General features: G+C 61.6%; 49 protein-coding genes. 25 read left to right on the top strand and 24 right to left on the bottom strand.

Annotated elements, in window-relative coordinates; all coding sequences use genetic code 11:
• Positions 1 to 326: 326 nt before the first annotated feature.
• From ACLIIZ_RS16045 to ACLIIZ_RS16000, 10 genes are all read right to left on the bottom strand, one after another.
• Positions 327 to 1,823, bottom strand: a complete 1,497-nt coding sequence (locus tag ACLIIZ_RS16045) for an NYN domain-containing protein (RefSeq protein ID WP_416693796.1) — start codon at positions 1,821 to 1,823, stop codon at positions 327 to 329.
• A 666-nt stretch (positions 1,824 to 2,489) separates the two neighbouring features.
• A complete protein-coding gene (locus tag ACLIIZ_RS16040; protein ID WP_416693795.1) occupies positions 2,490 to 4,208 on the bottom strand; it encodes a hypothetical protein in 1,719 nt (572 codons plus the stop codon).
• Between the two features lie 285 nt (positions 4,209 to 4,493).
• Positions 4,494 to 4,703, bottom strand: coding sequence for a hypothetical protein (locus ACLIIZ_RS16035; protein ID WP_416693794.1), 210 nt, complete (start codon positions 4,701 to 4,703; stop codon positions 4,494 to 4,496).
• 91 nt (positions 4,704 to 4,794) lie between these two features.
• Positions 4,795 to 7,032 carry an ankyrin repeat domain-containing protein gene (locus ACLIIZ_RS16030; protein WP_416693793.1) on the bottom strand — a complete coding sequence of 746 codons (2,238 nt, stop codon included), beginning with the start codon at positions 7,030 to 7,032 and terminating at the stop codon, positions 4,795 to 4,797.
• Positions 7,033 to 7,428: 396 nt separating this feature from the next.
• Entirely contained in the window at positions 7,429 to 8,496 is a 1,068-nt protein-coding gene (locus ACLIIZ_RS16025) for a TniQ family protein (protein ID WP_416693792.1), read from the bottom strand.
• A gap of 16 nt (positions 8,497 to 8,512) precedes the next feature.
• On the bottom strand, positions 8,513 to 9,535 hold the full coding sequence (locus ACLIIZ_RS16020) for a TniQ family protein (protein ID WP_416693791.1): 1,023 nt from the start codon (positions 9,533 to 9,535) through the stop codon (positions 8,513 to 8,515).
• A complete protein-coding gene (locus ACLIIZ_RS16015) occupies positions 9,513 to 10,487 on the bottom strand; it encodes a TniB family NTP-binding protein (RefSeq protein ID WP_416693790.1) in 975 nt (324 codons plus the stop codon). The genes ACLIIZ_RS16020 and ACLIIZ_RS16015 overlap by 23 nt, the downstream gene beginning before the upstream one ends.
• Complete coding sequence (locus ACLIIZ_RS16010) at positions 10,487 to 12,466, bottom strand: hypothetical protein (RefSeq protein WP_416693789.1); 1,980 nt, start codon at positions 12,464 to 12,466, stop codon at positions 10,487 to 10,489. Before ACLIIZ_RS16010 ends, ACLIIZ_RS16015 begins: the two co-directional genes overlap by 1 nt.
• A 15-nt stretch (positions 12,467 to 12,481) precedes the next feature.
• Positions 12,482 to 13,417 (bottom strand): hypothetical protein, encoded by a 936-nt coding sequence (locus ACLIIZ_RS16005; protein ID WP_416693788.1) that lies wholly within the window; start codon positions 13,415 to 13,417, stop codon positions 12,482 to 12,484.
• Positions 13,418 to 13,600: 183 nt separating this feature from the next.
• Positions 13,601 to 13,864, bottom strand: a complete 264-nt coding sequence (locus ACLIIZ_RS16000; RefSeq protein ID WP_416693787.1) for a DNA-binding protein — start codon at positions 13,862 to 13,864, stop codon at positions 13,601 to 13,603.
• 78 nt (positions 13,865 to 13,942) lie between these two features.
• On the opposite strand from ACLIIZ_RS16000, the gene ACLIIZ_RS15995 reads away from it, so the two are divergent.
• The 6 genes from ACLIIZ_RS15995 to ACLIIZ_RS15970 all read left to right on the top strand — a co-directional run bounded on the left by ACLIIZ_RS15995 (position 13,943) and on the right by ACLIIZ_RS15970 (position 18,622).
• Positions 13,943 to 14,395 (top strand): helix-turn-helix domain-containing protein, encoded by a 453-nt coding sequence (locus tag ACLIIZ_RS15995; RefSeq protein ID WP_416693786.1) that lies wholly within the window; start codon positions 13,943 to 13,945, stop codon positions 14,393 to 14,395.
• A 7-nt stretch (positions 14,396 to 14,402) separates the two neighbouring features.
• Positions 14,403 to 14,984: a hypothetical protein gene (locus tag ACLIIZ_RS15990; RefSeq protein WP_416693785.1), complete on the top strand. Its 582-nt coding sequence runs from the start codon at positions 14,403 to 14,405 to the stop codon at positions 14,982 to 14,984.
• 142 nt (positions 14,985 to 15,126) lie between these two features.
• Positions 15,127 to 15,699: a transcriptional repressor LexA gene (gene lexA / locus ACLIIZ_RS15985; protein ID WP_416693783.1), complete on the top strand. Its 573-nt coding sequence runs from the start codon at positions 15,127 to 15,129 to the stop codon at positions 15,697 to 15,699.
• A gap of 12 nt (positions 15,700 to 15,711) precedes the next feature.
• Complete coding sequence (gene tcmP, locus ACLIIZ_RS15980; protein WP_416693781.1) at positions 15,712 to 16,599, top strand: three-Cys-motif partner protein TcmP; 888 nt, start codon at positions 15,712 to 15,714, stop codon at positions 16,597 to 16,599.
• Positions 16,600 to 16,601: 2 nt separating this feature from the next.
• On the top strand, positions 16,602 to 17,348 hold the full coding sequence (locus tag ACLIIZ_RS15975; RefSeq protein ID WP_416693780.1) for a DUF5131 family protein: 747 nt from the start codon (positions 16,602 to 16,604) through the stop codon (positions 17,346 to 17,348).
• Complete coding sequence (locus tag ACLIIZ_RS15970) at positions 17,345 to 18,622, top strand: three-Cys-motif partner protein TcmP (protein WP_416693778.1); 1,278 nt, start codon at positions 17,345 to 17,347, stop codon at positions 18,620 to 18,622. The genes ACLIIZ_RS15975 and ACLIIZ_RS15970 overlap by 4 nt, the downstream gene beginning before the upstream one ends.
• 75 nt (positions 18,623 to 18,697) lie before the next feature.
• On the opposite strand, the gene ACLIIZ_RS15965 is transcribed toward ACLIIZ_RS15970, so the two are convergent.
• Both ACLIIZ_RS15965 and ACLIIZ_RS15960 read right to left on the bottom strand, forming a co-directional pair.
• The gene (locus tag ACLIIZ_RS15965) at positions 18,698 to 22,216 is read right to left on the bottom strand and encodes a DEAD/DEAH box helicase (RefSeq protein ID WP_416693777.1); all 3,519 of its coding nucleotides are present in this window, start codon (positions 22,214 to 22,216) and stop codon (positions 18,698 to 18,700) included.
• Positions 22,216 to 22,980, bottom strand: coding sequence for a Hachiman antiphage defense system protein HamA (locus tag ACLIIZ_RS15960; RefSeq protein ID WP_416693776.1), 765 nt, complete (start codon positions 22,978 to 22,980; stop codon positions 22,216 to 22,218). The genes ACLIIZ_RS15965 and ACLIIZ_RS15960 overlap by 1 nt, the downstream gene beginning before the upstream one ends.
• A gap of 341 nt (positions 22,981 to 23,321) precedes the next feature.
• Here ACLIIZ_RS15960 and istA point away from each other — a divergent pair, with 341 nt between their 5' ends.
• From istA to ACLIIZ_RS15895, 13 genes are all read left to right on the top strand, one after another.
• Entirely contained in the window at positions 23,322 to 24,860 is a 1,539-nt protein-coding gene (gene istA / locus ACLIIZ_RS15955; protein WP_416693774.1) for an IS21 family transposase, read from the top strand.
• A 17-nt stretch (positions 24,861 to 24,877) separates the two neighbouring features.
• Positions 24,878 to 25,612, top strand: a complete 735-nt coding sequence (gene istB, locus ACLIIZ_RS15950; RefSeq protein ID WP_416693772.1) for an IS21-like element helper ATPase IstB — start codon at positions 24,878 to 24,880, stop codon at positions 25,610 to 25,612.
• Between the two features lie 698 nt (positions 25,613 to 26,310).
• The gene (locus tag ACLIIZ_RS15945) at positions 26,311 to 26,622 is read left to right on the top strand and encodes an ArsR/SmtB family transcription factor (RefSeq protein ID WP_416693770.1); all 312 of its coding nucleotides are present in this window, start codon (positions 26,311 to 26,313) and stop codon (positions 26,620 to 26,622) included.
• On the top strand, positions 26,622 to 28,763 hold the full coding sequence (gene aas / locus ACLIIZ_RS15940; RefSeq protein ID WP_416693768.1) for a bifunctional acyl-ACP--phospholipid O-acyltransferase/long-chain-fatty-acid--ACP ligase: 2,142 nt from the start codon (positions 26,622 to 26,624) through the stop codon (positions 28,761 to 28,763). Before ACLIIZ_RS15945 ends, aas begins: the two co-directional genes overlap by 1 nt.
• Entirely contained in the window at positions 28,760 to 29,491 is a 732-nt protein-coding gene (locus ACLIIZ_RS15935) for a hypothetical protein (RefSeq protein WP_416693766.1), read from the top strand. The genes aas and ACLIIZ_RS15935 overlap by 4 nt, the downstream gene beginning before the upstream one ends.
• The gene (locus ACLIIZ_RS15930) at positions 29,488 to 30,708 is read left to right on the top strand and encodes an amidohydrolase family protein (protein ID WP_416693764.1); all 1,221 of its coding nucleotides are present in this window, start codon (positions 29,488 to 29,490) and stop codon (positions 30,706 to 30,708) included. The genes ACLIIZ_RS15935 and ACLIIZ_RS15930 overlap by 4 nt, the downstream gene beginning before the upstream one ends.
• Entirely contained in the window at positions 30,705 to 32,585 is a 1,881-nt protein-coding gene (locus ACLIIZ_RS15925) for an MFS transporter (protein ID WP_416693763.1), read from the top strand. Before ACLIIZ_RS15930 ends, ACLIIZ_RS15925 begins: the two co-directional genes overlap by 4 nt.
• A gap of 39 nt (positions 32,586 to 32,624) precedes the next feature.
• A complete protein-coding gene (locus ACLIIZ_RS15920; RefSeq protein WP_416693761.1) occupies positions 32,625 to 33,383 on the top strand; it encodes a hypothetical protein in 759 nt (252 codons plus the stop codon).
• 10 nt (positions 33,384 to 33,393) lie between these two features.
• Positions 33,394 to 34,266 carry a 4-hydroxybenzoate octaprenyltransferase gene (ubiA, locus tag ACLIIZ_RS15915; protein ID WP_416693759.1) on the top strand — a complete coding sequence of 291 codons (873 nt, stop codon included), beginning with the start codon at positions 33,394 to 33,396 and terminating at the stop codon, positions 34,264 to 34,266.
• An 8-nt stretch (positions 34,267 to 34,274) separates the two neighbouring features.
• A complete protein-coding gene (locus ACLIIZ_RS15910; RefSeq protein ID WP_416693757.1) occupies positions 34,275 to 35,123 on the top strand; it encodes a flagellar brake protein in 849 nt (282 codons plus the stop codon).
• Between the two features lie 22 nt (positions 35,124 to 35,145).
• Positions 35,146 to 36,621: a 4-hydroxy-3-polyprenylbenzoate decarboxylase gene (ubiD, locus tag ACLIIZ_RS15905; RefSeq protein ID WP_416693755.1), complete on the top strand. Its 1,476-nt coding sequence runs from the start codon at positions 35,146 to 35,148 to the stop codon at positions 36,619 to 36,621.
• Positions 36,618 to 37,115, top strand: a complete 498-nt coding sequence (locus tag ACLIIZ_RS15900; protein WP_416693753.1) for a GNAT family N-acetyltransferase — start codon at positions 36,618 to 36,620, stop codon at positions 37,113 to 37,115. The genes ubiD and ACLIIZ_RS15900 overlap by 4 nt, the downstream gene beginning before the upstream one ends.
• Entirely contained in the window at positions 37,112 to 37,516 is a 405-nt protein-coding gene (locus ACLIIZ_RS15895; RefSeq protein WP_416693751.1) for a DUF4870 family protein, read from the top strand. The genes ACLIIZ_RS15900 and ACLIIZ_RS15895 overlap by 4 nt, the downstream gene beginning before the upstream one ends.
• Before the next feature lie 13 nt (positions 37,517 to 37,529).
• Here ACLIIZ_RS15895 and ACLIIZ_RS15890 read toward each other — a convergent pair whose 3' ends face one another.
• The 4 genes from ACLIIZ_RS15890 to ACLIIZ_RS15875 all read right to left on the bottom strand — a co-directional run bounded on the left by ACLIIZ_RS15890 (position 37,530) and on the right by ACLIIZ_RS15875 (position 42,515).
• On the bottom strand, positions 37,530 to 38,225 hold the full coding sequence (locus ACLIIZ_RS15890) for a hypothetical protein (protein ID WP_416693749.1): 696 nt from the start codon (positions 38,223 to 38,225) through the stop codon (positions 37,530 to 37,532).
• Positions 38,222 to 39,631 carry a D-alanyl-D-alanine carboxypeptidase/D-alanyl-D-alanine endopeptidase gene (gene dacB, locus ACLIIZ_RS15885; protein ID WP_416693748.1) on the bottom strand — a complete coding sequence of 470 codons (1,410 nt, stop codon included), beginning with the start codon at positions 39,629 to 39,631 and terminating at the stop codon, positions 38,222 to 38,224. The genes ACLIIZ_RS15890 and dacB overlap by 4 nt, the downstream gene beginning before the upstream one ends.
• Before the next feature lie 62 nt (positions 39,632 to 39,693).
• The gene (locus ACLIIZ_RS15880) at positions 39,694 to 41,778 is read right to left on the bottom strand and encodes a methyl-accepting chemotaxis protein (protein WP_416693746.1); all 2,085 of its coding nucleotides are present in this window, start codon (positions 41,776 to 41,778) and stop codon (positions 39,694 to 39,696) included.
• A 170-nt stretch (positions 41,779 to 41,948) separates the two neighbouring features.
• Complete coding sequence (locus ACLIIZ_RS15875; RefSeq protein ID WP_416693744.1) at positions 41,949 to 42,515, bottom strand: OmpA family protein; 567 nt, start codon at positions 42,513 to 42,515, stop codon at positions 41,949 to 41,951.
• A 134-nt stretch (positions 42,516 to 42,649) separates the two neighbouring features.
• Here ACLIIZ_RS15875 and hemA point away from each other — a divergent pair, with 134 nt between their 5' ends.
• Positions 42,650 to 43,897, top strand: a complete 1,248-nt coding sequence (gene hemA / locus ACLIIZ_RS15870) for a glutamyl-tRNA reductase (RefSeq protein WP_416693743.1) — start codon at positions 42,650 to 42,652, stop codon at positions 43,895 to 43,897.
• A 14-nt stretch (positions 43,898 to 43,911) separates the two neighbouring features.
• On the opposite strand, the gene ACLIIZ_RS15865 is transcribed toward hemA, so the two are convergent.
• Entirely contained in the window at positions 43,912 to 45,540 is a 1,629-nt protein-coding gene (locus tag ACLIIZ_RS15865; RefSeq protein ID WP_416693741.1) for a GGDEF domain-containing response regulator, read from the bottom strand.
• Between the two features lie 124 nt (positions 45,541 to 45,664).
• On the opposite strand from ACLIIZ_RS15865, the gene prfA reads away from it, so the two are divergent.
• The 3 genes from prfA to grxD are packed head-to-tail and all read left to right on the top strand — an operon-like array spanning position 45,665 to position 47,890.
• Positions 45,665 to 46,747 carry a peptide chain release factor 1 gene (gene prfA / locus ACLIIZ_RS15860; RefSeq protein ID WP_416693739.1) on the top strand — a complete coding sequence of 361 codons (1,083 nt, stop codon included), beginning with the start codon at positions 45,665 to 45,667 and terminating at the stop codon, positions 46,745 to 46,747.
• Positions 46,744 to 47,550, top strand: coding sequence for a peptide chain release factor N(5)-glutamine methyltransferase (gene prmC / locus ACLIIZ_RS15855; protein ID WP_416693738.1), 807 nt, complete (start codon positions 46,744 to 46,746; stop codon positions 47,548 to 47,550). Before prfA ends, prmC begins: the two co-directional genes overlap by 4 nt.
• A gap of 16 nt (positions 47,551 to 47,566) precedes the next feature.
• Entirely contained in the window at positions 47,567 to 47,890 is a 324-nt protein-coding gene (gene grxD / locus ACLIIZ_RS15850) for a Grx4 family monothiol glutaredoxin (protein ID WP_374326832.1), read from the top strand.
• 59 nt (positions 47,891 to 47,949) lie between these two features.
• Here grxD and ACLIIZ_RS15845 read toward each other — a convergent pair whose 3' ends face one another.
• Both ACLIIZ_RS15845 and argH read right to left on the bottom strand, forming a co-directional pair.
• Positions 47,950 to 48,306 (bottom strand): carboxymuconolactone decarboxylase family protein, encoded by a 357-nt coding sequence (locus ACLIIZ_RS15845; RefSeq protein WP_416693737.1) that lies wholly within the window; start codon positions 48,304 to 48,306, stop codon positions 47,950 to 47,952.
• Positions 48,307 to 48,391: 85 nt separating this feature from the next.
• Complete coding sequence (gene argH, locus ACLIIZ_RS15840; RefSeq protein ID WP_416693736.1) at positions 48,392 to 49,777, bottom strand: argininosuccinate lyase; 1,386 nt, start codon at positions 49,775 to 49,777, stop codon at positions 48,392 to 48,394.
• Positions 49,778 to 49,838: 61 nt separating this feature from the next.
• Here argH and ACLIIZ_RS15835 point away from each other — a divergent pair, with 61 nt between their 5' ends.
• Both ACLIIZ_RS15835 and ACLIIZ_RS15830 read left to right on the top strand, forming a co-directional pair.
• Positions 49,839 to 50,852, top strand: coding sequence for a sensor histidine kinase (locus tag ACLIIZ_RS15835; protein WP_416693735.1), 1,014 nt, complete (start codon positions 49,839 to 49,841; stop codon positions 50,850 to 50,852).
• Positions 50,831 to 51,610 (top strand): LytR/AlgR family response regulator transcription factor, encoded by a 780-nt coding sequence (locus ACLIIZ_RS15830; RefSeq protein ID WP_416693734.1) that lies wholly within the window; start codon positions 50,831 to 50,833, stop codon positions 51,608 to 51,610. The genes ACLIIZ_RS15835 and ACLIIZ_RS15830 overlap by 22 nt, the downstream gene beginning before the upstream one ends.
• Here ACLIIZ_RS15830 and ACLIIZ_RS15825 read toward each other — a convergent pair.
• The 5 genes from ACLIIZ_RS15825 to ACLIIZ_RS15805 form a co-directional block, all read right to left on the bottom strand.
• Positions 51,607 to 52,164 (bottom strand): response regulator, encoded by a 558-nt coding sequence (locus ACLIIZ_RS15825; protein ID WP_416693733.1) that lies wholly within the window; start codon positions 52,162 to 52,164, stop codon positions 51,607 to 51,609. The genes ACLIIZ_RS15830 and ACLIIZ_RS15825 overlap by 4 nt on opposite strands.
• Positions 52,165 to 52,316: 152 nt before the next feature.
• The gene (locus ACLIIZ_RS15820; protein WP_416693732.1) at positions 52,317 to 53,018 is read right to left on the bottom strand and encodes a phosphatase PAP2 family protein; all 702 of its coding nucleotides are present in this window, start codon (positions 53,016 to 53,018) and stop codon (positions 52,317 to 52,319) included.
• Positions 52,999 to 54,447 (bottom strand): ArnT family glycosyltransferase, encoded by a 1,449-nt coding sequence (locus ACLIIZ_RS15815; protein ID WP_416693731.1) that lies wholly within the window; start codon positions 54,445 to 54,447, stop codon positions 52,999 to 53,001. Before ACLIIZ_RS15815 ends, ACLIIZ_RS15820 begins: the two co-directional genes overlap by 20 nt.
• A complete protein-coding gene (locus tag ACLIIZ_RS15810) occupies positions 54,437 to 55,489 on the bottom strand; it encodes a glycosyltransferase family 2 protein (protein WP_416693730.1) in 1,053 nt (350 codons plus the stop codon). The genes ACLIIZ_RS15815 and ACLIIZ_RS15810 overlap by 11 nt, the downstream gene beginning before the upstream one ends.
• Positions 55,486 to 56,505 (bottom strand): lysylphosphatidylglycerol synthase domain-containing protein, encoded by a 1,020-nt coding sequence (locus tag ACLIIZ_RS15805; protein ID WP_416693728.1) that lies wholly within the window; start codon positions 56,503 to 56,505, stop codon positions 55,486 to 55,488. The genes ACLIIZ_RS15810 and ACLIIZ_RS15805 overlap by 4 nt, the downstream gene beginning before the upstream one ends.
• Between the last annotated feature and the right edge of the window lie 253 nt (positions 56,506 to 56,758).

Here is a 56,758-nt window from a genome sequence, read left to right as displayed (position 1 = left end):
AAAAAAAGCCCGGCCATTGGCCGGGCTGAGTACTGCATCAAAGGCCACGCTTGATGCGGACCCTTGTCCCTTAGCAAGGATTCCTTCACCCCCACTACATTCATTGTCACTCCGCATCACTCGATGCGGCCCAGGTCGTAACCCGCCGAGAACTGGCCGATACTGGAAGCCGAAAGCACTCCTCTCGTCCGCAGCTTAAGTCGAGACAGGAAAGGTCCGTGAATCCTTGGTTTCTTGAAAGTCTCGCAAAACGCTCCGAAGCGGTTTGCGCACTTCAAGTTGAGAGTTTTCCATATTCGCGCAGCTTAATCAGAGAGTTTTCCGGTCTATTCGCATCCGATCCACTCAAGGATTGCCCTGTCGGCCTGTTCATCCAGTACGAATTGCTCCCGCAGGCAAAGCGAGCGTACGTTGTTCGCGAGTTTCTTTGCCAGCGTTGCAGCGTCGTTCGGGCCTTCGTCGAAGGTATGGCCGCGCATGCTCAGACCACGCAAGACGTGATTGACGTCGGCACGGCTGACCGGAAGCCTAGATTCCTTGCAGCGGTCGCGGACACGTTTCCCGGTTTCCATCAGATGGAACGGTGTTTCCGCGACATCGCGGGCAATCATGGCGATCAGGTTGCGGTATTTGTCCGGTGTCAGCAGAGGTACATCAGTCAGTTCGTGAATCTGCCTGGCAATCTTGTAGAGGTTCTTGTCAGCCCAATCGGCGGACGTTTGGCTTGGCGGGGCGGAATTTGCAGTTGGCCTGGTCGGGTCGTAGGCCACCCCGCCCGAGCCGCTCCAGTTGAACTCGATGGGCTTGGTGTCGAGCGACTCGATAAACTTGCGGAAGGTGCCCTTGCCCGCCCAGTCAGCCGCCAGGCTGCCATCAAGACCGATCAGCACCGTGGCCAGTCGGCCACAGGGCACAGGTTGCCCTGCCTTGGTGACTTCGCTCCTGATCGCTTCAATGACCGTATCCACCAGCTTGCCTGCTTTTCCATTGCCATTACCATGGCTTTGCGAGGTCGGAAGGGCGTGCCTTTTGGGATCGTGAATCGTCCCGCCGGACTCCCAGCTGACTACCAGTGGGGTGAGATCGAGCGCTTCGATCAAGGCGCGGAAGCTGCCAAATCCAGCCCACGACGACGCATCCAGCCCGTCGATCCGGTTGAGCAGGAGGGACGCAATCTTGGCCAGCGATACCGGCGTCGCAGCTTCGCGCACCGCCTGCTGGATCAATTGCAGCGCCAGCGGGCCACATTCGGCGGCTGAGGGGCCGGTGGGCTGAGGCTCAACGGGTGGCGGCGCAGCGCTCTCGTCGAAACTCAAGGCGTTACGGACGAAGTCATCCTGGTCGATCAGCAGGTCGGCCGAGGCGCGATACGCCGCCGAAGGAAAGCCGATGGCCAGCACGGTGGTGCGTCGGTCCCAACGGCGTAGCTTGCGCAGCACCGGGGTGAAGTCGGCGTCGGCAGAGAAGACGATGAACTCGTCGTAATGGGTCTCGTGCTGCAGCAGGTCGACGATGTCCAGCACCATGTTGATGTCGGTGCTTGTCTTGCCCTCGCTGGTCAGCGCCGGGCAGTCGATGATCTCGAAACCGGCCAGATTGAACGATGGCCGGAAGCGCTGGTAAGCCTGCGGATTCAGATAGCAGCGGCGTACCAGCACGCGCCGTTTGGCGCCGGGGGCGACCGGTTCGGGCATTTCCAGGGACTTGATCAGCCAGTTCATCCAGATTGTCGGGTTGCGGGCGAACTGGTCGGCCGTTTCCTGATCGAGACGGCGCAGGCCGGAGTAAACGTTGTCGAAATCGACGAAGAGGGCGCTTTTCATGGTTCAGTTTTCAGGTGATTTTTTGCTGTCGAATTTCAAAATGGTTTCTTGACAGTGCTTTTCCGGACTCGGAAATTTCTACCAACACGGCTCCCTCGGGTGAGTCACCTCGGTGACAAGATCGCTGGGGGTATTGGCCGGCTTTTTTGGCCCCAGTTCTGACGCCCAATCTTGGGCCGACAAACCCATGCCTTCCAGACTCAGACCCGACTGAGTGGGATATTCCGCCAGCAAGCCGGGAATCGGCAATAGCCAATCCGTTCCAGGTAATTGAGGGCCCGCTTCCGGTCTGTTACCACCATGTCGCGCGCGATAAGTTGATTGAGTTGACCACAACGGGTCATTGTACCTGAGCACCAATTATCGATATCCTGACCAGAGCGCCTTCTGGCAGCCCGCGGTCAGGAGGGGCCGGTCCGCATCCTGCCGCTGTGGTCATTCACGTGGCGGCTCTAATCTGAAAGCTGTCACATGGGCTAGTTCAGGACGTCGGCCAGAGCTGACGTTCTGCCATCGTCAGATGAGCGACCGCTCCTGTGCGCACAACAGCCCCTCAAGCCAGCGAGATATCGAAGGTCATCTTTGCAATCAATATCTACTAAATGGTGATTTTTTCTTGTGGGGTCGATCTCACGATTTGTAGAGTCGCCCCGTTCTCATCCGGGATTAGAGCCCAACCAACTTCATAAGCGCATCTAACGCGCCGCCGATACGACGACCAGTGACGCCACCGGGCTCTGAAGATGTCGGCATTTCTTCGTAAATGTAAATGCCGTACTGCCCGGTGAAACGGTCCAATAAGAGTTCAGAATCGCCAAAGAGATAAGGACGGAAAGTCTCGGTACGGGTTGTCCCATAGTTCAGGTGGGCACTAAACCCGATGGTGGCGCTTTGTTCGATAGTGCGCTCCCCATCGGCTCCTTCGATACGCACCCCTCGGCACCCTTTAAGTATCAGTGTGGCTGGCCCATGAAAAACCACATAGCGAAGTTGTAAGGTCAGCCAGGCCTGTAAGCTAAATAACCGCCAATGTCTGGTAATTTGGAGCGGAGTGTTTCGTCTTTTGACCACCCCGACCAGGTGGGTGGCTCGGATTGAAACAGCCTCACCATCCCGAAGCTTTATAGGGAGCAGCTCTTCAAGAGTGTATTTGCCTGCGGAGAGCGTTACCTCGCAGATGGAATCAGTCGTTACCGTGGTGACGTTAAAAAGGCCGGATAACCAACTCAGTAACGGCGCCTTATGACTCAACAACCAACGAGCTCCCTTCTGGCTCGAGGTGGATGCGCTGTGGTAGTAGCCATGGTGCACCAACAGTTCGTCCTCGGCCGTTAATGGAACGGAAAGCGATAGTTGCGATTGGTTTTGTTTCAATGATGCAGTTTGTCGTGAGCGGGCATTTGGCACCAGGCAAATAGTTCTTCCATGGGCCGCACGTGGAGCCAGCACGAAATACAAAAGAAACTTGATGGCGAGTTTTCCGAGAAGGGCCGCAATGAAGACCTGTATCGCCATCGGCAATACGGCCCGAATTGGGTCAAGCACCGCGCTCTTAAGCCAATGCCGGCTGAGCTCATCGCCGAGTTCTCGGGTGATTTGTTGAAGGCTGGCATGTGCTTGGTCGATGGCGACGGAGTTCAAAGCAAACGGCGGTGGCTCTTTGCGGCTACAGTCTTTCTGAGCAGATGCGAGGCATTGGGCATAGTTGGCTTTATGGCCTTGGGTTTTAAGTGCCAGAGCATCTCGCCTTTTTTCGAGATTTTTTCGGAGACTGTACCCTTGGGATAACGCGTTGTATTGGGCCTGCCAACTCTTCTGAAGGGGGACAAGCTGGGTAACCGTCTGCTGATAGGACGAGAAGTCGAACACGTGCCGCTGGCGGATGGTTTCACAGTTGTTGGTTATTCGACTGCACTCGGTTTGGCCCTGCCGATATTCCTTGATACGGAGAAGGTAGTCTCGCTTTTGGGTTGCCAATGCAATTTCCGCATTTAGGCGGGCAATTTCGAGCTGCCGGGTTGGGTTGATAGCATTGGCTATGTTGTCGAGCGCCAACACCGCGCTGGTCTTCCGCTCGATTTCCGCACTCAGTTCAGAAATTTGACGAGCTAACACGCCATTGGTGGCTCTCTTCCAAGAACTTGCCGATTTGACGGTCTCTTCCTTTGCCGCAGAGATGTCTTTGCTCAGTTCAGCACTTTTGTCGAGCAGGTATTGATGCAAGCTCTCTTTGTCGCTTAGGTCAGCAAGTTGCCCTTTGACATGCCAACCACCCCAAAGGATGAACAGGATGAGTAGGAATCCAGCAAAGTACCGATAGAGGTGATGTGCTGCGCGAGCGAGAGGGCCTGGCATCGGGGAGAACGGTTTATGTTGTTCTTCCAATTATGACGAATGTCAAGATGTTTGCGGCTTTAATTGAGGAATGCTCAAACCGAAAGCGGCCTTTGAATGTCACTTCGGCTTAGCGGCAGGTAACTGGAGCATAGCCGCCTGATTCCGGCCACAGGTCCAAGGTCGGCTCAGGCCGACGACTTGCCGGTGAGCGGTCGACATGAACGACCGGTCTACTCTGTCACGAGCCGCAGAAGCCAGGGTCGGACCCTTGAGAGTCGATTCGAGCCGGTCAGGTCGACGCGATTTGGCTGCCAGGCGACTGCGATTTCGCAACTAACTTGGATTATTCGTTGATTCTAGCCGGCGAATATCCCGAAGCATATTTTTCAGGCATCGGTGGTCACTTGGAGTTTTAGGAAAGGTGATAAATCCGATTCCTTCTGGATGGCGGAGCTTGCCATGTCGGCCTGCTTCGAAGCGCCAGCCACTACGTAGCATTTTTTTGATCAAGCGGTTGATGTCTTTGTCGTTGCAGTAGTGCATGGATGATCCTCGTGGTTGTTGTATAACCATGAGGATCGGATTTGTCGGCGACGCACACCCGACATATCGCCGAATGTATTTGTCAAAAATTTCAGGGGCTGGATTGGGGCTGGTCATTCCCGTTCTTGCGCTCCATCAGATAAGAGACAATTGCGTGTCGCCCGTGATTGATCGCGACCCAGAGGGCGTCGAATCGCGTCAGGTGACTTGGCGCTATCAGGGTCAGGTCGGGGTCTCCACGGTTCTCTCCCGGGTGTTCGACAAGCATACGGAAGGTCTCGAGATCCCCTGTTTGTGCCGCAAATAGAGTCGGGGTCCATTGAGCAAGATGATGGGCTTCCACACGGTAACGCCGGTTGGCATCCGCGCCGCCGTCCATTAAGGCTTGGATTACAGCGCGGTGATTGGCAGGCGGTAAGGTGAAGTAGTCGCGCACTGCGCTGTAAATCTGGCGCTTCCTTTCGGTGGTATTCCTGAATACGTGGCTGAGCGTTCGCCGTGCAGCAGTGTCGACATCCAGGATAGCGCCCTGTTTTGCATCGTAGGAGGTTGCCCGCGTTTTGCCGGCAAGATAGGCCTGCTCCTGTGTTTGGTCCTCGCGATGAAGGCTGTTGTGCAGGAAGGTTACGGCCAAGCACAGCGCTGAGGGGAGGAGGTCGCAGCTTTGTTCAACATCGGCACCGAGCTCGATCAATCGGCGAACAGCAGCGGCATTGGCCATTTCGATGGCGACCTGTAGTGGTGTTTCGCGACGGGTGGATGATGGACGATTGACTGTATCTCGGGAGAGTTCAAGGGTCATCAGGTAATCCATGATGAGCGTGTCCTTCCTTAGCCACGCCCGATGCATCGCATAAGACAATGGACTCTCTCCGGATTCCTGAATGAAGTCATTCGGGTCGCCACCAGCAGCGAGCAAGCGCTTGACGTCATCCAGAGAGCCTTCTTGAATTGCGACCATCAGTGGTGTTCGACGTGTTCTGCCTTCGGCGTATTTGGTCTTCTGATTTGGGTTGGCGAGGTGTTTGTTGCCGAGCCTGAAGGCATCGTCAGTGCTCCGGATTTCCACAGGAGGAGGAATGCGCTCCTTCGCCTTTTGGGGATAAAACATTTGTTCGAAGCCAAAGGCAATGCGACGAAATTCTTGGGTGTCCAATGGGTGTTTCGGGCGCTGGTTCAGGCCAAGCATGAACGTTTTGTCCCAGTAGCCATTGGCAGCATCCTTATCCCCGACACCAACCGCGTATAGCAATGCTTCATTCAAGATCGGGTGTTGATTCTGCCCAGCTCGCCACCATGCGCCGGAAACCGCTTTGGCGTAGTGCTCAAGGGCGGCCTCCTTTTGTCCCTGTAGAGCCGCGTGCCGCGCGGCAAACCAAGCGTGGATGTAGCGATAGGGAGCCTGCTGGCCGGGATCTGCACGCTGGATCAGACCCCGAAGCTGATCCAGTTTTTCCTGAAGCGCAACCTTGTCATGCCTCTTGGTCGAGAACATCATCTGAATCGTCTCAAGCAGCGGAATTACTTGGCGGAACAGTGGAACGTCGCCCGCGCGCTTACTTGCTTGATCGACCACGCGCCTAGCATCTTCAAGTACCCAAGGTTGTTGGGTCCGCAATTGCAAGTTGCGCTTTACGGCATCCCGCAACTCGGTCGGCAGCGATTGGTAGGCGCAGGCCACCAGGAGCCATCCCGACAAAAGAGGAATCTCAGGTGCCGACGCATCCTTGCCGATCGCCACAGCGACTTTTGGGGTATATGGCCAAGCGAGTTTGCCCACGGGCTCACCAGAACGCCAGCGCTCTATCGTTCTCGGGTCGGCATCGAGTTCGTTACCCAGATTCGTGAGCAGCTTCTCTTCGGGTACTTTTGTGTAATGCGAAGCGAAAGACAGCCAGGCTTTGAACGGCGAGATGCTCCATTGTTCGAAATCTGGAGCGGCTCTCCTGTTGGCTGCAAGGGAGAGGAAGCCGGCAAGCATCGGCGCCGTGAAGTGCTTTGAGATCAGCTTTTGACCCTCGGCGGTGCTCAGCGGGGTGACATCCAGGTTCTGAGCCAGTCTTTGTAGTGCCTCAGCGGTCCGAAACCACGCGTAGCGGAAGGTTTCTGCCCATTCGTGACCACAATCTTTGGCGAGTGCGTCCGTGCAGCTATCTTCTATCGATTGCAGTCTGTCGAACCTGCTGCTCTGACGTTCATCGTCCTCGTTGGCAAGGTCATCGAGATCCTTGTCTTGACCGGTCTGCAAAACGAGGGGCCGGTATCCAGCAGCTTTGATCAGGGCTCTGAGAAGATTGCCTAGGCGTGGGATGATGGTTTCTTTGCTCATGTTTAACAGGGCGGGGATTTCCCGCCCCCCCTCTAATTAGTGCTTGCCACCCTTTGCCGCCGCACTTTGAGCGCGCGCGGCAAAGCTACCCTTGGACACCCCGCCGGCCTTGGCAGTCGCGCTCTGGATACGCGCGGCTGCGGTCTGGGTCATCGGAGTGGCCGGAGCCTTGGGGGCTGAAGTCTTGGTCGTCATTGTCATTCCTTTCGATTAGAGTAGTGCCAAGTCGGCACACCGTCATCTTGAGGAAAGGGCCTTCCGCAGACACGACATGGAACCGAAGGAAATCTGGATTTTCTGTTGTCGATGAAAGTGGGGCTACCCACTGCGGAGTGGACCGTATTCATTAACTGCTAGCAACGGTTCGCGTTGCTGCTAAAACGGCAATTGCTGTTTTTACGACAATGAACAGCAATGCTGCATTTGGGTAGAGTGATTGCAGTAGCGAATCACCCACTGCTTTGTTCGGTCGAAGTCCTGCCGCGACCAAGTTTGTCTGAGCGCATTTTTCAGGATGTTCTCGCCTGACCACCAGAGAGTTGTTCCAAATAGGTTTTGCTGCTCCATCAGCGAGCTGCAAATCTGACCAGTGGCTCGTCCAAATAGCGCCTTCGCCTCAATGCCAACCCCGACATATGGCCCAGGGAAATCCGGCTTCGCAGAAAAGTCCAATATTCGGATGACCTGCGCTAGTTTTTCAAATGCAGTTTCAGCATTCATCACAGGGCGATCAGGAGGGCTTGGGGATTCCGAATGCGGTGTCAGTAAAGCCTCGTGATCGCCGTGGCAACCAAGGTTGTAGGCGAATTCCCTCTGGATTGAGTGAAGTTCTGCTTTTAGCCAAAAAGGAAGCGAATCGTCTGCTTGTTGGGGTGGGCAGAGGTCTCCTCCGCAGTGGTGGCACATTCGTAAATCCAGGATGCGTGTTCGGTTGCGGGTACTGTAATTCCAGAACAGGGGTTGTTGGCAGACCGGGCAGTAGTCGCGCATGACGCACCCATGCTTTTGACAGATCCAGTTGGAAGCCAAGCGCCAACTGCTCCGGTAATACGGGATGATGTCGCTTGCCAAGCACTGGGGGCAGTAGCGGAGGTGCGGGAGCATGCGCATGGGATCGGTGTGCAGGCACAACAAAGCTGGCCCCAAGAGAAGGTTGCCATTTTCTGGAACCAAATTCTTCAGGGTTGTAGCAGGTGTGCTTATCAATTTGCCGAGGTAATCCCAAGGCAGTGCTTCCCGATCAAAATCCAACCAAAAAATTGGTTTCTGCCAAGAGGCGCCGATCCAGTCGAGAATTTTTCCGGGAGAGCAATTCTTCCTGATGGCATAACGAATCAGCCACGAACTGACCGCTTCCCCTGGCAGCGGCGAAGGAAAGTCATAAGCTCTGGCAACGCGAGGATTCCAACTCTCTCCGTAAATCGAGGCCAACTCGCCGAGCGCTTCGAGTGACCTGGCGATCATCTCTTCTCGTGCCATATCAGCTTAGATCAAGTTCCAGTTGCGGAGAGTCGAGCCGGGAGGGCCGAGTTTTGATTCGAGCCTGTTTCACCAGTTGTCGGACGAATGCTTCGTATGGACTCGAGATAAACCTGAAATCACACGAGCCAATATGGGATTCGTAATACCGCTGAATCGGACCGAGCAGGCGCATGGTGGCATTGTCTCCAGACCACTTTGAATTGAGCGCAATTTGCCTCGACAAAGCTTGATTCAGCCGGGATGGCCAGTCAGATAGAAGCCAGCAAACTGCGGCTATCATCTCTCGGGTTTCTCGGTCATCAAGTTTGCGGAGACCACTACCTTTGCTGAGTGGAAAATTACCCAGCAGGTGATGGCCGAGAAACCAGAGGCTGTGGCATAACCCGTCAAGGCTCAGGCGTGCGAGATTTTCGACCTGGTTAGCCGGGATGCAGGCAGAGTCAAGATTCAACGGGCCATCGGAACGATTGACTATGATCCGAGCAATGAGTAGTTGCTCTGCCTCTGCGGGCAGCGAGTCACTCTTGCGAAGATCGAATCCGCATTCGCAGTATTCGGGCTGGCGTCTAGAAAGGGCAAGTTGCCTTTTGCATTGAGGGCAGCGATCGATCAATTGGCACCTGTGTTTCCAGCAAGCGGTATTGAAAGCCAGGTGCCATGCTCCCTGTAAGAAGGGCTGTTCTTGCAGGCATCGAGGGCAAATTGGAGCATGTCTGAGTTTGAGAAAGGTGGATTTGCTCAGCCATTCACCGAGGATTTTCCATTCGCGTCCTTTCCTGGGGACTTGTCGAGAAATGCCCGAGAGTTGGCTAAGCTCGTTCACGCTGTTCCGCGTGTATATCGCGAGCCGTGGAATCTCGGTTTGCTCAACCTGCGGATTCGTTGAACTGGCGCCTAGCGCGTATTGGAGAATTTCCTGATGGCTACGGTAGTGATTGGCACCGGCGCAGCGCATCAGGAAACCCCGCAGCGATTCGAACGGGTAGGGCTGTGTTCGATTAATTAAGCGGTACTGGTCCAAAAGGGGTTTCCTCTGAGCAATGAACCAGGAAGTGGGCTTCTGCGAGATGTGCGCAGGAAATACTCTTTTCCCCTTTTTGGCTGGCAATACGGACCGCCTCCGCCAATAGCATCTTGAGCAGCCGAAAACTTCCTCTGCAGGAGTCGAATATCGACTTGGAAAGCTTGCTGTCGATGAGGTTGGCCTTTTCCGGCATGGGCAGGCACTGATCGAGTGTGGCCAGGACGCCCAGAAACTCTTCGTTGTACACAAAAGCCTTGAGAAAGGAGAGGCCCGGCCATCGGGTTGTTTGCTCATCCTGCCGCCGGATTTCATCGAGGGGTGGCGTTCCGATAAAGACGAACGCCACACCAAGAAAGTCATAGAGGCGCTTCAAGGTCGCCCCTAGCGCTCCGCCTGCATCTCCTTTGCTTTTCTTTGTGGTCAACACCCAAAGATGCTGTGCCTCATCGAACGCGATCAGTAGGACACCGGCCGTTTTGACGGCATCGCGTAGCGTGTCTCGAAGCTCTTTCAACGATAGTCCTTTCAGGCTGCGGGGATCCTGCCCCAATTGCACGAGAAGTCGGATATAGATTTCCCCGATACTTGGACGGGCTTCGAAGGTGAGGTACAGAACTGGGGAAAGCCGGCGGTGATCGCCTTCAACAGGTTTGAGACGCTTGAGAAGCCGTTCCAAAATGAACGACTTTCCACGTCCTCCTTCGCCGATGATCCAAAGCCCCCCTGGCTTTTTCGCAACCTTAGCCCTGGCGAGAAGTGCATCTATGTATTTGTTGGCTCTCCGGTACTCATCGAAGGCAATGGGCACATCCAGTACGTACTGAGCACGGTCATCCGGAGTGCCGGCCATGGCGCGAGCACGTTCCTGTTGAGGATCTAGTGCAGGGGCGATATCCGGTGTCGGTTCTGCAAACAGATGCTCCGATTGCAAATCTGCCATCGTATTCATTACGACCCCCACGCATAACTTGGGACGTTCGTAAACGAAGGCGTATTCGGCGGTGGCGTTAGGCTTCCGTTCTCTCCGAAGGGGGTCAGGATTGTTCGCGTCTCGCCGATTAGCGTGTTATTTGAATTGATGCCTGCGAGGCGAGCTAACTGGACCTTGCCGGCGTTTTTTTTGTTCTCCAACTCTTCTGCAAGTACGTTCTGGATACGGTTGCGGGTTTCGATCAACGTATCGACGGCAGTCGATTTTTCCAATCGAACCTTGGCTTCGGCCCGGAGGAACTTGTGCTGAAAACGACTCAAGCCCTTGCTGTACTCCGGGCGTGTCGAGGGAACGCATAGGTATTTATGTGTCGTAGGATGCTCGACGTAAATCTGGCCAAGGTCTTCATCGCAGACAACGTAATTGAGTGTTTTCACCCGGCCGACGTCCTTCATCAGCGCTTCCAGTTGATCGTCGGCGTAGGTTTGCCAGGAGAATCGAATTCCTTCTTGAGACAGTGCTCCTGTGTGATGCTCGCCCAGGACGATATTCAGTTCGTCGATCGAACACGGATAGGGAGGAGGGGCTGTTACGATACCGCTTTGCCATAGTTCGAGTGGTGCAGCCTGGTTTCGTACGTTGGTTTGAATGTTGTGAAAATCTGCCGCCCACTTGTGAAGCAGATAGATCAACGTTGAAAAGCGAACGACGGCTTGATTGACAGAGTCGTAGTCCCCTCGCTTTGCAAGTGACGCAAAGGTTCGACCTGGCATTGATTCAAAGAACGTTTGTTCCAATGTGAGAAAGAAGCGCTCGATCGATCCTTTCAACCAAGGGGTTCTTCGTTCGCAGTACTCCCAGAACGAGCCTAGCGCTTTGATTGCATTTCGGTAGCGCTGGCAGATGAAATCGGCGCCGCGGTCAGATGCGTAATAGACTGCTCGGCCAAACGCAGGCCAGGGATTCTCGATATCTGGCCACAACTCATAGGCGAAGTGGTGCGAGGAGAGTGAATGTTTGATCGCTCCAAAAATTGAACTCAGTCCGGTTTTCTGGAACGAAACGTAGAATCCGAGCAAAACGCCCGAATAGCGATCCTTGATAGCCGTGAGCCACGGCCGGCCGAGCGGTAGCAGCGCATGGTCGTCGATGACGTAGAGATTCATCGGCGTGTGATCAATTTCGACAACATCCAAGGGGTGATCCGCAGGAAGGTGCCCTTTGGCCATTTTGAAATAGCGCCTGGCTTCTTCTCGTCCCAGGCGAGCGATCATCATCTCCTCTTTGGGGCGATCATCGATGCGGTTTCCGTACGTTCGCTCACTGGCTTTCGTTAGCTGAGGGCGATCCTGGGATGCTCGTTCGGCGTTTTCGGTCTTTAGCTTATTGGCGTAATCTCGGTGCGCACCAACGACGGTTGGCTGGCTGGACTGGGCGTAGTAATCGTCGATGTGAATCTGAAGGAATTCCTCACTTTCCTTGTCGAGGCGCTTGGTGTGCTTCCTGAAACTGTTGCCATTGATGACAACAAGAAGGTCGCCTCCGGTGGTGTCAATTTCTCTCCACCATTTCGATATCGTCGAAGTGCCAGGAGGGCCGAGCGGATCTGCAATTTCCTTCGCAATTCTTGCGGCACTATCAGCGATCAGGAATTTTTGACCGCGGGTGATGCCTTCCTTCTTCAGTTGCGAGATGTAAGTAATCTTGCGGTCGTGATCGAGTTGGTATTTCTCCGGGATGAGATTGAGGTCTCGGAAGTTTTGGAGCGCATCAGGGCTGTCTGGCTTGATTACTAGAGCTTCCGGTGATGAGAACGCGTCGACAATTTTCAGTTGTAGCGACCCTTGTGCTGACCAAAACTCCGATTCCGTTAGCGTCTTTTTCTGGCCGGTTTTGGGGTTCTCGAAATAGAGCTCTTCGTTAGAGCGGCTGTCGTATTCGAGAATCTGGCCATGATAGGAAATGACAAGCCCTTTCTGGAGGAAAAATGATCCCATGTCGACTCCTTCGGACTAGGCGTTGTTAGGCTTAGTTGCCTGACCAGGTGCGCGATCTCGTCGCTCCCAAGATTTTCTAGGACTGAGCTCCGTCGCTCCGAGATCACGAAGAGGCGCCGCCTTTGAAAATCCTCCAACAAAATTCCATGGGGTAAGAGGTGGGCGAGTCTGTCGCAGAGCCGTCGTAGTTTCCAGTCGGTATTGATCTGGCGTTCCACGACCCAAAGCCAGCGCTGCCAGAAGATCACCATGCCGGGTCGAACGCAAAATGTCTTCAAGGAACAATCCCTTCAATGGTTGATCGGGGAGGCTAACCAAGGTTGACTTGGTCAGTTTTTGGGACCAGTCGAAGCAAAGCCGGCGTTGCGCTATCAGTGTGTAGGCTTCGGCCAGTGAACAAGATTCCGTATCGCAGAGTTCTGAGATCGCCATCGTCTGCTTGCGCTGAAATGCTTCTGTTACCCGAGCCAATGCCTCACTGGGAAGCGGTGAGGTCAGATAACGCATCAATAGATTGGTGTTTGTTTTTTGGGGTTCGCAAAACAACTGTTCATCAACAATGAACGCAAATGCTTGCTTGGTCTTCCGAAAGTGCTTGGCGATCGAGAGGTACTTTGGGAGATGTTCAGGATGAAATAGAAATTCGAGTGGCTTGATTTCGAGGAGCGTCGCGATATCGCCGTGTTCGACCATGAAATCTGCGGTGTATCGGCGTTCCACTCCCTCATGGTCGAGATAGGTGCGTTCTTGTTGGGAATAAACCTTTTTGACGTTCCTGCAGAGCAGCAGGCGTGGGATCGCAAGTTTTTCGTGAGGAGACTCGTATTCAGCCGGATAGGGGGTTAGCTCCTCAACTTGAAGGCCTCCCGTGGTGCGGTGCGGCGAGACTTCAACTAAATTGCGGCTTGGGGCGTTAGTGCCTACCAGTTTTTTTGCGCGACGCTTTTTCATGATTTCTCCAAGGTGAAATCAAAAGCATCCAAACGAATATTTTCGTCATTGGATGTAAATTTTTGGCGACAAAATCCTTGACTTCGCCGGCTGCCTTGGAGATACTTTGTGTGTGAGATGTATTTTTTCCGTGGCTAGCGGGCAAGGCCGGATGAACCGAAAGGTGAGTCCGGTATTTTTTTGTTACATGGTTTCCTCCTCCTGTTGAAGCCTTGACAGCATCTGACTTAGCGTTTGAACGTCGATCAGTTGTCCTGCTTTCAGGCCAAGTGCGACGGCAATCTTGTGGCTTTGTCCACGCAGGCAGCGTCGCTTCCCTTCAAGAACTTGATAGACGAGGCCGCACGAAAAGCGGTTTTCGCGAGCCCATTCCGCAATGGATATGCCGCTGCCTTCAATCAAGGAGCGGCATTCTTCAGGAGTGCGGAAGGAGGGAGAAGTGCTCATCGCGCAAAATGCATGCAAATGAGTACACGCTAGCACCTCGTATAGAAAATGTGCAACATATTTTCTATAATCCCTAACATGCCTACACAAAATGAAACATTTCTGCCAGGATTTGGTGAGCGTCTCAAGGAAGAGCGAAAGCGCTTGGGGCTTAGCCAGGATGAGTTCGCCGAGCGCGCTGGCGTAAAGCGTCTTGCCCAGCTCCAGTACGAGAAAGAAGCCCGTGAGCCAAGAACTTCGTACTTGGCGGCCATCGGAGCGATGGGCGTCAGTCTTTCCTACGTGATTTTTGGGAAGAGATCGGCGGAGTCTGTGCTTGGGCCTGAGGCACTCCGAGGGATTGAGAAGAAGGTTTTTGACCAGCTTGAGGCCTACGTTGCGGAGCAATGCGGAGGCTATATGAGTTCCGAGGGCCGTTATGTCTTATTCGAGGTGATGCGCTCACATTGCATCCAGGCTGCAAGCAAAGGGCTTGATGTCGAGAGCAACTTGGCAGCATTTTTCCCCAAAAGGCTTGAAGGCAATGGATAGGAATAAAGTGACCGATCCTTCCGATGCGCATGTGATGCGAGCATTAAGTCGGATCAGAGAAGCGTTTGAAAACGACTCCCCCTGCAGTGAAGATGAGGCGCTCGAAATTTTGCGAGAGAAGCTGTTCGAGTTTCGGCCGGGTGAAACGTCTGAAAAAGCTCATGGACCAAGTGCCGAGACCGCTAATTTTGGTGGCCCCGTGAGTAGTGATAATCGTATTGAAGCGGTTTTTCGCTGGCTGAGCGATACGAAGGGGTTTACTCCAAAAGAAATTGAGCGCATGCGGCGCATCGGGCTTTTTGAGGAAACGAAGGATGGGCGTGTGATAGTGCGTGAGCAACCATTGCAGGAGGCTCGGGCATCCGCTCTTATTGCGGCTGTCGCGTTGCTCACAGGTGCCTGGATTGCCTGGGTCTGGTTTGGGTCAGAAGGTAATCTGACGGTGATCGCAGCCTCGTTTTCGATCGGTAGTTTGTTTGGGCTTGTCGCGGGAAATGCGTTGGATAACTCATTCCGATTCGCCAAGCTTCGCTCACAAGTGTTGGAGGTGTCCCCTCGTTTTGAGGATGGTGTGGTGGTGCGCCTTTAGGCCGGATGGCAGGATTTTTATTCGAAATTCCGGACATTCTCTGTTTAGACGTGGTCGTTATTGAAGCGAACTAATGTTCGAAAAAATTTTCATATTGAACGATAGTTCTATATGATGTGGGAATTGCCGCCAGGACTTTTCCATGAACAAAGACCACTTCTATCTGGCAAAACTGCGCGACTACTACGCTAATACTGGCGTTTTTCCGCCATACTCCGGAATTGCAAAGCTGATCGGGATGCGTTCCAAAGGCGGCGTATCCGCAATGGTCAAGCGCCTGGCAAATGCGGGATATTTGGACGTGACGTCCGATAGAAGGATCAAGCCGCAGAAATCCTTCTTTGAGCGAGAACTCTTCGACTACGTCCAGGCTGGATTGCCTCAGTCTGCTAACGACACATTGGCCGAGCCGTACAGCATCGATGAGTATCTGATCAATACCCCTTCCAGAACCTTTTTGCTGACGATCAAGGGTGACTCAATGATCGATGCGGGACTGATGCCTGGAGATGTCGTCATCGTCAAAAAGGGGGCACCGGCAAAGGTGGGCAACATTATTGTTGCTATCGTCGATGGCGAATATACGGTGAAGTACTTGGAGGCCCGCGACGGTCAATACTATTTGCGGCCCGCCAACAAGGCTTACCCGGAAATCTATGCTCGGGATCACCTGGAAATTTTTGGTCTCGTGGTGGGCAGTTTCAGAAAATACTGACCGGGTGAAGACATGATCGATCATCAATTTGGCGGCGCTTGGACAGAACAGAAGCTGGAAGCGTTGAAACATTACCTGACCGCTTATCGCCTGATTTTTACCCAGAATGAAAAGGCCCGGTTTTTCAAAACCATCTACATCGACGCGTTTGCTGGGACGGGCGAAAGGAAGACCGCGGATGTGTCTGACGAGGCTAGCCTGTTCGACCCTGAAGAACTTCCGGAACTGGACGCGTATAAAAAAGGCAGCGCCAGAATTGCCTTGGAGCTTTCTTCTCCGTTCGACGAGTACATCTTCATCGACAAGAAGAAAGAACACGCGGCTCAGTTGGAGTCGACCATCGAGAGCGATTACCCGCAACTGACTTCACGTTGCAAAGTGATGCAAGGGGATGGCACCAAGCTGCTTGCCGAGATATGCCGCAACCGTGATTGGAAAAAGTCCCGCGCAGTCGTGTTTCTAGACCCTTATGGGATGAATATCGAGTGGGCATTGTTGAAACAGATTGCCGATGCCAAAGCCATCGATCTCTGGCTGTTATTCCCTATGGGCATGGGGGCAAATCGTTTATTGAAACGGGATTCGACACCGCCACAATCGTTTTCGGAAAAACTGACACGAATGTTCGGGACACCCGAGTGGCACAGCGCTTTTTACAAACCTTCAACTCAAGGCGATTTCTTTTCAGACGAAATTTCTTTAATCAAGGATGCCTCTTTCGATCAGATTGGTGAGTTTCTGATAGGTCGTCTTAAGTCCATCTTTTCCGGCGTTGCGCCCACCACGAAAGCACTCTTCAATTCCCGGAACAACCCTATGTACTTACTGTGTTTTGCTGCGGGGAACCAGATTGGGGCACCCACGGCAGTGAAGATCGCCAACCACCTTTTGGGCAAATAACCATGACAACAACCAGCAAAATTGAATGGACTGAACAAACCTGGAACCCAACGGTTGGCTGCACCAAGATCTCCCCCGGCTGCAAGCATTGCTACGCCGAGCTCATGGCGCAGCGTTTACAGGCCATGGGTACACACGGCTACGAAAACGGCTTCAAACTGACGTTGCTACCATCACGCCTCCAGGAGCCTCTGCAACGCAAGAAGAAAACGGTGTACTTCGTAAACTCGATGTCGGACGTATTTCATGAGGATGTGCCCTTTGAATACATCGATCAAATCTTCGAGAGTATTGCCAAGACACCCCAGCATACGTATCAAATTCTGACCAAGCGTGCCGACAGGATGGCGCAGTATTTCATTAACCGGCCAGTTCCAGACAACGCCTGGCTGGGCGTCTCGGTAGAGGATCGAGAATACGGCGTTCCGCGCATTGCCTTGCTTCGGCAAGTCTCCGCCAAGATCCGCTTCCTATCGGTTGAGCCCCTTCTGGAAGACTTGGGCGATCTAGATCTGACCGACATTCACTGGGTGATCGTTGGTGGAGAATCGGGGGCAAAAGCACGCCCCATGCAAAAGGAATGGGTTGAGGACATTCGGATACAATGCGAAGAGGCTAATGTCGCTTTTTTCTTCAAGCAATGGGGGGGGTGGGGCGCAGATGGCAAAAAACGAGCGAAGAGATACAACGGCAGGGAATTGAACGGCCGGACTTGGGATCAGATGCCAGGACTACACCAACAACCTTGAAGTCATCCAATAAAAAATATTACTGGCGGATTGGGGAGCCTCCACCTCCGATCGACAAACATAGCGAAACTAAGCACGCCATCATCGAGGAATACGTCAGACGCTACATTCTGACGATGATGTCGCGGGCGACCATTCCGCTACTGCAGTTATCGCTGATCGACGGGTTTTGCGGTGGGGGCAACTACGCCAAGGAATCGGGTGGTTTAGCTGACGGCTCCCCTATCCGTTTGATGCAGGCGGTTCGGCAAGCCAGAGCCGAATTAAATCTTGGCCGTCGGATACCCAGAGAAGTCAGCGTCGACTACCACTTCAACGATCTCCTGCCAGACACGACTGAATACCTGCGCTATTGGCTGAACGGTAAATTCGAAGAGGGTTGTCTGGATATAGCAGATCGTCAGCGCCATGAAATTACGACCGGCGACTTCCTCGCCGAGTTACCTCGCATGCTGCAGAAAATCAAATCCAGGCGGATGGGAGAGCACGCGATATTCGTCCTGGATCAGTACGACTACGATGACATTCCATTGCCTCAGATTGCCAATGTTCTGAACCTCCTCGAAGGAGCCGAAGTCATTTTGACTTTCAACATCGGCTCTTTGATCACCTATTTGTCGGACCGCGCAGCCAATCGAAAGCCATTGGCCAGAATCGGTCTTGACCAGTACATCCCGTGGGAACGTATTGGTCATATAAAGTCGTCCGAAAGGCAGTCGTGGCGAAGAGTTATCCAGCGCCATATCGCGAACGGCATTCGCGCCGAAAGCGGTGCCAAATTCATGACGCTATTTTTCGTGAAACCTCATGGGGTCAATACTTGGGATTACTGGCTCATCCATCTTTCTAACCGCTATCGCGCTCATGACGTCATGAAAACCCTGCATTGGGAACACGCGACAGAATTCGGTCATGAACTGGAGCCGGGTGTTTTCGTGTTGGGCTACGATGCTAATCAGGATTCAGACTACACCGGGCAGTCGACGCTGGTGTTTGGCGAGTCGTCGGAGGAACTCTGTGTCGATGGGGTTCGAGAGTATTTTGGTGACAGAATTTTTTCCGGGAATGGTCCTGTACTGGTCGGAGACCTGTTGCGAGAATGCGTCGGAAACTCGATGGGCGCGGAGAGCCATCTCCTGACATCCATGGGGCAACTGCATCGCTCCAAGAATATTGTCGTCTCCACGAAAGACGGCCGCATCAGACGTCCATCCATGCATTACAACAATGACGACATCGTCGAAGCCAACCGGCAAATCATCCTCATCAAGTAACGATTCTTTCAGTTTCAAGATACTCGCGACTCATTGATGGATGCGACCGCCAGCATCAGGTCCAGCGCAGGCAAATCATGACTGAATCAGGTCATTCGGTCCGGTGTACTCGAACGAGATTCGGTCTGCCGCACCATTCGACGTTGCCACCGTGAGACCGATGGCCGTCTGGCTGAAGGGGTAACGAACCCTGCCCAATTCTCGGTAATCGCTGCTGTAGATGACGCCTGCTTTCGGTCCAGAACCGACGATGCGCAGGGGCATACCAGGTGGCATCGGCACGCCACCGTTCCACTGAACCGGTCCCGTGTATCCCGTGGTAGTCCACGGTGCTACGTTACCCGCTCCGTGCGGAGCAGTGAACTCCTTCCACAACTCGTGCGAGTTTTCAGTCGGCCAAGTGGGCATGACGCTCAAAGCCAGTACGGTGTCTGACGCAAGCCAAGCACGCAGCCCCCTAGCGTCGTCGAAATCTGCATTTGTCGTGACTACCGCGTTGATGGCGCCAAGCCTCGACGCGAAGCCGGCCTTGATCAGCACTGCAGCCGAGACTGACAACGTTCCCGTTTCGACCGCAGCAACGGCGCTGCCGCTGCCCAAGTTCGGCAGCTGATCGATGTCTAAGTCGAGCGGATCCAAAACAGGTGCGTGAGCCTGTGCGCGGACCCGCACGGCTTCCATTGCCCACGGCAAGTTGTAGACAAATGCATGCTCGATGAGGGACATCGCTTCGTCAGCATCGTCGTCCCCGAGCTCGGTAACCGGCGCCCCCTTCAGCCACTTTTCCAAGATTTTTCGCCAATCGAGGGGCAACGATTTCGGCTTAAACGGGGCAATCTCAAAGGCAATCTCGGCGAAGGTAATAATCGCCTGCACAGCTTCGTCGGTCTGTCCGCCGTCTACTGAGATCGACGCCTTGAGCAGCAAAGACTCAAGCTCGTCGGCCTTTTCATCTAGTTTCCGCCCTGTCTCAAGGCCAACTCCGGCGAGAAAATAGCCGCGCCGTTGCGCCGCCGTAGAACTGGTCCAGATCAGCTTGGCACGGGCCTTCAAACCGGTGAGAAGCGCCCTTTGAACACCTTCACTCTTTCGCGCGAGTCGGCGCATCAGCAGCGATGACGTCAGCACCTCATCGATCTTTGATTCGAGCTCTTCATCAGCAATTTGCGCATCCCCAAGCAGGCTGAAGATGGCGGTGTCCAAGCTCGTAAGGTGTCGGGGCCAGTCTTCAGCCGCGGCCTCCGCCAACCTCGTTCGCTCCCCGGGCACCGCTGCAAAGCTCCATGCACCCTGACCTGCCACATACGCGAGCAAGGCATCGACATTCCTTGTCCCAAGCTTCTTGGCCATGCGATCCAGTAGCCAGTAAAGCAGTCGAAAGATGCCGCTCTCCATCTCACGCTGTTTGTCTCCGCGGATCAGACGCTTCCAGGCGTCTCGCCGCTTCTCGTGTTTGTCGAACATTGGGTAGAGCACCAACCCTTCGATGTCGACATATGCACGGCCAGCCCGACCGACGACATTTCGGAACTCGGACTCATCGATTGCCTCACCTTGTCTGGAATGCCCGTGAAAGATGAGGCTGGTGGCCGCCAGGTTGAGTCCCTGCGCGAGGGTCGGTGATGACACCGTGAGCTTCAAAATGCCTTCTCTGAGCAAGTGCTCCACTTCCTTGCGGAACTGGGTGGGCAACTCGCCATGGTGGACTGCCACGCCCATGCGAAGGCACTTCAAAATGTCGTGATCCGGGCCGAACCACTCAGCCCCGACGGCCAAAGCGGACGCGATAGCGGAGGCCGGAGGCGTAATGATCGGCGGGAGCAGCCCCGCAGTGCAGAGCTTGATGATACGTTTAGCGAATGGCATGACCGACACACGGATCGGACAGAAGACCAGCACCGACTGACCATCTTCAATTAGACGCCACGCAGTGAATATGCACAGGTCGGTCTGCGATCCGGGCACTATCGCCGCGTTTGCGCGATTGGATGTCCTCTTGCCGACGACAAACTGGGGAATGAAAGGATGCTCGTCCCCAACCACCACGTTCAGCTGCGCGACCTTGGACTCGGGATTCCAGTTGACCTCACCAAATCGAAGCCGGGTTGGACGCCAAGCGTTCTTGATGAGTCCATCGGGTCGGTCGGCGGTGAGCCAAGCAGTGAAGTCAGCGAGTTGGTCACCATCGGGCAGGATGGCGGAAAGGCAGACGATGCGCCGGGAAGCTGCGTCAGGCCTTCGAAGCAGCCGCTGAATCTGTGCTTCGTAGCGTACCTCCCGCTCGCCGAGCCCGATCATGTGGCCTTCGTCAAGGACCACCAAACCCACGTCGTCCAAGAGCGTCGGGTCGCTCCGAAGGGCGAAATCGAGCTTTTCGGGCGTCGACACCACGATGTCGCGCGACTTGAGCGTGTCGACATCGCTACTGCTGGCACCGATGCTGCCATAGAGGCTTGAAACGCTTTTGCCGAGCACACTAAACGTGCGGCGCAGCGAGACCTCTGTTTGTGCAGACAGGGCACGCAAGGGCGTGACGAAAACGACTCGCTTGCCAGTTGCCAGACACGCGAGGATGCACAGCTCTGCGATGCGCGTCTTTCCCGCACTTGTGGGCAATGACAGTACAAGGTTGGCGTCGTACTCCAGCACACGCTTAGCAGCTTCAATTTGGGACGGCCATAGCTCAATCTCCGACCGACCTCTGCATAGAAGCGAGGTGATGAACAGCTTGCGCAACGATGCCCAATCGCCGATTGCTGTACCATTGGGACCGGACACGGGCAGGATCGCGTGAAAGCTGCTGGACCAGAGGTCGTCGACGATGTACAGCGCCAAGCGATGCACCCACCACTGGCCGACGAAGTTCATGTCACCTGCAACGGACAGGCCCTGCCTGAGACGCGCCTGTCCTTCGCCAATGAGATACTGTTCGCCCCGCTCCAAAGCGAGCAGCGTCTGGGACATCGCCGACATGAAATTGCCCTCTAAGCCAAGCAAGATGGCCTCAGCCACACCTTCGCTGTCCTCAAGGGGGGCTCCTTGACCGTCGACTTCGAAAAGCGGCCCCAAAGCGGCAATGACGTTGTCATCCGAGCCAACGCCGGATTCGAACCAGCCAGCGACTGCACGGTTCACCCCGGCAAGGTCCCGCAGCAACAGCTGTGCGAGGCATCGCTCAACGATGGACAGGTTGGCTTGCTCGAAATCCGATCTTAGAAGTGAGTAGGCGCGCGCGGAGAATCGTCCCAGGTGGTAGGCGCTGCCTGCGACCAGGCGGTGGAAGTCCCGCATCTCATCCTGCGCCCCTCGGGCAACGACTGCTTCGATGGACTCTGCCGCTACCTCGAACGCTTGCCGCGCAGTCGTGAAGTCGCCGCCCAAATCAAGATAGCGCAAGCCATGGAGCAGCAGCGAGTAGCCGAACGAAAGCAGGTCCTCCGACAGGAGCGGACTGAAATTCGGCGCATCGATTGGCAGCTCGCCCGCGCGCCAAATCATCCCGCGCGCCTGCCCCTTTGCAAGCAGCTTTTGACGGTAACCCGCCTCAACCGCTTGACTGATGTTTGAGCGAAGCTCCTCTAGTGTGGTTGCCATCAGGCTCCCACGGCCGCGAAAACGGCTTTGATGAACTTCTGATGTTCAGGAACCCGCAGCCCGACATAGTGCTGTGTCGCAGCCCCGGTGTAGCCGCTCAAGCTGGTTTGCAACAGCGTGGTGGTGTCGTTGCCGGTAAAGACGAACAACATGTGCGTAACGTCCTTCGGCTTTAACGACTTCTTCAATTGTGCATCGTCGATTGCGTCACGCAGGGCCTTGTCAGCAGGGTCAAGCAGCCGGTCGGCAACAAATCCCATTGAATGAGGTGACGGCAACTCGCCATAGCCAGACAGCGCCTCTCGAGCCTTCGAGACGGTGGCGGCAGACATGGTTGCACCGCTCTTGGACTCTGCCTTGAGTACAGTTAGCTTGCCGGTCACGAGGTTCAAGTTAAAGCCCAACATGTCGTCGCCCCGCATCGACATGTTTCGGTGGTCTTTGAACTGAAGACGTTTGATGCCCAGCGTGAATGGTGTTTTCTCGCGGACGAAAGTGGTGCACAACACCTCGCCGAGATCGCCTGACTTGAGCTGCGCGCTTTCCGGTAGCCGGCTCTGAATCAACTCAGCAACTTCATGCCGCTGCAGGCGAGCGAACATATCCGCCAGCCGGCTCGGTGGCAAAAAATGCCCGGGCACCACATCTGCCACGATGGCGACTGCTGCATCGAATTTAGATGCATCTGCGGTCAGCATCGTGTGGCTATGCGGCGCACTGCACCCAACGACGACCTCCGCGCACCATTCGGCGAACCGCGTCATGCGATAGATCCTCCAACCATCGAATGCCCTTGCACCGGCGTGACTAACAATCGCTATCTCAGCGCGGATGGCCAGTGACGGCGGGCCTCACGCCACTGCGCACGGGGTGCTCAGGGGAACAACAATAACTGGCTACATGATATCCGGATTAAGCGTTGCAGTTCAGATGCAATACCTATCAGTGCGAATTCCAGGTCAAGCTGGACACGGATTCCAGCGCAACCTGGACAGTGATTCCAGGGGAAGCTGGACACCGATTCCAAGGCAAGCTGGACAGTTTGAAGCGTTAGCGTAGGACGCGGGGTAACCGTGGCACCCTCGGCGATTTTGCCGAGGCCCACATGGCATTTAGCAGGTTACCCATGCGCAAGATTCTGGAAGTATTGCGTCTGCACCACGAGGGCAGGCGCAGCCATCGTGAGATTGCCCGCGCCGTTGTCGCGTCACCGACGACGGTAGGCGAGATTCTGCGGCGAGCAAAGCTGGCCGGCATCGGCTATCCGTTGCCGAACGGCATGACCGAGATGGCGGTCGAGGCCGCCTTGTATCCGCCATCCGCACCGTCCTCGAACAAACGGCCCGAGCCCGACTGGGCGGGTATTCATCGTGAGTTGCGCCGCAAAGGTGTGACGCTCGATTTGCTCTGGCAGGAGTACAAGGCCGAGCATCCGGATGGCTACCAGTACAGCAGCTTCTGCGACCACTACCGGGCCTGGTCTGGCCGACTGTCGGTGTCGATGCGGCAGACCCATACGCCGGGCGAGAAGTTGTTTGTTGATTATGCCGGGCCGACCGTCGCCATTACCGACCCGCTGACCGGCGAGCTCCGTCAGGCTGCCTTGTTCGTCGCCGTGCTCGGCGCCTCGAACTACACCTACTGCGAAGCGACCTGGAGCCAGGGATTGCCGGACTGGATTGGCAGCCACGTCCGGGCCTTCGAGTTCTTCGGCGGCGTGCCGGCCGTGCTCGTTCCCGATAATCTCAAGAGTGGCGTCAACAAGGCCTGTTCCTACGACCCACAGCTCAACCCGACCTACCGTGACCTGGCCGAGCATTACGGGACCGCGGTCATTCCGGCGCGGCCACGGCACCCGAAAGACAAGGCCAAGGTCGAAGCGGGTGTGCTGCTGGTCGAACGCTGGATTCTGGCCAGGCTGCGCCACCAGCGGTTCTTCAGCCTCGATGAGTTGAACCGGCAGATTGCCGGCTTGCTGGCCGACCTCAACCAGCGACCGTTCAAGAAGCTGCCCGGCAGTCGGGCCAGTACGTTCGCCGAACTCGACCGGCCGGCCCTGCGTGCCTTGCCTGGTTCGCGCTACGAGTTTGCCGAATGGAAGGTCGCCACCGTCGGCATCGACTATCACATCGAAGTGGCCGGGCATTACTACTCGGTGCCGTTCCGCTTTGCCCGACAGAAGGTCGATGTCCGAATGACGGTAACCACCATCGAGGTGTTTCAGCGTGGTCAGCGGATTGCCAGCCATGCGCGCAGCAGCACGCGCGGCCGGCACACGACCCTCGATGCGCACATGACGCCGGCGCATCAGGCGGTGAATGGCTGGAATGCCCCACGCCTGCTCGATTGGGCAGGCCGCATTGGCGGCCACACCAAAGCCGTCATCGAACATGTCCTGCATCAGCGGCGTCATCCGCAGCAAGGCTATCGCAGTTGCCTGGGCATCCTTGGACTCGCCAAGACCTATGGCGACTCGCGCCTGGAGGCCGCCTGCGAGCGGGCCATCGCCATCAGCGCGCCGAGCTACGGTAGCCTGAAATCCATCCTCAAGCATGGGCTCGACAAACACCGCATGGCTGCACCGGCGCAAACCTCACTTCCTCTGGACCACGCTAATGTGCGCGGCCCGGCGTACTACCACTGACCTGAAAGGACATCACCTTGCTTCACCATCCCACTCTCGACCGCTTGCAGCAGTTGCGTCTGACCGGCATGGCCCGCGCGCTGGCGGCACAAGCTCAGCAGGCAGACATCGGCCAGCTCGGTTTCGAAGAACGCCTGGGCCTGCTGCTCGACAGCGAAGCTGCTGAGCGCGAATCCAGACAGAACGCTGCTCGCCTCAAACGGGCCAAACTCAAGCAATCCGCCGCCCCGGAGGATGTCGACTTCCGTCATCCACGCGGTCTCGACCGGACGCTGTTCACCCGCTTGATGGCCAGTGACTGGGTCAAGGCGCACCAGAATGTGCTCGTGTGCGGCCCGACCGGCGTCGGCAAGACCTTCCTCGCCTGTGCGCTGGCCAACCAGGCCTGTCGACACGGACATAGCGTCCTCTATGTCCGCCTTCCACGTTTGCTGCCGGCACTGGCGCTTGGCCGACACGATGGCAGTTATGCCAAGACCCTGGCCCAGATGGCGAGAACCGAGGTGCTGGTCATTGATGATTGGGGATTGGCACCGCTCACCGATGAGAGTCGCCGCGACCTGCTGGAAATCGTCGATGACCGCCATGGCTGCCGCTCGACCATCATCACCAGCCAGCTGCCCGTGCCGCACTGGCATACCGCCATCGGCGACCCGACCCTGGCCGATGCCATCCTCGACCGCCTGGTCCATCAGGCGCACTACCTCAACCTCGATGGCGAATCCCTGCGCAAGAAAGGCAAACCCGTATGAACCCATCCGCACTCACCGAGTTACCCACCGCCGGCCGCCAGACAGCAGGCTATAGAAGGAGCGCCGCCTGTCGGCCGGCCGTGGATAACTCTACGCCCAAGCCCGACAACTTGACCCCAATGACATCACCCGTGTAAAACCCCAACACCCCGCGTCGCTACGCGCCGACTGTCCAGCTTGCTCTGGAATGCGTGTCCAGCTTCCCGTGGAATCACTGTCCAGCTTGGTCGGAATACGCACCTATCAGCATGTAGGTAGGCAGAAAGCCGCCCTTTGCGAACGCCAGCTCTTGGTCGGGAGCTGATAAGCGCATCGGCTCACGTTAGCGGACATTTGCGATCAGATCCTCGCGACGTCGACGTACCGCTTTGGCCGAGCAGTTCGCATTCAACATTTGCCCTTAACGGCCGCAGCACTCAGTGAGCTGCAGTTGCTCCGCCGCCCAACAGGTGAAGTGCTGTTCTTAAATGCGCTCAGATTGTACTGGCGACAAGTGTTTCTGGAACGTGATCGAAAAACTCAAATCTCCTGACTTCAAGGTTTTTCGCCAAGCTATGTAACAAAAATCCTGGAGATCATTGTGGCACAACCGTTTGCTATCTCAATCTAAGCTGCGAAAGTCTCAACTTAAGCTGCGGACGAGAACTCCCCGAAATTCCCCTTGACTCCATCATGTCGATATAACTAAACTCATCGATATGAAAACCGACTACAGCCAAACCATTCCCCCTCAGTGGGCCGTCATGTCCAGGATTTTCGTTGCCTTGGGCGACGAGCATCGGCAGCGCATCCTGCTGTTGTTCGAGCCGGGTGAGCGGCTCAATGTCGGGCAGATTGCCGAGGTGTCGACGCTGGCGCGGTCGACCGTATCGCATCACCTGAAGGTCCTGCATGAGGCCGGGGTGCTGGCTTCGGAGAAGATCGGCAAGGAGGTGTGGTTCTGGATCGACCGCCCATTGCTGGAAACCACGTTCACCAATGTCCTTGATTACCTTCGGGAGTCCACCTGATGCGTGCCTTGTTGCGTCCTTTCCTGCGGCTGCTGGTCGGCCTGCTGTTCCGCGTCGATGTGCGCTTCCGGCAGTCCGATTTCTCGCAGCGCAAGCTGTTGATCGTCGCCAACCACGAGTCCTTCCTCGATGGCTTGCTGCTTGGCCTCTACCTGCCGCTCGATCCGGTTTTCGTGGTGCATACCGGCGTCGCCAACAATTTCTGGTTCCGTTTGCTGCTGTCGCAGGTCGATTACCTGACGGTCGATCCGACCAGCCCGATGGCGATGAAGAAAGTGATCCGGTTGATCGAATCCGGGCGGCCGGTGGTCATTTTCCCGGAAGGGCGGATCACCCGCACCGGTTCGCTGATGAAGGTCTACGACGGCCCCGCCTTCGTCGCCGCCAAGACCGGCGCGACGGTGATCCCGGTGCGCGTCGATGGCGCGTCGCGCTCTTACTTCTCGCGCCTGTCAGGCAGTTACCCGAAGGTGATGTTTCCGAAGATTCGCCTGACCGTGCTGCCGGAAGCGCATTTCCCGATGCCCGAGGCGCCCACCGCCAAGCAGCGCCGGCGCAAGTCCGGCGAGCAGATGCGCAAGCTGATGCAGGAGATGATCTTCGCTTCGCGCCCGAACCAGACGCTGTACGGCGCGCTGTGCGACGCGGCTCGGGTGTATGGGCGCGGCCGGCGCCTGCTGGAGGATGTGAAGCAGATCGAGTATTCGTACAACGACCTGTTGAAGATGGCGCTGATCCTCGGCCGGCAGATCGAGCGCGTGTCGCGGCCGGGCGAGAAGGTCGGCCTGCTGCTGCCCAACCTGGTGCCGACCATCGGCCTGATCTTCGGCCTCACCGCCCGGAAGCGCGTGCCGGCGATGCTCAACTACACCGCCGGCACCGACGCCATGCAGGCCGCCTGCACCGCCGCCGAGGTGAAGACGGTGGTCACTTCGCGCGCCTTCGTCGAGCAGGCCAAGCTCGGCGACAAGCTGGCCGGGCTGCGGGGCGTCGAATTGCTCTATCTTGAGGACATCCGCGAACGCATCGGCCTCGGCGACAAGCTGTGGCTGATGCTGTGGGCGATCCGTTTCCCGCACGCCTTCGAACTGCATGCCTCGCCGGAGGACGCGGCGGTGGTGTTGTTCACCTCGGGCTCCGAAGGCAAGCCGAAGGGCGTCGTGCTGCCGCACCGGGCGATTCTCGCCAACATCGCGCAGATACGCGCGGTGATCGACTTCTCGGTCGACGACAAGGTGCTTAACGCGCTGCCCATCTTTCACAGCTTCGGGCTCACTGCCGGCGCGCTGCTGCCGGTGCTGACCGGCGCCAACCTCTTCCTCTACCCGTCGCCGCTGCATTACCGGGTGATCCCGGAAGTCGCCTACGACCGTAGCTGTACCGTGCTCTTCGGTACCTCGACCTTCCTCGGCAACTACGCCAAGTTCGCCCATCCCTATGATTTCTACCGCCTGCGCTACGTCGTCGCCGGCGCCGAAAAGCTCTCCGAAGCGGTGCGCAGCCAGTGGTTCGAGAAGTTCGGCGTGCGCATCTTCGAAGGTTACGGCGCCACCGAGACGGCACCGGTGCTGGCGGTCAACACGCCGATGGCCTACCGGACCGGTACCGTCGGCAACCTGCTGCCGGGCATCGAGCACAAGCTGGTGCCGGTGCCGGGCATCGCCAACGGCGGCATCCTGCACGTGCGTGGCCCCAACGTCATGGCCGGCTACCTCAAGGCCGAACAGCCCGGCGTGCTGCAAGCGCCGACTTCGGAAGCCGGCGACGGCTGGTACGAAACCGGCGACGTGGTCGACATCGACGACGAGGGCTTCGTGAGGATCGTCGGCCGGGTCAAGCGCTTCGCCAAGATCGCCGGCGAGATGGTCAGCCTGGAAGTGGTCGAGAAACTCGCCGTCGCCACTGCGCCGGACAAGCCGCACGCGGTGTCGAGCCAGCCCGACGAGAGCAAGGGCGAGGCGCTGGTGCTGTTCACCACCGACCCGGCGCTGAGCCGCGACATGCTGGCCAGCAAGGCGCGCGAACTTGGCCTGCCGGAACTGGCGGTGCCGAGGAAGATCCTGGTGGTCGAGGCGCTGCCGCTGCTCGGCACCGGCAAGATCGATTACGTGACGCTGAAACAGATGGCGGAGGCGGCATGATGAAACAGCTTTGGCGAGGACGGGCCTGCGCGCTGGGTGTTCTGCTGTCGCTCGCCGTCGGCACATTACCGGCGGTGGAGCCGGATAAGCTGCAACGGCTCGGTACATGGATGGCGCATTACTACGAGCATCCCGAGCCGGAGGCGTTGGCCGGCTGGATGCGCGAAATCTCGGCCAGCGGCAGTCTGGAAAAGACGTCGGCACGCTACCCGGTGATGATCTTCGTGTCGGAGTTGGCCCGCCAGAATCCGGACCGGGTCGGTGGTTGGTGCGATGGTTTGGCGGGCCTGCCGACGGCGCACCGGGCAGCTTTCGCGTGGTCGTTCAGGAATGCCGGGGCGCCCGGAAGCGAGCGCTGTCTGAAGGATTTGCCGGCCGATGCCGAGGCCGCGCTGCGCGATCTCAAGGTTTTTTCACCGCTGCAGCGGGCGCCTGTCACACCGGGGGATCTCGACCTGTTGTGGGCGGTTTTCGTGGCCAGCGGTGACGAACGGCCGGTACTCATGATCGTCGATGTCCTGTCCCGGCCGCTGCCCGAGCGCGGTGCGGCGGGTAGCGTCGAGGCTTTGTTGCTGAACGGCGCGGCGAAGTGGTCGCTTGCTTCAAATGCCCGCCAGCACGCACGGGTCAGGCGGATTCTCGAACAACGCCAGGGCGAGGCGAGCGGTTCCTTGCGGCAGGCACTCGATGAACTGCTGGCGAAGCTGGCGGCGGGAGAAACTTCATGAAACGTCGTCACTTTCTTGGCTGGCTGGCCGGGGGCGGTGCTCTGGCCGCCGCTGGTGGCAGCCTGGCCAAACCGGTGGTGGTCAATCCCTGTCGCGCCGCGATTCCCGTCCGGCTGCTCGACAGCCCCTGGCTGCAGCAGGCCTGGGCCGGCATCGATCCGGCCGGGTTGTGGGACTGCCACGTCCATCTCGCCGGGTTGGGCGACGGCGGCAGCGGCATTGAGGTCGGGCCGCAGTTATCGTCGCCTTTGCACCCGCTGCACTACGCGCAGCGCCTGTTCTACATGAACGCCGGTTGCGCCCACGATGCGCCGGGTGCCGTCGATGCCGCCTACACGGCGCGCCTGCTCAACCTGTGCGAGGCGATGCCGGAAGGCTTCAAGGTCATGCTCTTCGCCTTCGAGCGTTTCCACGACGCGGCCGGCCAGGCGCACCCGGAACATTCGGCCTTCTACGTGCCGAACGCCTGGGCGGCGAAGCTGGCGCAGGAATTCCCGGCGCGCTTCGAGTGGGTGGCGTCGCTGCATCCCTACCATGCGACGGCGCTCGACGACCTGCGCCAGGCCATTGCCGGCGGCGCCCGCGCCGTCAAATGGCTGCCGGCGGCGCAGGGCATGGACCCGGCCGACGCGAAGTGCGATGCCTTCTACCGCGTGCTGGCCGAGTCCGGCACGCCGCTGATCATCCATTGCGGCGAGGAGCAGGCGGTGCGGGGCAGCGACACGCAGGCCTACGGCAACCCGCTGCGCCTGCGCCGGGCGCTCGACATTGGCGTCAAGGTCGTGGTTGCCCACTGCGCGACGATGGGCAGCGACCTCGACGACGACGGTAGCGTGCGCCCCAGTTTCGACCTCTTCCTCAAGGCGATGGCCGAGCCGCGCGCCAAGGACTTGCTGTACGGCGACATCTCGGCGATCGCGCTGCGCAATCGCCAGCCGGCGGTGATCCGCACCCTGCTCGAACGCGGCGATCTGCACGAGCGTCTGCTGCACGGTTCCGACTACCCGCTGCCCGGCATCCTGCCGCTGATTTCGGCGGCGACGCTGGCCCGCGCCGGGCTGCTGCCGAAGGCGGCGGTCAGCGATCTCGACGCGCTGCGCGAGCACAATCCGCTACTCTTCGATTTCGTCCTCAAGCGCCTGCTCAACTGGCAGGGACATTCCTTCTCGCCGGCGGTGTTCAATACCCGCCGCATCTTTTCGGGTCAGCAGTCATGAGCGGACAATTCGGGCTTCTCAAGGAAAAACGTTTCGGGCCGCTGTTCGGCACCCAATTCCTCGGCGCCTTCAACGACAACCTGTACAAGAATGCGCTGGTCGTGCTGCTGACTTTTCAGGCGGCGCAGTGGACGAGCATCGCGCCGGAACTGCTGGGCAACCTGGCGGCCGGTATCTTCATCCTGCCTTTCTTCCTCTTTTCGGCAACCGCCGGGCAATTGGCCGACAAGTACGACAAGGCGACGCTGGCGCGCTTTTCCAAGCTGCTGGAAATCCTCATCATGGGTATTGCCGCCGTCGGTTTCGCGCTGCATAGCCTGGCCTGGCTGCTCGCCGCACTGTTCCTGCTCGGCCTGCAATCGACGCAGTTCGGGCCGGTCAAGTACGCAATCCTGCCGCAGCACCTGCACGAAGACGAGCTGGTCGGCGGCAACGCGCTGATCGAGGCCGGTACCTTCGTCTCGATCCTGATCGGCACCCTGGCCGGCGGCCTGCTCGCCGGCAGCGTCGCCCAGCCGATGTGGATCGCCGTCGGCGGGCTGGCGGTTGCCGTGCTCGGTTACCTCTACAGCCGCGGCATCCCGGAGGCGCCGCCACCGGCGCCGGAACTGCGGATCAACTGGAACCCGCTGAGCGAGACCTGGCGCAGCATCAATTTCGCCCGCGGCAACCGCAGCGTCTTCCTCTCCATCCTCGGCGCCTCCTGGTTCTGGCTGTACGGCGCGCTGTTCCTCGCCCAGTTCCCGGCCTACACGAAGAACGTGCTGGGCGGCGGCGAGACCATGGTGACGCTGCTGCTCGCCATCTTCACCGTCGGCATCGGCGTCGGCTCGCTGCTCTGCGAGCGGATGTCCGGCAAGCACGTCGAGATCGGCCTGGTGCCCTTCGGCTCGATCGGCCTGACGCTGTTCGGCATCGACCTCTACTTCGCCTCGCCGGTTGGCCTGGTCGGCACCACGGCGCACGAGCTGACCGCCTTGCTCAGTCTGCCGGCGGTCTGGCGCGTGCTGTTCGACCTCCTGATGCTGGGGATGTTCGGCGGCTTCTTCATCGTCCCGCTCTACGCGCTGGTGCAGTCGCGCAGCGAGCCGGCGCACCGCGCCCGGATCATCGCCGCCAACAACATCCTCAACGCGCTGTTCATGGTCGTCGGCGCGCTCGGCGCGGCGGCGGCGCTCGGCGCCGGGCTGTCGATCCCGGCGCTGTTCGGTATCGCGGCGCTGCTCAACGCGGCGGTGGCGGTGTACATCTACGGGCTGGTGCCGGAGTTCCTGCTCCGCTTCGTCGCCTGGCTGCTGGTCAAGGCGGTGTACCGGCTGCGCCGCGAGGGTGTCGAGCACATTCCGCTGGACGGGCCGGCGCTGCTCGTCGCCAACCATGTCAGTTTCGCCGACGCGGTGATCCTGATGGGGGCGTCGCCGCGGCCGATCCGCTTCGTCATGGATCACCGCATCTTCCGCACGCCGCTGCTCGGTTTCGTCTTCCGTCATTGCGGGGCGATTCCGATTGCTTCGGCCAAGGAAGACCCGGCGCTGATGGAGAAGGCTTTCGCCGAGGTCGCGGCGGCGCTCGCCGACGGCCAGCTGGTCGGCATCTTCCCTGAAGGCAACATCACCGCCGACGGCGAATTGCAGCCTTTCCGGCCGGGCGTTGCCCGCATCCTCGCCGCCAGCCCGGTGCCGGTGGTGCCGATGGCGCTGTCCGGGCTGTGGGGCAGCTTCTTCTCGCGCATCGACGGGGTGGCGATGCAGACGCCGTTCCGCCGGGGGATGTTCTCGGCCATCGGGCTCAAGGTCGGGGCGCCGCTGGACGCCGCGGCGGCGACGCCGGAGCGACTGTTCGAAAGCGTGCTGGCGCTCCGGGGCGAGCGCCGCTGAGCGGTTAGAATAGGCGCTTTTCATGTCGTGGATTTGAAGATGAGCGTTTCTTCGTCGATTCCCGCCGATTCCCTGGCGGGATTGGCCGATGCCGATCTGCAGCGCCAGGCGGCGCGCATGGCGCAGGATGTCTTTGCCGGCGTTTTCCGGCAGGCGGTGAGTGCCGACGAGGCCGACGACACGGCGCGTCTCGCCGATCTCGGCAGCCGCTGCAGCAACTGGTGCCGGGCCGCCGGCAGCGAAGACGGGCGCGCCCTGCGCCTGGCCCTGCTGATCAGCGGCCTCGACCAGTGGGGCCTGGCCTACAGCCAGGCCTTCCAGCTGACGGCGATCCCGGCGCTGACGGCCCTGGTCGGCGCCCTGCGCAGCGCGCTCGACGCCCAGGCCGACGCCCGTTTCCAGCGCTTTTTCGCGCAACTCGACGGCGAGGAAGCGGCGGCGATCGACTTCAAGATCGAACTGCGGCGCGCCATCCACCTCGCCCTGTGGCACGCCATGGCGGCCTGCGAGACCGGCGAACAGGCGGCAAACATCGTCCGCCCGCTGGGCGGCCTGATGCTGGCGCTCGACCAGCGCATGCCGGAACTCGGCTGGCGCCTGCTGGCCGATGCCCTGGCCAGCATCCAGATCCGTCTGCTGCAGGACAATTCCGCGTCCCCGGTGGCGCAGGAGGCGACGCAGACCCTGTTTGCCTCGCTGCGCCAGGCGCTGCCGGCCGAGCGTTTCCAGGCCATCCTGGCGCATTCCGGGCAGGCGGTGATCGCCTGGCAGCGCGCGCAGCGGCCGGTCGTGCATTGAGGGGGCGGCCATGAACTGGCAGGCCTGGCGCGAACGGCTCGACCTCTACGAAAAACTGATGCGGCTGGACAAGCCGATCGGCACCCTGCTGCTGCTCTGGCCGACCTTCTGGGCGCTGTGGCTGTCCGCCGACGGCCGGCCGGACTGGATCGTCGTCTGGGTCTTCGCCCTCGGCACCTTGCTGATGCGTTCCGCCGGCTGCGTCATCAACGATTACGCCGACCGCGATTTCGACAAGCATGTCGAGCGCACCCGCGAGCGGCCGCTGACCGCCGGCCGGGTCAGCACGCGCGAGGCGCTGGCGTTGTTCGCCGCGCTCTGCCTGGCCAGTCTGGCGCTGGTCGTCGCGCTCGACCGGCCGCTGGTGATCTGGCTGTCGCTTCCGGCGCTCTTCCTGGCCGCCAGCTATCCCTTCACCAAGCGCTTCTTCGCCATCCCGCAGGCCTACCTCGGCATCGCCTTCGGTTTCGGCATCCCGATGGGCTACGCCGCGCAACTCGCGACGGTGCCGGCGGAAGCCTGGTGGATGCTGCTCGCCAACATCTTCTGGGCGGTCGCCTACGACACCGAATACGCGATGGTCGATCGCAACGACGACCTGAAAATCGGCATCAAGACCTCGGCGATCACCTTCGGTCGTTTCGACGTTGCCGCCGTCATGGCCTGCTACGCGGCGACCCTGGGCATCCTTGCCGCGATCGGCGCGCAGCGCGGTCTGGCCTGGCCGTATTACTTGGGGCTGGCGCTGGCCGCAGGTATGATGCTCAGGCATTTCTTCTGGATCCGCGGTCGGGAGCGCATGCCCTGTTTCCGGGCTTTTCTCGACAACAACCGGGTGGGGGCCGCGATCTTCGCGGGGCTGGTCGCCAGTTACTGGGTATGAGGTAAGGCATGGCAGTGAGTGAGGGGAATTTTGCCCGGGTCGGGCTGGGCGACATCGTCGTCGGCCAGCCTTTGCGCTGGAATCTCTACAACGAGGCCCGCGAGCAGATTCGCCGTCAGGGCGAGATTTTCGATTCGCTGGAGGCGATCGACGCCCTGGTTTCCCCCGGCGTCTACCGCTTGCTGTCGAGCGCCGAGAAGCAGTCGCGCGATGTCGCCTTCGACACCTCGCGCATCCGCGTCGGCGACGCGATCCAGCTCGAAGTCTCGCCGGAGCAGCCGCGCTACGTCGTCTTCCTGATCGGCTACCAGAAGAACAAGGGGATCATCGTCACCCCGCCGGAAAGCGCCGGCGGCCTGATGATGCTGCGCGACGGCCAGTCCTTCGTCGGCCGCTTCTTTTCCGGGCAGCGCGCCTTCGCCTTCTCGACGACGCTGGTCAGGCAGACCTCGGTGCCGTTCCCGCACATGCACCTGGCTTACCCGCGCGATCTGCGCGTCCAGGAAGTGCGCAAGAGCCCGCGCATCGACGTGCAGATGATCGCCGCCATCGAGTTCGTCGACCGCGAGGCGCCGCAGGCCTCGGGCAAGATCTGCAACCTCAGCGCCACCGGCGCGGCGCTGCGCACCAAGCACCGGCTGGCGCCGATCGGCGAGAAGGTCCGCCTCAAGTTCAAGCTCGCCATCCAGGGGCTGGAAACCTATCTCTCGGTGCTTTGCGAAATCCGCTCGCTCGCCGACAACCGCGACGATCCGGCGATGCCGGTGCTGTGGGGACTGAGTTTCGTCGAAACCGACAGCCACGCCCATTTCGCGCTGTCGGCCTATGTTTACGGGATGCTGCTCGGCGAAGTCTGAGCCCCCGAGATTGGATCAGGGTTTGAAATACCATGACTTGCGCGACTTCCTGTCGCAACTGGAAAAGACCGGCGAAATGAAGCGCATCGCCGTGCCGGTCGACACCCATCTGGAAATGACCGAGATCGGCGACCGCGTGCTGCGCGCCAGCGGCCCGGCGCTGCTCTTCGAGCAGGCGACGACCGGCGGACGCAAGCACGAGATGCCAGTGCTCACTAACCTGTTCGGCACGCCGCGCCGGGTGGCGCTGGGCATGGGCGAGGAGTCGGTGCAGGCGCTGCGCGAGGTCGGCAAGCTGCTCGCCTACCTGAAGGAACCGGAACCGCCGAAAGGCCTGAAGGACGCCTGGGACAAACTGCCGGTGCTGAAGCAGGTGCTCAACATGGCGCCCAGGAAGATCAGCAACGCGCCCTGCCAGGAAGTCGTCTGGGAGGGCAAGGACGTCGATCTGTCGCGCCTGCCGATTCAGCATTGCTGGCCAGGCGACGTCGCGCCGCTGATCACCTGGGGCCTGGTCGTCACCAAGGGACCGCACAAGAGCCGGCAGAACCTCGGCATCTATCGCCAGCAGGTGCTCGGGCCGAACAAGGTGATCATGCGCTGGCTGGCGCATCGCGGCGGCGCGCTCGACTTCCGCGACCATCAGCAGGCCAACCCGGGCCAGCCTTTCCCGCTGGCGGTGGTGTTGGGCTGCGATCCGGCGACCATCCTCGGCGCGGTGACGCCGGTGCCGGACAGCCTTTCCGAATACCAGTTCGCCGGCCTGCTGCGCGGTGGCAAGACCGAGCTGACGCAATGCCTGGGCTCCGGCCTGCAAGTGCCCGCTTCCGCCGAGATCGTGCTGGAAGGCCATATCCATCCCGGCGAGAAGGCGCTCGAAGGGCCCTACGGCGACCATACCGGCTACTACAACGAGCAGGCGGAATTCCCGGTGTTCACCATCGACCGCATCACCATGCGGAAAAAGCCGATCTACCACAGCACCTACACCGGCAAGCCGCCCGACGAACCGGCGGTGCTGGGCGTCGCGCTCAACGAGGTGTTCGTGCCGCTGCTGCAGAAGCAGTATCCGGAGATCGTCGATTTCTACCTGCCGCCGGAAGGCTGTTCCTACCGGATGGCCATCGTCAGCATCAGGAAGGCCTACCCCGGCCACGCCAAGCGCATCATGTTCGGCATCTGGAGCTTCCTGCGCCAGTTCATGTACACCAAGACCATCGTCGTGGTGGACGACGACATCGACATCCGCGACTGGAAGGAAGTGATCTGGGCGATGACCACGCGCTTCGATGCGGTGCGCGACACGACCCTGGTCGACAACACGCCGATCGACTACCTCGACTTCGCTTCGCCGGTCGCCGGCCTCGGTTCGAAGATGGGGATCGACGCGACCAACAAGTGGCCGGGCGAAACCCAGCGCGAATGGGGGCGGCCGATTGTCATGGACACCGACGTCAAGCAACGCATCGACAACCTCTGGGGGAGCCTCGGCCTATGAGCCTGCGCGTCATCGATCTCGACCTCAACGACGCCGCCCACGCGGCGGCACTCATCGACCTGCTCGACCACTATGCACAGGACCCGATGGGCGGCGGCAACGGCCTCAAGCCGGCAGTGAAGGCAACGCTGGTCGACGGCCTCAAGGGCGTGCCGCATTTCCACGGCGGTCTGGCGCTGGCCGGCGACGAAGCGGTCGGCCTGATCAACTGCTTCGCCGGTTTTTCGACCTTCGCCGCCAAGCCGCTGTTCAACATTCACGATATCGTCGTCCGCCGCGAGCGCCGCCGCCAGGGCATCGGCCAGGCGCTGCTGGCCTGGGCCGAGGCCAAGGCGCGCGCGCTCGGCTGCTGCAAGCTGACGCTGGAAGTGCTGTCGAACAATCACAAGGCGATGGCGTCCTACCAGCTCGCCGGTTTCGCGCCCTACGTGCTCGATCCGGCGGCCGGCCAGGCGCTGTTCCTGCAGAAGATGCTTGCCGAGGAGAAGCCATGAACCCACCGATCGAATCCGGCCCCGGCGGTGTCCGTCCGTCGCTGGTCAATGTCACCCACCTGATCTACGGCCTGCACGCGATCGCCGTACTGATCGGCGTCACCTCGTCGGCGACCATCGTCGGCGGTTTCGTCTTCGGGCTGCCGTCCTTGCTCGGCGTCTTCCTCAATTACTGGATGCGCAGCGAAGTCCGCGGCACCTGGCTGGAGAGCCATTTCCGCTGGCAGATCCGGACCTTCTGGTTCACCGTGCTGTGGCTCGGCGTCTACGGCCTGTTCGTGATCACCATCATCGGCATCCCGATCGCCTTCGTATTGATCCTCGGTCTCGGTTTCTGGGTCGCCTACCGCGTCATCCGCGGCTGGCTGGCGCTCAACGCCGGCGAGACGATCAACGCCTGATTCCGGCGCGCGCTCAGCGCTGCCGCCGCCAATCCGCCAGCATCGCCAGCGACTGCCCGTAGCTGTGGCTGAGTTGGGCGTCGTCGTAGCGATGTGCGCTGCCCACCGGGCAGGCCAGGCGCGACAGGCAACTGCGGGCGCAGGGCGAGCCGGGGCGCAGGCGTTCGTCGCTGCAGGCGGTGAGCTGGAAGGGCTCGCCGGCGGCGCCGGCCGGGCAGGCGGCCAGGCAGGGGAGAGTGGCGCAGTCGAGGCAGGGATTGGCGCCACCGGTACTGCCGCCGGGCAGGAAATCGCTGTCGGTGACGATGGCGGCGCGGTAGGCGTGCCAGCTGCCCCAGACGGCATCGACGCCGACCATGAAGGGCGAGGCGTGATGCCAGCCGGCCAGCCTGCCGAGCGCCTGCAGGCCGATCGCGGCGCTGCCGGGATAGACGATTCGGTAGCGGCAAGCCGGGCAATGCCCGGCAAAGAAGCGATCGACCGTCGCCACAGTGTAGTCGTCGATCGGGTTGGGGCCGCCGATGCCGGCCGCCTGCACGCATTCCCAGAGGTGGCGGCCGGCGTGGCCGAGCAGGATCAGTTGCCGTTCGCCGGGGGCGAGCGCCAGCGGGGCGAGCAGTTCGTCGGGCAGGGCGGCGAGGTCGAAGACGTAGTGCCGGTTGAGGCCGGCGGCGTCGAGGAAGGCCGCCGGCAGCGCGGGGCGGCTCATTGCCGGGCGGCGACCCAGTCGAGCAGGGCGTCGATCGCGGCGCCGCCTTCCTGGGCCTGCGCGTCGTTGATCAGGAAAGTCAGCGCGTAGCGCCGGCCGGCGGCATCGAGCGCGTAGCCGGCGGCGCTGCGCACGCCGTCGAGAGTGCCGGTCTTGATGTGGGCACGGCCAGCCACCGGGCTGCCGTTGAGGCGCTTCTTCATCGTCCCGTCGACGCCGGCCAGCGGCAGGCTGGCGATGAACTCGGGCATCAGCGGACTGCGCCAGGCGTCGAGCAGCAACTGGTTGAGCTGGCTGGCGCTGATCCGTTCCAGGCGCGACAGGCCGGAGCCATTGTCGAGCACCAGACCGGGGAAGTCGAGGCCGCGCGTGCCCAGCCAGGCGGCGACGCGCCGCCGCGCCTGTTCGGCACTGGCCGGCGTGCCGTCGTTGCCGAGGCTGAGGAAGACCTGGCGGGCCATCACGTTGTTGCTGAACTTGTTGATGTCGCGGACGAGATCGGCGAGCGGCGCCGATTCCTGGCGGGCGAGCGGGATCGCCCCGGCCGGCGTGCGGCCATTGCGGACGCGGCCGTCGAGGCGGCCGCCGAGTTCCCGCCACAGTGCGCGCAACAGGCCATCGGCGTGGGCGTCGGCGGAGAGCGGGGCGAGGTTGAGGCTGCGTTCGCCGCAGCGGTTGGCGTAGCTGCCGCGCACTTCGAGGCGGCGCCCGCTGCTTTCCGGCTTGACGCTGAGCTGGATGCGGTCGCGCCAGTCGCCGGGGCAGGGGCCGTTGCTGGTGCGCAGGCCGTTGTCGACGACCAGGTCGGCGCTCGGTGATTCGAGCAGGATGCGCGGCCGGGCGACGTCGGGTTGCAAGGTGAAGCGCAGCGCCTGGAAGTCGAGCAGCAGCGCGTCAGGGCCGACGTTGTAGGCGCGTTGCGGCTTGTTGTCGAAGGCGGCGGGGTCAAAATCGACCGGCGCGAAGGCGCTGCGGTCGAGGACGATGTCGCCGGCGATGCGGTTGATGCCGCGCACGCGCAACTGGCGCAGCAGGAACCAGAGCTGGTCGCTGCTCAGCTTGGGGTCGCCGCTGCCGCGCAGGTAGAGATTGCCGGCAAGGACGCCGGCCGTGGGTTCGCGTTCGACCAGGGCGTCGGTCTGCCAGACGTGGGCCGGGCCGAGCAGATCGAGCGCGGCGTAGGTGGTGAGCAGCTTCATCACCGACGCCGGGTTCATCGGCGCGTCGGCGTTGTGGGCGAGTAGCGGGGCGGCGGCGTCGAGCGGCTGGACGACGACGGCGACACCGCTGTCGCGGATGCCGGCCGCCTGCAGTGCCTGGGCGACGCCCGGCGGTAGCTGGGCGCTGGCGGCGGGGGCAAGCAGTAGCAGGGTGAGGGCAAACAGCGTTTGCAGGATGCGTGGCATCGCTATTCCGGAAAGAAAATCGGGGTCCGTCGGGCCCCCGATTTTACGCCGGCGGTGAGGATTCAGCGGCGCTGAAATTCGAAATCGCCGATCAGTTTGGCCAGGGTCTGCGAGGTCTGCATCAGTTCGCTGGCCGCCTGGCTGGCCTGGCGGGCGGCGCTGGTGTTCTGCTCGATCAGGTCGGTGATCTGCTGCATGCTGATCGCCACCTCCTCGCTGGCCACCCCCTGCTGGCGGGCGGCGTCGGAAATCTGCCCGGCCATCTGCGAGACCTGGCTCGACGACAGGGTGATGCCTTCCAGGCCGGCGACGCTGTCGCGCAGCTTGCCGATACCGGTTTCCACTTCCTGCGATGCGATATCCATGCTGGTGACGGCCTGCGCCGTCACCGACTGGATCTCGCCGACCGTCTTGTTGATGTCGGCGGTCGAACTGGTCGTGCGCTCGGCGAGCTTGCGCACCTCGTCGGCGACGACCGCGAAACCGCGGCCCTGTTCGCCAGCGCGGGCGGCTTCGATCGCCGCGTTGAGGGCGAGCAGGTTGGTCTGGTTGGCAATTTCGGCAATGACCCCGGTGATGTCGCCGATCTTGGCGATCGACTGGTTGAGCTGGTCGATGATCCGGTTGGAGGCGGCGACTGCATCGACCACCCGCGACGTGGCGGCCATGCTCTGGCTGATGTTGGCGTTGCTCTCGTTGACCCGCTGTTGCGACTGGCTGGCGGCGCTGGCGGTTTCCTGGGCGTTGGCCGCCACTTCCTGGACCGACTGGCTGAACTCCTCAGTCGCCGCCGCGACGCCCTCGACGCTCGCCTGTTGCTGCTCCGATTGCAGCGACACCTGGCGCATCTGGTTTTCCAGCAGGCGGCAGCGGGTGTCGATGGCGCGCGAGGCGCTGTTGATCTCGTCAAGCATCGCCTTCAGCGTGTTCTGCATGATGCCGAGGTTGCACAAGAGCAGGCCGGGCTCGTCGCGACCGTCGATATCGATCTCGTCGGTCAGCTTGCCTTCGGCGATCCGGTCGAACAGGTGGATCGCCTTGCGGATCGGGCCGACCACACCGCGCACCAGCAGCGAGCCGCCGATCAGCGTCAGCAGGATGGCGCCGAGCAGCAGGCCGATGCTGAAGTTGCGCACCCAGTAGTAGTGGCTCAATGCGGCTTCGTAACGAGCGTTGGCGGCACCCGATATTTCCTCGATCAGGGCATTGCCTTCCCGTTGCATCTCGGCGTAGAGCGGGTTCACGCTGCGCAACAGGGTGATGTTGGTGTCCATGAACAAGCCCTGCTTGAGATGGTCGCGGGCGAGATTGATGCCCTCCTTGGAGTAGCGTTCGCGCACTTCGCCGAATTTCTGCAGCAGCGCCGTTTCCTTGTCGCTGAGTTTGATGGCCTGCAGTTGTTCGAGCAGGCTGTTGATCTCCTGGCGGTTCTTCAGGGTCGCCTCGATGTGCAGGTCGAGCGGATGGTCGTGCAGCTTGGCGAACTGGCTGCCCGGGTCGTGCTGCAGCGCCAACATGATCTGCGAGCGGTTGTCCGAAAGCAGGAACATCATTCGGTTGACCAGGTTCGAAGGTACCAGGTTGTTGCGGTACATCGCGTTCAGTTCTTCGTCGGTGCTTTTCAGGTTGGCGAGCCCGACGAGGCCGATCGTCGCCATCAGCACGATCAGTGCCCCCATCGCCAGCCAGATGCGGGCGCGCAGGCTCAACGTCCGGCGGCCGGTGGCGGGCAGCGAACCTTGCTGGCCGGCAGCCCGGTAGGCGGCCTCGGCGGCGGCTCGTTTGTCGGCCGGGGCCGGTGAGCGGATCGACAGGTAGCCGCTCGGCTGGCCATCCTTCTTGATCGGCACGACGAAGGCTTCGACCCAGTAATGATCGCCGTTCTTGCAGCGGTTCTTGACCAGGCCGCGCCAAGGCAAGCCGGCCTTGACCGTCTTCCACAGGTCGGCGAAGGCGGCTTCCGGCATGTCCGGGTGGCGGACGATGTTGTGATTCTGGCCGATCAGTTCCTCGCGGCTGAAGCCGCTGACTTCGACAAAGGTGTCGTTGACGAAGGTGATACTGCCTTTGAGGTCGGTGCGGGAGACGATGAAGGTATCGCTCGCCAGGCGCACCTCGTTCTGCGTGACAGGCTGGTTGTTTTTCATGTTCGCTCCAGGGGGCAAGCGTTGCTGGCCGGACTTCTCCGCCGCATTTCCTCATCCGCTGCGGTTGCCGTTTGGGGGCGAATATATAACTTTAGTTCTAGTTCGTGTGGGGCTTTGCTTTCCCGAAACACTGTGCAAAAAAAACCCGGCGGACGCCGGGTTGGTTTGTTTTATTTGCCTGCGTCCTGCTCGTAGATCACGTCGGCCCGTCGGTTCTCCGCCCAGGCTTCCTCGTTGCGTCCGAGCAGCTTCGGCTTGCGCTTGCCCCAGGTCTTGACCGTGACCTGGGTGCTGCCGGCGCCGTGGCCGAGCAGCGTGGCGCGCACGCTTTGCGCCCGCTTCAGGCCGAGGCGTTCGTTGTAGCCGCTGCTGCCGCGCTCGTCGGCGTGGCCTTCGATGCGTACCCGGGTTTGCGGATGGCTCGCCAGGTAGCGGGCGTGTGCCTGCAGGATGGGATCGTAGTCGGCCTTGATCGCTGCCTGATCGAGGTCGAAATAGACGCTGCGTTGCGTGCGCAGGCCTTCCTCGTCCATGCGCATCGGCTTTTCGCCGGTTTCCGCGGCGGCCACCACCGGCGTTGCCGGTTGCAGTTCGGACGGCACTTCCTGGCCGAGCAGCCCGGGGTGCACCTTGAGCGCTCCGCTCTGGGCGATCTGCCGGGAGCGTGACGGATCGTTGCCGGTGGCGCAGGCGCTGAGTAGGGAGGCAAGCAACAGGATGAGGGGAATCGGGCGCATGATGGTCGGGCAACTAAGCAATCGCAGGATGATAGCCGCTCTCGGCCCGCTCTACCAGTTTCCCTTGCGCCCGGGAAGGTGGGGTTTCGGGGCGGTGTATAATCGCGCACCAAATTTCGTTACGCCAGTTTCCCGTGATCTTTACCTTAGGCATCAACCACCACTCGGCACCGCTCGCCATCCGCGAACGCGTGGCTTTTGGCGCCGACAAGCTGCAGCATGCGCTGGCCGAACTGGCGCAGGCCAAGGCGGTGAAGGAGGTGGCGATCCTGTCGACCTGCAACCGGACCGAGATCTACTGTGCCGCGGAATCGGCGCAGCAGGTGATCGACTGGCTGACGTCCTACCACCAGGTGGCGTACGAGGAACTGGCGCCCTATCTCTACGTGCATGACCAGCCGGCTGCCGTGCGTCATGCCTTCCGGGTTGCCTGCGGACTTGATTCGATGGTCATCGGCGAGCCGCAGATTCTTGGTCAGGTCAAGGACGCGGTGCGCGCCGCGGAAGATGTCGGCACTCTCGGCAGCCAGTTGCACAAGCTGTTTCAGCGCGCCTTCTCGGTGGCCAAGGAAGTGCGCAGCACCACCGCGATCGGCGCCAACATCGTGTCGATGGCGGCGGCTGGGGTCCATCTCGCCGAGCGCATCTTCGATTCGGTGGCCGGTCAGCGCATCCTGTTCATCGGCGCCGGCGAGATGATCGAATTGTGCGCCGCCCACTTCTGTGCCGAAAAGCCGCGTCAGGTGACGGTTGCCAACCGCACCGTCGAACGTGGCCGGGAGCTGGCCGAACGCTACGCCGGTCGCGCCATCCGCCTCGACGAGCTGGCCGATGCCTTGCCGCAGCACGACATCGTCGTTTCCTGTACCGCCAGTCCGCTGCCCATCATCGGCCTGGGGATGGCCGAACGGGCGGTCAAACTGCGCCGCCACCGGCCGATCTTCATCGTCGACCTGGCGGTGCCGCGCGACGTCGAGGAGGAAGTCGGCGAACTCGACGACGTCTTTTTGTACACCGTCGACGACCTGGCGCAGATTGTCGAGAGCGGCATGGAGTCGCGCCAGGCGGCGGTGGTCGAGGCCGAGGGAATCATTGCCCAGCGGGTGCAGGAATTCATCGGCTGGCTGGAGGCGCGCGACACGGTGCCGGTGATCCGCGCCCTGCGCGATTCGGCCGAGCGCATGCGGCGCCACGAAGTCGAGCATGCGCTGAAGTTGCTGGCGCGTGGCGAGGCGCCGGAGAAGGTGGTCGAACAACTGGCGCAGCGTCTGAGCAACAAGTTCCTGCACGCGCCGACCAGCGCCCTCGGCGCGGCCGAAGGCGAGGACAGGCAACGCCTGCAGCAGACGGTAGCGCGTCTGTTCCACCTGCACGGCGACTGAGCGCCAGGGGGGCTTCAGTCGCTGCCGCTCGTCGGGCGGTTGAGGACGATGCGGTTGCGGCCGCTGCGCTTGGCGTCAAGCAGCGCGTCGTCGGCGGCTTCGATCAGGGTCGAGGTGGTCAGGTAATCGGGTAGCGCGGCGACGCCGCAACTGAAGGTGACGCGCAAGGTGCCCTGGGCGTGGGCGTGCGGTAGCTGGCCGAAATCGAGACGGATTTGGTCGATCAGGCGGACCGCGTGCTCCGGGTCGATGTCGGGCAGCGCAATCAGGAATTCCTCGCCGCCGTAGCGGCCGACCAGGTCGGTGTTGCGCAGGCGGCCACGGAGCAGCCAGGCCAGGCTGCGGATCACCTGGTCGCCGACCGGGTGGCCGTAGGTGTCGTTGATCACCTTGAAGCGGTCGATGTCGATCATCGCCACCACCAACTGGCCGCCGGCCTGCGCAGCATTGAGCATGCGCTCGACCTGGAGCTTGGAGGTCGAGTGGTTGAACAGCCCGGTCAGGCTGTCGTGCTGGCCGGAATAGAGCATTTCCCGGTAGCGCTCGATCTTGGTCTTGACCACCGAGGCGAGGATGATCGGGTTGACCGGCTTGGTCAGGAACTGGTCGCCGCCCAGGCGCAGGGCTTCGACCTGCTGCACGATGTCGTTCTCGCTCGACAGGTAGATCACCGGCAGCGACTGGTATTCGGGAATCTGGCGCAGCGCGCTGGTGACTTCGACGCCAGTGCAGAAGGGCATGTACATGTCCATCAGGATGGCGTCGGGGCGGTATTCGCTGGCCACTTCGAGGAGCAGGCGCGGGTCGTTGATCGCCTTGCTGTCGATGCCGTGCTGCGTCAGCGAGCGCCGGATGTGGGCGACGGCGGTGGCCGAGTCCTCGACGATCAGTACGCGGTACATCTCCTGCTCGTGCATGTCCACCAGATCGAGGATACGCGACAGGACGTCGCTGACCTTGTTGCCGACCGGCACGCAGGCGTCGGCGCCGGCGCGCTGCAGCAGGACGATGCTTTGCAGGTTGGAGGGCACCGACAGGCAGTAGAAATAACTGGTCGGGAAGCGCGTGCGCAGGGCGATGATCGCGGTGATCGCCGCCGGCGGATAGGCCCGGCCTTCGACGTCGGGGATGAAGATGATGGCGAGCGGCGGCTCGTCGTCGGTGGGTTGTTCTTCCCAGCGGATGCTTTCCGGCTTGAAGCCGAAGAAACCGAGCTGTTCCGACAGCGAGGTGGACCAGGGGTGGCCGGCGCGGCTGACGAGAACCACGCGGCGCGGCTTGTTCCAGGTCTCCGCGGCTTTCCCCTCGCTGTTGTCGAGGACGCGCCGGGCCTGGATGGCCGGTGTTTCGTGGCGCCGCAGTTCACTCAGGATGACGCTCAGCTTGCGCTCGATGGCGACCGCCTGGTCGAGCGAGATCGGGTGGGTGTCGCGTTCGCCGTAGAAGGACAGCGCGGTGTTTTCCAGTTCCTGGCAGGCGCGGACCAGCCCCGGCAACTGCAGGCGATGCAGTTGTTCGGTGAGGCCGTTCAGCGATAGGGTGAATTCGACGAAGATGTCGAACACGCCCTGTTCGCGGTAACTGGCCCAGCCTCGCTCAAGAGTGGCGGCGAGGGCGAGCACGGAATTTGGAAAATTTGACATCGCGCATTCAGAACAATCGAACAATTATGCTGACGGAACCCGATCCTGGCAATCTCGGTGTATTACCGGGGGGGAACTCGGGTACCATAACGGCCCCATTCTCCTAGTCCCGCCGCCCGGATCGATGAAAGCTAGCATTCGTCAAAAACTGGATCTGCTGGTCGATCGCCTCGACGAAATCGATCGTCTGCTGTCTTCGCCCGACGCGGCTGGCGACATGGCCCAGTTTACCCGTCTCTCGCGCGAGCGGGCAGAAGTCGAACCGGTGACCATTCGCTACAACGCCTTTTGTCAGGCGGAAAACGATCTGGCGGAAGCGGAGGCGATGCGCGGCGATCCCGATCTGCGCGAGTTCGCCGAAGAGGAAGTTGCCGCCGCCAAGGCGCGCCTGCCGGCACTCGAAATCGAACTGCAGAAACTGCTGCTGCCCAAGGATCCCAACGACGACAAGAGCGTCATCCTGGAAATCCGCGCCGGCACCGGCGGCGACGAGTCGGCGCTGTTCGCCGGCGATCTCTTCCGCATGTATTCGCGCTACGCCGAGCGCCAGCGCTGGCAGGTCGAAGTCTTGTCGGCCAGCGAGTCCGATCTCGGTGGCTACAAGGAAGTGATCTGCCGCATCGCCGGTTACGGCGCTTATTCCCGGCTCAAGTTCGAATCCGGCGGTCACCGCGTGCAGCGCGTGCCGGAAACCGAGACCCAGGGGCGCATCCACACCTCGGCCTGCACCGTCGCCGTGATGCCGGAAGCCGACGAGGTCGAGGACGTCAACCTCAACCCGGCTGACCTGCGCATCGACACCTTCCGCGCGTCCGGCGCCGGCGGCCAGCACATCAACAAGACCGATTCGGCGGTGCGCATCACCCACCTGCCGACCGGCATCGTCGCCGAATGCCAGGACGGCCGTTCGCAGCACGCCAACAAGGCGTCGGCAATGAAGGTGCTGGCGGCGCGCATCAAGGACATCCAGGTGCGCGCGCAGCAAAGCCACATCGCCAGCACGCGCAAGAATCTGATCGGTTCCGGCGACCGCTCCGAGCGCATCCGCACCTACAACTTCCCGCAGGGACGGGTCACCGACCACCGCATCAACCTGACGCTGTACAAGATCGCCGCGATCATGGAAGGCGACATGGACGAAGTGCTCGACGCGCTGGCCGCCGAACACCAGGCCGACCTGCTCGCCGAACTGGCCGAGCAGCAATGACGCTGGGCGAAGCGCTGGTCGCGGCGCGGCAGAAGATCGACCGGCTCGACGCCCGCCTGCTCCTCGAACGCGCCAGCGGCTGTGCGCATGCCGACCTCCTGGCGCGGCCGGAAACGCCGCTGCCCGCGCCAGCCGCCGCGCAGTTCCTGGATTGGGTCGACCGCCGCGCCGCCGGCGAACCGCTGGCCTACATCGTTGGCGAGGCGGAGTTTCGCGGTCGCCTGTTCCAGGTCTCGCCGGCAGTACTGGTGCCGCGGCCGGAAACCGAGGTCCTGATCGAGCTGGCGCTGGCCCGCTTGGCCGGCCGGCCGCGGGTACTCGACCTGGGGACCGGTTCCGGCATCGTCGCCGTCTCGCTGGCGCTCGAATTTCCCGCGGCCGACGTCGTCGCCGTCGATCTCTCGCCGGCCGCGCTCGCCGTTGCCCGCAACAATGCCGGCCGTCTCGGCGCCGCCGTGCGCTGTGTCGACAGCGACTGGTACGCGGCGCTGAGCGGCGAGCGTTTCGACCTGATCGTCGCCAACCCGCCCTACATTGCCGCCGACGACCCGCACCTGAGCGGCGATGGCCTGCCCTGCGAGCCGCAGATGGCGCTCACCGACGGCGGCGACGGGCTGAACTGCATCCGCGCCATCGTTGCCGGCGCCGCGGCGCATCTGACGGCCGGCGGCTGGCTGCTGTTCGAGCATGGTTACGACCAGGGCGCGGCGAGCCGGAACTTATTGGCCGCCGCCGGGTTCCAAGACGCATTCACGCAACCCGACCTGGCCGGCAACGACCGTGTTTCCGGCGGGCACCTGTAATGCAACTGGAGTCCCCATGTCCGACGTACAACAACGCATCCACGCAACCGTCACCGGCAACCCGGTCGTCCTCTACATGAAGGGCGACGCCCGCTTCCCGCAGTGCGGCTTTTCCGCTGCCGCGGTGCAGATCCTGAAGGCCTGCGGCGTGAACGACTTCGTCACGGTCAACGTGCTGGCCGACGAGGAAATCCGCCAGGGGGTCAAGGACTACGCTAACTGGCCGACCATCCCGCAGCTCTACATCAAGGGCGAGTTCGTCGGCGGCTGCGACATCATGAAGGAAATGTACGCGGCCGGCGAATTGCAGCAGATGCTGGCCGACGTCGTCAGCGCCTGAGCGGCATGGCAGCATGAATAAGCCCCGGCAATTGCCCGGGGCTTTTTAACGGGCGCCGTTCAGGCGGCCTTCTCGGCAGTGAATTCCTCGTAGGCGCGTAACGCCTCGGCGGCCGTCATGTAGCCCGGGCCGCCGCCCATGTAGATGCTCACCGCCAGCGTTTCCAGGAACTGCTCGCGGGTCACGCCGAGACGGATCAGTGCCTTGACGTGGAAGCCGATGCAGCCGTCGCAATGCTGGGCGATGCCGATCGCCAGCGCGATCAATTCCTTCTGCAGTTCGCTCAGCGCACCGGCCTTCATCGCGCCGTTGTGCATCGCCGAGAAACCCTGGGTGGCTTCCGGTAGTTCCTTGCGCAGGGTGCCGAGGGCCTTGGTCAGGTCGGTGGTGACGGCGCGGTAGGATTTGCTGCTCATGCGTTCTCCCGATAGGTTAAATTAGAGAACGCTAATTTTAACCGGAAAGCGTGTCAGCCACGCTTTCCGGTGCCGTGTGCCAGGCTCAGAGGCGGTGGCGGGCGCGGGCGATGGCGGCTTTCACCTGCTCCGGTGCCGTGCCGCCGATGTGCTTGCGGCTGGCCAGCGAACCCTCGACGGTGAGCACGGTATAGACATCGTCGTCGATCAGCGGCGAGAACTGGCGGAACTCCTCCAGCGTCAGGCCGGGCAGATCGACACCCTTGAACTCCGCAGCCTTCACCGCGTGACCGACCGCTTCATGGGCGTCGCGGAAGGGCAGGCCCTTCTTGACCAGGTAGTCGGCGAGGTCGGTGGCGGTGGCGAAGCCCTGGGTCAGCGCGGCCTGCATGTTGTCGGCGCGCACCGTGATGCCGCCGGCCATGTCGGCGAAGATGCGTAGCGTGTCGGTGACCGTGTCGACGGCGTCGAACAGCGGTTCCTTGTCTTCCTGGTTGTCCTTGTTGTAAGCCAGCGGCTGCGACTTCATCAGGGTCAGCAGGCTGATTAGCTGGCCGTAGACACGGCCGGTCTTGCCGCGCGCCAGTTCCGGCACGTCCGGGTTCTTCTTCTGCGGCATGATCGACGAGCCGGTGCAGAAGCGGTCGGCAATCTGGATGAAGCCGACGCGCGGGCTCATCCACATCACCAGTTCTTCCGACAGGCGGCTGATGTGCATCATCAAGAGGGCACAGGCGGCGGTGAATTCGATCGCGAAGTCGCGGTCCGACACGGCGTCCAGCGAGTTCTCGCAGACGCCTTCGAAACCGAGTTGGTCGGCGACGAACTCGCGGTCGATCGGGTAGGTCGTGCCGGCCAGCGCGGCAGCGCCCAGCGGCAGGCGGTTGACGCGCTTCCTGGCGTCGGCGAAACGCTCGGCGTCTCGGCCGAACATCTCGAAATAGGCCAGGACATGGTGGCCGAAGGTCACTGGTTGCGCCACCTGCAGATGGGTGAAGCCGGGCATCGGCGTTGCCGCTTCCTTCTCGGCGAGGTCGATCAGCGCGCTGCGGAAGGCCTTCAGCAGAACCTGGATGTCGTCGATCGCGTCGCGCAGGTAGAGGCGGATGTCGGTCGCCACCTGGTCGTTGCGCGAGCGGCCGGTGTGCAGGCGCTTGCCGGCGTCGCCGACGAGCGCGGTGAGGCGCTTCTCGATGTTGAGGTGCACGTCTTCCAGGTCGATCGACCATGCCAGCTGACCGGACTCGATTTCCTCAGCGACTTGCGCCATGCCGCGCTCGATGTCGGCCAGGTCCTGGGCGCTGATGATGCCTTGCCGGGCGAGCATCCGGGCGTGCGCGAGCGAGCCCCGGATGTCCTGGCGCCACATGCGCTGGTCGAAATCGACCGAGGCCGTGTAGCGTTTGACGAGATCGGAGACCGGCTCGGAGAAGCGGCCGGCCCAGGTGTATTGGTTGGCGTTGGAAGTCATGACTTGGGTCTACAATGGGGCGCGAAACGAGATGAGGAATTCGGTTGAATCCGCAAGAAGAATGACAAGTATACGGCACTTTCCGGCGACCCAGCCGCTGCCCGACTGGCGCAACTTCGGCGTCATGCTGCGCGTCCTGCTCGGCATCAACCTGCTCGCCGCCGTCGCCGCGCTGATCCAGTCGCCGGACCTGGCGAGCTGGGGTGAGCGCTTCGTCGCCATGGCCTCGGTGGTCGAACCGTTGCTGCTGATCGGTCTCGCCGTCCTGTCGCTGTGCCGCGACCTGCTCTGGCGCCTGCGCCTGCGCGTCGGCCAGGCCTGCGTGCTGGCATTGGCCGGTGGCCTGGCGGCGGTGCTCTTCGCCTATGGACATTCACTGCACCTGGTCGAGGCCGAGGCGGTCACTCGCGGCAGCCTGCTCGCCATGACGGCAACCGGGATGCTGCTGCTCTATTTCGAACTGCGCTCGCGGGCGCTGTCGCCGGCCCAGGCCGAGGCGCGGCTGGCAGCGTTGAACGCGCGGATCCGGCCGCATTTCCTGTTCAATTCGCTGAACGCCGTCCTCTCGCTGATCCGGGCCCGCCCCAAGGAAGCCGAGGCGGCGCTGGAAGCGCTCTCCGACCTGTTCCGCGCGGCGATGCGCGATCCGTCGGAGCGGGTCAGCCTGGCCGACGAGATTGCCCTCGGCCGGCAGTACCTTGAACTTGAGCAACTGCGCTTGGGCGAGCGCCTGGCAGTCGATTGGCAGCTCGGCGAGCTGGCGCTCGATTTGCCGATCCCGCCGCTGATGCTGCAGCCGCTGCTGGAGAACGCGGTGCGCCACGGCATCGAGCCGCTGCCCGAAGGCGGCACCGTGGTCGTCGGCCTGGAGCGGCGCGGCGACGAGCTGCTGGTGCGCATCGCCAACCCGACCGCCGGTCGGTCGGCTGCCGCCGCCGGTAACCAGATGGCATTGCTCAACATCCGCGAACGCCTGGCGCTGTATTACGATCTCGAGGCTCGGCTGGAGACCGAGATTGACGATCACCACTACGAAGTCCGCATCGTGCTGCCATGCCAACGCAAACCCCGCTGAAAATCCTCCTGGTCGACGACGAGCCGCTGGCGCGCGAGCGTTTGCGCACCCTGCTCGGCGACATCGCCGGACAGTGCCCGGGTGAGATTGTCGGCGAGGCGGCGAACGGTCTGCAGGCGCTCGAGCAACTGGAAAAGCAAGCGGTCGACGTGGTGTTTTGCGATATCCGCATGCCCGGCATGGACGGCATCGAGCTGGCTTCGCACCTCGGGCGCTTGGCGAACCCGCCGGCGGTGATCTTCACCACTGCCTACGACAATTACGCGGTGCAGGCCTTCGATCTCAACGCGCTTGATTACCTGATGAAGCCGGTGCGCGCCCAGCGCCTGCTGACGGCGCTGCAGAAACTGCCTGGGACGCGGCCCGATCCCGCCGTCCTGGCCGGCATCGGTCAGGCGGTGCGCGGTGGCGGGCGCACGCATCTGTCCTGCCACGAACGTGGCCGCCTGCTGCTGGTACCGGTCGAGGAAGTGCTGTATTTCCGTGCCGACCTCAAATATGTGGCGGCGCGCACCGTCGAGCGCGAATACCTGCTCGACGAGTCGCTGACCCATCTGGAAAACGAGTTTCCCGAGCAGTTTTTGCGCCTGCACCGAGCGGTGCTGGTGGCGCGGCGGGCGATCGCCGGTTTCGAGAAAGCCGCCGGCGACGATGCCGAGGCCTACGGCTGGGCGCTGCTGCGCGGTGTTTCGGAGAAGTTGCCGGTCAGTCGCCGCCAGTGGGTGGCGGCGAAAGGCGGGCTGGGGAATCCGGTTTAGGCGCTGATCGCGTGGGCGGAGGCCGGCTGCTCGGCAGCCGGTTTCGTGTTGCGTCGGGGGATGCCTTGTTCGTCGAGCAGGCGCTCGATACGGAAAAAGACTTCCTGGCGGTTGAAGGGCTTCTTCATGAAATCGTCGGCGCCGATGCGGGTGCCGAAGAACTGTTCCATCGCCTGCTCGTTGCCGCTCATCATGATCACCGGCGTGTCGCGTGTCTGCGCATCGCGGCGGATGGCGCGCAGGGCGGCGAAACCGTTCATGCCCGGCAGCATGATGTCGAGGAAGACGAGTTGCGGACGTTTTTCCTGCAACTGGATGAGGCCGCTTTCGGCGTCGAAACACTCGATGGTGTCGAGACCGGCCGAGCGCAGGAACTTGCGCAGCACGGCAACGACGGTCTTGGAATCGTCAATGATCAGCACGCAGGTCCCCGGCGGTGGGTCGACCCGCGGCCGCTGCCGCCTTTCCACAGGCATCGGGACCACCTTGGCGACCGGCTCCGGTGCGCGGGCGGGGCGCCCGAAGAGGGATTTCAATTGATCCAGGATGCCCATGAATTTTCTCCGCTTGGTTCGATTCCGACGATCTGCCCGGGCTTTCCGGCGGTGAACGGAACAGTTCCGTTCGCCGGGAGCGACGCCGATTCATGTCGTATGCATTTGACCACGGGGGGCGCGGCAAGTCTAGTGCTTTTTCCCGCTGGGCTCTAGTCGATGGCGGCGGGCGTTGGCAAAGCGGCTGGCCGCCGCGACAGCCGTCGGCATAGCTGCTCGCTCAGCCACAGGGCGGCGTAGCTGGCATACCAGGCAAAGACCACGTCCGAAAGAAAGTGTGCTCCGACTGCCAGACGCGCCAAGCCGGTGCATGCCGTCGCGACGATGGCGGCGAGCAGCCAGGGCAGTCGTCGTCTGCGTCGCCAGCCGGGGGCCAGGAGCAGGAAAGCGGTGGTCGCCGCGTGACCGCTGACGAAGGCGCAGTTGCGCTTGCATTGGCCTGCCGGCAGGAAGGCCGGCGAAAAGGTCCGCGCGCCGTCAAAGGTCGCGATGTCCGAAGGTCGGGCGCGTTCCGCCAGGGCCTTGATCGCCTCCACGCCGACGAGCGGGCCGAGCAATGCGGCGACGAGCAGGAAGGCGACGCTGTCGCGGGTCGCGGGCGGCACGAGGTCCGGTCGAAAGCGGCCGATCAGCGCCAGAAGGATCAGCAACGCGAGCACGCCACGGCCGAGGCGCGGCACCCACAGATTGGGCAAGGCAGTCCAGAAATCGCCGCTGTTGTAGCGCCAGATGCCATCGCTCGCATAGAAGTGGCGGCTGACGGCGAGATCGATCTCGGGATGGGTGATGAACAGGATCGCCAGCACAAGACCGACGCCGAGGATCAGGCGGTACTCAAGGCTTCTGGAAGTCATCGAGCAGGTATATCTCGAGCCGGCGCGTGGTCCCCGGTCCGCGCGAACCGGTCGCGAGACTGGCGAGGTGTTCGTGGCGGGCGAAGCGGCTGGCGATATCGCTTGGCAGGGCGGCGGTGGAAAGGTAGAGCAGCGGCGCGCCGGGCGGCAGCGTCAGCGACTGGGTCAGCTCGTAGTGGTCGCGCACGCTGCCATCGGGGTTCCAGCGGGCGACGGACAGTTGTCGATCGCGCAGTTCGTATTGCAGGTGGGCGATCAGCGTGCGGTTGCCGGCGACCGGAATCGCTTGCGGGTAGGCGTCGAGCCAGGGTTCGAGTTGCTGCGCCAGGCGGTCCCAGCCGATGACCTGGGCGTAAGGGGTCGGCGGGTTGGCGCCGAAGGCGCGCAGTACCGCGCTGCCGTGATAGACGATGGCGCTGATCGCGATGTTGAGCACGATAGCGGCCCATAGCCAGCGCTGACGGCCGCTGTCGCGCAACCAGAGGACGGCGAGGATGCTTGCCGGGACGAAGGCCGGTGCGGCCCAGTTGGCGTTGGCCTTGCCGGCGTAGGCCTGGGCGCTGGCAAGCAACCACAAGGGGAGGGCGAAACAGAGCAGCAGCCGGGCGAAGTCGCCGGCCGGCGTGCGCTGGCGAGCCGACGGCAGGGCAGCGATGAAGGCAGCGCCAAGCAGCGGGCCGAAGCAGCCCCATTGGCTGGCGACGAATTCGAGCAGCGCGAGCGGGCCGCCGCCGTCGCGCTCGACGGTGATCTTTGCCGTGTGGCGCAGGGTCGGGAAATCGTGCTGGATGTTCCACCAGAGATTCGGCGCCAGGCACAGCAGCGCGAGGCCGGCGGCCAGCCAGGGGCCGGGCCGGGCCAGTCGCTGACGTTCGCAGAGCAGCAGATGGAGCAGTGCCGAAAGCAGGCCGGCCAGCATCGTGTACTTGCTCAGCAGGCCGGCGCCGCAGACCAGGCCGAGCAGCAGCCAGCGCCAGAGCCGGTCGTCGCGCAGGGCATCGACATAGAGGCGCAGCATCGCGCTCCAGGCCAGGACGAGCAGCGCGTCGGTGGTGACGGCGAGGCCCAGCCAGGCGAAGATCGGCAGGGTCAGGACGGCCAGCGCGCACCACCAGGCGGCGCGCGCGTCGCGGGCATCGCGGACCAACCCATAGACGAGCAGCGCGCTCAAGGGGTAGCAGAGCATGGCGAGCGCCTTGCTGCCCAGCACGCAGTCGCCGAACAACGCGGTCGACGCGGCGATCAAGGCCGCAATGCCGGGCGGTTTGGAGAAATAGCCCCAGCTCAGGTGCTGCGCCCAGCCCCAGTATTGAGCCTCGTCGACGTGCAGGGTGATGCCCGCCGTGCCTATCGTCAGCACCCGCCAGACCAGGAACAGCGCGGCGACGGCGAGCAGCGACGGCCAGCGGAAAAGGCGTTCAGAGGACATCGCTGGTCTCGCGGTGGCTTGCCGCCCGCTGCGGGGCGGCAGGCTGGTGCCAGCGGAGGTCGGCGCCAGTGTCCGGGGCGTCGCGCAGGACGTAGGCGCGTCCCGCGTCGGCGCCGAAATAGATGCGCGACAGGGTTTCCGCGAGGACGCCGGTGAGCACGCACTGGATGCCGATCAGCAGGGCGAAGAAGCCGGTCATCAGCAGCGGTCGGGTGCCGATGCTCTCGCCGAGCAGCTTGAGTACCGCCATGTAGAGCAGGACCAGCGACCCCAGGCCGGAAAGCGCCAGCCCGATGTTGCCGAAAAAGTGGCCGGGGCGGTCGCGGAAGCGCATGAAGAAATACACCGCCAGCAGATCGAGGATGACGCGGAAGGTGCGCGAAATGCCGTACTTGGATTCGCCCAGCCGTCTAGGGTGATGCTCGACCGCCATCTCCGCGATTCGTCGCGGCGTGGTCACGGTGCTCAGCCAGGCCGGGATGAAGCGGTGCATCTCGCCGTACAGCTGGATGCGGCGCAGCACGCTGGCGCGGAAGGCTTTCAGGCTGCAGCCGTAGTCGTGCAGGCGGACGCCGGTGACGCGGCCGATCAGCCGGTTGGCGATGCGTGACGGGATCTTGCGCAGCCACAGCCCGTCCTGCCGGTTGCGCCGCCAGCCGGCGACCAGGTCGAGGTCTTCGCGGAGCAGCTTGGCGACGAGCGCGGGGATATCGACCGGATCGTTCTGCAGATCGCCGTCCAGGGTGACGATGACATCGCCCGCCGCCTGGTCGATGCCGGCCTGCATGGCGGCCGTCTGGCGGAAGTTGCGCGCCAGTTCGACGCAGCGTACGTGCTCGCCCCAGCGCTGCCGGGCCTTGCCGATTTCGGCCACGGTGTCGTCGCTGCTGCCGTCGTCGACCAGCAGCACTTCCCAGCGCCACGGGTAATCGCCGAGGCAGGCATGGATGCGGTCGACCAGCGGGGCGACGCATTTTTCCTCGTTGTAGAGCGGAACCACCAGCGACAGGCTGTGGGCAGGGATGGGGCGGGGCGGATTCATGCGGGTGCGGAGGGCGGAAGGTTGGGGGCGGGAAGGGCGATCCAGGCCAGGGCGCCGGCGACGAGGGCGATCGCGATGGTGATCAGGTGCAAGGACAGCGCGGCAGCGAGCAGCGGCTGCCAGGGCAGGCCGAAACCGGCCAGCGGCAATGCGACGCCGGCTTCGTAGGTGCCGAAACCGGCGATTCCCTGCACCGGCAGGATCGCCGACAGTTCGCCGCCGAGGACGCCGGGTACGGCGGTGGCGACGGGCAGGCCGGCGAGCGCGGCGAGCGCGAGGCTGAGGCCGCTCAGTTTGCTCAGCCAGTTGGCGACGGTCCACAGCCAACTGGCGCGCGAACCGTCGAACATCGGCCGCAGGCGCTGCAGGTGGCGGAACGGGAAGCCGCTGCACTGGTTGGCCTCGGCCGTCCGCGCCAGATGGCGGGTCAGCGGCCAGGCGGCGGCGAGCCCGAGCAGCGCGGCGCCGCGCAGCGCGAGCGGCAATCCAGGCCACAGTACGACGCCCAGTCCGGCGAGCACGACGACATCCTGGACGCGCAACCAGAGCAGGGTGGCCAGTGCCTCGGAGAGTTGCAGGCCGGCACGGTGCAGCATCGCCGGCAGCAGCAGTTCGCCGGCCCGGAACGGAATGACGTTGATGCCGAGGTTGTGCAGCAGCGTCATGCGCAGCGTGCTACGCCAACCCAGCGCGAGGCGCGTCGCGAACTGCGTCGACAGGCGCGCCGCCCGGCAGGCGTAGGACAGGCATTGCAGCAGCACGAGCAGGCCGAGAACGCCCGGCGCCGGCAGGCGGACGGCCGCCCAGCTCGCCGCTGCCTGCCGGCTGCCGAGCAGCCAGAACAGCAAGGCGGCGCTGATCAGGAGGGAGACGGACAGCCGGAGGATCAACGGATTGCCGTCCGCAGGCCCCGGGGGGCGTTGCCGCGAGCCGGCAGCGTCGGCGGCGAGCGGCGCATCGTCCTCCGGGCGGGCCACCCGATCGCGGCGAGGCCGGACCGGAAAGGCCGCGGGCATTGCCCATCGGCGACGTGCCGGGAAATTGAGGCGGGCAGCAAGGTGGCGGACGCCAAGGCCGTGACGATTGGCTGGGCGGACAAGGAATGCTCCGGTGGATCGAGTCGCAGCAGACTAAGGCAAGGCCGTTAAGGAAACGCTGAACAATTCACCGAGCCCTGGAGAATGAAGCAGGTGAAGGTGATTTGACCGGGAAGTGGGCTGATTTTTGTGGTCCGGTACGGGGATTCTCGTGGCATTTTGTTCATTTTCC

Origin of the sequence: Azonexus caeni (assembly GCF_048146105.1) — a bacterium.
GTDB classification, from domain to species: Bacteria; Pseudomonadota; Gammaproteobacteria; order Burkholderiales; family Rhodocyclaceae; genus Azonexus; species Azonexus aromaticus_B.
This window is presented reverse-complemented; position numbering and strand designations above follow the sequence as displayed.

What these genes read in the sequence shown, in the direction of transcription:
- ACLIIZ_RS16005 (WP_416693788.1), bottom strand. Translation starts at nt 13,417, where the DNA reads ATGAAAAAGCGTCGCGCAAAAAAACTGGTAGGCACTAACGCCCCAAGC.
- ACLIIZ_RS16025 (WP_416693792.1), bottom strand. Translation starts at nt 8,496, where the DNA reads ATGATCGCCAGGTCACTCGAAGCGCTCGGCGAGTTGGCCTCGATTTAC.
- ACLIIZ_RS15995 (WP_416693786.1), top strand. Translation starts at nt 13,943, where the DNA reads ATGCCTACACAAAATGAAACATTTCTGCCAGGATTTGGTGAGCGTCTC.
- ACLIIZ_RS15920 (WP_416693761.1), top strand. Translation starts at nt 32,625, where the DNA reads ATGAGCGTTTCTTCGTCGATTCCCGCCGATTCCCTGGCGGGATTGGCC.
- prmC (WP_416693738.1), top strand. Translation starts at nt 46,744, where the DNA reads ATGACGCTGGGCGAAGCGCTGGTCGCGGCGCGGCAGAAGATCGACCGG.
- ACLIIZ_RS15830 (WP_416693734.1), top strand. Translation starts at nt 50,831, where the DNA reads ATGCCAACGCAAACCCCGCTGAAAATCCTCCTGGTCGACGACGAGCCG.
- ACLIIZ_RS15895 (WP_416693751.1), top strand. Translation starts at nt 37,112, where the DNA reads ATGAACCCACCGATCGAATCCGGCCCCGGCGGTGTCCGTCCGTCGCTG.
- tcmP (WP_416693781.1), top strand. Translation starts at nt 15,712, where the DNA reads ATGATCGATCATCAATTTGGCGGCGCTTGGACAGAACAGAAGCTGGAA.
- argH (WP_416693736.1), bottom strand. Translation starts at nt 49,777, where the DNA reads ATGACTTCCAACGCCAACCAATACACCTGGGCCGGCCGCTTCTCCGAG.
- dacB (WP_416693748.1), bottom strand. Translation starts at nt 39,631, where the DNA reads ATGCCACGCATCCTGCAAACGCTGTTTGCCCTCACCCTGCTACTGCTT.
- ACLIIZ_RS16045 (WP_416693796.1), bottom strand. Translation starts at nt 1,823, where the DNA reads ATGAAAAGCGCCCTCTTCGTCGATTTCGACAACGTTTACTCCGGCCTG.
- grxD (WP_374326832.1), top strand. Translation starts at nt 47,567, where the DNA reads ATGTCCGACGTACAACAACGCATCCACGCAACCGTCACCGGCAACCCG.
- ACLIIZ_RS15865 (WP_416693741.1), bottom strand. Translation starts at nt 45,540, where the DNA reads ATGTCAAATTTTCCAAATTCCGTGCTCGCCCTCGCCGCCACTCTTGAG.
- prfA (WP_416693739.1), top strand. Translation starts at nt 45,665, where the DNA reads ATGAAAGCTAGCATTCGTCAAAAACTGGATCTGCTGGTCGATCGCCTC.
- ACLIIZ_RS15925 (WP_416693763.1), top strand. Translation starts at nt 30,705, where the DNA reads ATGAGCGGACAATTCGGGCTTCTCAAGGAAAAACGTTTCGGGCCGCTG.
- ACLIIZ_RS15875 (WP_416693744.1), bottom strand. Translation starts at nt 42,515, where the DNA reads ATGCGCCCGATTCCCCTCATCCTGTTGCTTGCCTCCCTACTCAGCGCC.
- ACLIIZ_RS15820 (WP_416693732.1), bottom strand. Translation starts at nt 53,018, where the DNA reads ATGACTTCCAGAAGCCTTGAGTACCGCCTGATCCTCGGCGTCGGTCTT.
- ACLIIZ_RS15945 (WP_416693770.1), top strand. Translation starts at nt 26,311, where the DNA reads ATGAAAACCGACTACAGCCAAACCATTCCCCCTCAGTGGGCCGTCATG.
- ACLIIZ_RS16010 (WP_416693789.1), bottom strand. Translation starts at nt 12,466, where the DNA reads ATGGGATCATTTTTCCTCCAGAAAGGGCTTGTCATTTCCTATCATGGC.
- ACLIIZ_RS16035 (WP_416693794.1), bottom strand. Translation starts at nt 4,703, where the DNA reads ATGCACTACTGCAACGACAAAGACATCAACCGCTTGATCAAAAAAATG.
- ACLIIZ_RS16000 (WP_416693787.1), bottom strand. Translation starts at nt 13,864, where the DNA reads ATGAGCACTTCTCCCTCCTTCCGCACTCCTGAAGAATGCCGCTCCTTG.
- ACLIIZ_RS15965 (WP_416693777.1), bottom strand. Translation starts at nt 22,216, where the DNA reads ATGGCAACCACACTAGAGGAGCTTCGCTCAAACATCAGTCAAGCGGTT.
- ACLIIZ_RS15975 (WP_416693780.1), top strand. Translation starts at nt 16,602, where the DNA reads ATGACAACAACCAGCAAAATTGAATGGACTGAACAAACCTGGAACCCA.
- ACLIIZ_RS15845 (WP_416693737.1), bottom strand. Translation starts at nt 48,306, where the DNA reads ATGAGCAGCAAATCCTACCGCGCCGTCACCACCGACCTGACCAAGGCC.
- ACLIIZ_RS15890 (WP_416693749.1), bottom strand. Translation starts at nt 38,225, where the DNA reads ATGAGCCGCCCCGCGCTGCCGGCGGCCTTCCTCGACGCCGCCGGCCTC.
- ACLIIZ_RS15930 (WP_416693764.1), top strand. Translation starts at nt 29,488, where the DNA reads ATGAAACGTCGTCACTTTCTTGGCTGGCTGGCCGGGGGCGGTGCTCTG.
- lexA (WP_416693783.1), top strand. Translation starts at nt 15,127, where the DNA reads ATGAACAAAGACCACTTCTATCTGGCAAAACTGCGCGACTACTACGCT.
- ACLIIZ_RS15880 (WP_416693746.1), bottom strand. Translation starts at nt 41,778, where the DNA reads ATGAAAAACAACCAGCCTGTCACGCAGAACGAGGTGCGCCTGGCGAGC.
- ACLIIZ_RS16015 (WP_416693790.1), bottom strand. Translation starts at nt 10,487, where the DNA reads ATGAATACGATGGCAGATTTGCAATCGGAGCATCTGTTTGCAGAACCG.
- ACLIIZ_RS15935 (WP_416693766.1), top strand. Translation starts at nt 28,760, where the DNA reads ATGATGAAACAGCTTTGGCGAGGACGGGCCTGCGCGCTGGGTGTTCTG.
- ACLIIZ_RS15825 (WP_416693733.1), bottom strand. Translation starts at nt 52,164, where the DNA reads ATGGGCATCCTGGATCAATTGAAATCCCTCTTCGGGCGCCCCGCCCGC.
- aas (WP_416693768.1), top strand. Translation starts at nt 26,622, where the DNA reads ATGCGTGCCTTGTTGCGTCCTTTCCTGCGGCTGCTGGTCGGCCTGCTG.
- istA (WP_416693774.1), top strand. Translation starts at nt 23,322, where the DNA reads ATGGCATTTAGCAGGTTACCCATGCGCAAGATTCTGGAAGTATTGCGT.
- ACLIIZ_RS15805 (WP_416693728.1), bottom strand. Translation starts at nt 56,505, where the DNA reads ATGCCCGCGGCCTTTCCGGTCCGGCCTCGCCGCGATCGGGTGGCCCGC.
- ACLIIZ_RS15900 (WP_416693753.1), top strand. Translation starts at nt 36,618, where the DNA reads ATGAGCCTGCGCGTCATCGATCTCGACCTCAACGACGCCGCCCACGCG.
- ubiA (WP_416693759.1), top strand. Translation starts at nt 33,394, where the DNA reads ATGAACTGGCAGGCCTGGCGCGAACGGCTCGACCTCTACGAAAAACTG.
- ACLIIZ_RS15835 (WP_416693735.1), top strand. Translation starts at nt 49,839, where the DNA reads ATGACAAGTATACGGCACTTTCCGGCGACCCAGCCGCTGCCCGACTGG.
- ACLIIZ_RS15960 (WP_416693776.1), bottom strand. Translation starts at nt 22,980, where the DNA reads ATGACGCGGTTCGCCGAATGGTGCGCGGAGGTCGTCGTTGGGTGCAGT.
- ACLIIZ_RS15810 (WP_416693730.1), bottom strand. Translation starts at nt 55,489, where the DNA reads ATGAATCCGCCCCGCCCCATCCCTGCCCACAGCCTGTCGCTGGTGGTT.
- ACLIIZ_RS16030 (WP_416693793.1), bottom strand. Translation starts at nt 7,032, where the DNA reads ATGAGCAAAGAAACCATCATCCCACGCCTAGGCAATCTTCTCAGAGCC.
- ACLIIZ_RS15910 (WP_416693757.1), top strand. Translation starts at nt 34,275, where the DNA reads ATGGCAGTGAGTGAGGGGAATTTTGCCCGGGTCGGGCTGGGCGACATC.
- ACLIIZ_RS15815 (WP_416693731.1), bottom strand. Translation starts at nt 54,447, where the DNA reads ATGTCCTCTGAACGCCTTTTCCGCTGGCCGTCGCTGCTCGCCGTCGCC.